Below are 57,671 nucleotides of genomic sequence, written 5' to 3' on the forward strand. Positions count from 1 at the left end.
GACTGGAACTACGGCGACTACGCCGGCATGGGAGCGGCGATCCTGGCGGACGCCGGCGTCCGCGACGACCCGCTGTTCGGCGGCATCGCCTGGCACGGCTACGCCGGCGACCCGGCGGTGGGCAGCCAGGTGCACGACCGGTACCCGAACGTCCGGCAGTTCAGCACCGAGCACTCCGGCGGCACCTGGATCGCCGACCAGCACAGCGAGGACCTGGCCGACATCGTCGGCTACGCCCGCAACTGGAGCAGCAGCCTGGTCAAGTGGAGCCTGGCCCTCAACCAGGACATGGGCCCGCACAACGGCGGCTGCGGCACCTGCACCGGACTCGTCACCGTGCAGGAGGGCGGTCCCCGAGCGGGTCAGGTGGACTACACCATCGAGTACTACACCACCGGGCACCTCACCAAGTTCGTCCGGCCGGGCGCCTACCGCATCGCCTCCACCGCAGGCGCCACGGTGCCCAACGTCGCCTGGCGCAACCCGGACGGCTCCAAGGCCCTGATCGCCCACAACGGCGGCACGTCCGCCCGTTCGGTCCGCGTCGACTGGGGCGGCCAGTCCGTCGCCTACACCCTGCCCGCCCGCACCACCGCCACCTTCACGTGGTCCGGCACGCCGTCGGGCAACCCGGGCGGGACCACCGGCAGCCTCTCCGGGCTCGCGGGCAAGTGCCTGGACGTGGCGGGCGCGGGCACGGCCGACGGCACCGCCGTGCAGCTCCACACCTGCAACGGGACGGCGGCCCAGCGCTGGACCGTGGGCTCCGACGGCAGCGTACGGGCCCTCGGCAAGTGCCTGGACGTCTCCGGGGCCTCGACCGCCGACGGCGCGCGCGTGCAGCTCTACACGTGCAACGGCAGTTCGGCGCAGCGGTGGTCCTACGACCCCGCCACCCACGACGTGGTCAACACCGGCGCGGACAAGTGCCTCGACGTCACCGGCAACAACTCCGCGGACGGCACCCCCGCCCAGATCTGGACCTGCACCGGCGGCGCCAACCAGAAGTGGACGCTCACCGCCTGACGACCCCGCGGGCGGGCCCCCTTGGGGCCCGCCCGCATGAGGAAGACGGAGAAGACCACTCCGGCGACGGCGAAGAACGAGGCGAAAAACATCCGGTCGTCTCGGGCGATTCCGACGGCCGGATGTGGTCGTTTCCGGCGATCGGCGTGTACGGGTCATGCCGATTATGTGTCGGAAGCGTGGCCGGAAAACAGTTTCGTCGAGCGGGCGGAATTGATTCCGGGAATACCGGACCGGGGCGGCGCTCTTTTCTCCTGTGACGGCTCGGCGATACCGGGCGGCGGCTGAGGCGGTGCCGGTGAAGCGCGCCGCATCGGTGTGTGACCTGGCCTCCGCTTCCGGCGATCGTCCGGATCGCGCGTGCGAGGGGGCGGTGTGGTTGCACGCGCGGGACGCGAGATGAATCACAGCGTGACGTGCCGAAAGATTTTGTGGGCAGGCTTAAGTTCCTGCATACGCGGCATTTACATGCAGTGTGCAACTAGGCATGTACGGCCGGTAAGCGCGAGCGTCGGCCTATGGTCGATTTCTGGCCTGCCGCCGGCGCCGTCGAGCAGACCTGTCCCTGCCCCCGACGAAAGTAGGCGAGCGAAGTCTTGGCGACAGTCACAGTCGGTTCTTCCTCAGTGATCCACCGGACCGCCCCGAAGAAGACCACCGTCACCGACCCCGCACTCGTGAAGCGCGCCGTGAAGGCCGCCGCGCTGGGCAACGCGATGGAATGGTTCGACTTCGGCGTCTACAGCTACATCGCGGTCACCCTGGGCAAGGTCTTCTTCCCGTCCGGCAACCCGACGGCCCAGCTGCTCTCCACGTTCGGCGCCTTCGCCGCCGCCTTCCTGGTCCGCCCGCTCGGCGGCATGGTCTTCGGACCGCTCGGCGACCGCGTCGGCCGCCAGAAGGTCCTGGCCCTCACCATGATCATGATGGCCGCGGGCACCTTCGCCATCGGCCTCATCCCGTCATACGCCTCGATCGGCGTCGGCGCGCCGCTGCTCCTGCTGGCCGCCCGCCTGGTGCAGGGCTTCTCCACCGGCGGCGAGTACGCGGGCGCCTCCACCTTCATCGCCGAGTACGCGCCCGACAAGCGGCGCGGCTTCCTCGGCAGCTGGCTCGAGTTCGGCACGCTCGCCGGATACATCGGCGGCGCGGGCCTGGTCACGCTGATGACCGCCCTGCTGTCCACCGAGGACCTGCTGAGCTGGGGCTGGCGAATCCCGTTCCTGATCGCGGGCCCGATGGGCATCGTCGGCCTCTACCTGCGGATGCGCCTCGAGGAGACCCCCGCGTTCGCGGCCGAGGTCGAGAAGGCCGAGGCCGGCCGCCGGAAGGTGCCGCTGCGCCGGATGATCACGGGCCAGTGGCGGGCGCTGCTGCTCTGCGTCGGCCTGGTGCTGGTCTTCAACGTCACCGACTACATGCTGCTGTCGTACATGCCGAGCTACCTGACCAGTGAGCTCAAGTACGACGAGACGCACGGCCTGCTGGTCGTCCTCGGCGTGATGGCCCTGATGATGGTCGTCCAGCCCTTCGCGGGCGCCCTGACCGACCGCGTGGGCCGCCGGCCGGTGATCGCCGCGGGGTGTGCGGGCTTCCTGCTGCTGTCCGTCCCCGCCCTGCTGCTCATCCGCCAGGGCAGCCTGCTCGCGGTCGCGCTCGGCATGGGCGCCCTGGGCCTGCTGCTGGTCTGCTTCACGGCCGCGATGCCGGCCGCGTTGCCGGCGCTGTTCCCCACGAACGTCCGCTACGGCTCGCTGTCGATCGGCTTCAACGTCTCCGTGTCGATCTTCGGCGGCACCACCCCGCTGGTGGTGACGGCCCTGATCGGGGCGACCGGGAACATGATGATGCCCGCGTACTACATGATGGCCGCCGCCGTGGTCGGCGGTGTGGCGGTGTGGTTCATGGCGGAGTCGGCGGGGCGCCCGCTGCCCGGCTCCGCGCCCTCGGTGGAGGGCTGAGGACGGCCCGGGGCCGGTCGGCCGCGGCCGACCGGCCCCGGACGACCGGGCCGCGGGGCGCGCCCCGCGGCCCTCAGGCGGTCCGCCGCTCGCGGCCCCAGGCCGCCAGCGGCCGGAGCGCCTCGTTGAGGCGCGTGCCGTCCTCGGTCAGCGAGTACTCGACACGGGGCGGCACCTCGTCGTGGGAGACACGGTGCACGACACCGTCCGCCTCCATCTCCCGCAGGTGGGAGGCCAGCACCTTCTCGGAGATCCCCGGGAGCAGCCGGCGCAGCTCGCCGAAACGGCGGCAGGGGTGTTCGTGCAGTGCCCAGAGGATCAGCACCTTCCACTTGCCGCCGATCACCTCCATCGCGGTGTCGATCCCGCAGACGTGTCCCCCCGACGCGCCCGGCCGGTTCAGCGTCGTCATGACCCCCACCCTTCTGACGTGCTCGCTCACCCGAGGGTAACCACCCACTCCGAAGTGCGTACTTGATCACCTCCGGGCCCGCGACCAGCCTGATCGACATGACACACGACACTGTGGAGAAGACCCCCCTCACCCTGCTGGGCCTCGGAGCGATGGGCACCGCGCTGGCCCGTGCCTGGCTCGCCGCGGGGCACCCGCTCACCGTCTGGAACCGCACCCCGGCCCGCGCCGCGGCGCTCGCCGCCGAAGGGGCGAGGGTCGCGGACAGCGCCGCCGAGGCGGTCGCGGCGAACACCCTGGTCGTCGTCTGCCTGGTGGACGACGCCTCGGTCGACGAGGCGCTGGCCGGCGCCGACCTGGCAGGCCGGGACCTGGTCAACCTCACCACCGGCACCCCCGCCCAGGCCCGCGCCCGCGCCGACCGGACCCGCGAGCGCGGCGCCCGCCACCTGGACGGCGGCATCATGGCCGTCCCCCCGATGATCGGCCTGCCGGAAGCCGGCGGCTACGTCTTCCACAGCGGCTCACGGGACCTGTTCGAGCGGCACCGGGAGACCCTCGGCGTCCCGGCCGGCACCATCTACGTCGGCGAGGACCCGGGCTTCGCGTCCCTCTACGACGTGGCCCTGCTCAGCGCCATGTACGGCATGTTCGCCGGGGTCGCGCACGCCTTCGCCCTGATCCGCAAGGAGGACATCGATCCCGCGGCGCTCGCCCCGCTGCTCGCCGACTGGCTCATCGCGATGGCCCCGTCGGTCCACCGGACCGCCGACCACCTGCGGAGCGGCGACTACACCGAGGGCGTCGTGTCCCGTCTCGCCATGCAGGTGGCCGGTACGCCGACCTTCCTGAGCACCGCCGAGCAGCAAGGCGTCAGCCCCGAGCTGCTCAGCCCCTACTTCGCGCTGATGCGCCGCCGCCTGGCCGAGGGCGGGGGCGACGAGGACCTGACCGGGGTGATCGATCTGCTGGTGCGCTGACCGGCCGCCCGCCGCGGCGTTCCCCGCGGACCCGACCGGCAGGGCCTGACCCGGCCGCCGAGCCGGCCGGGATCCGCTCGGCGGCCCTCCGGGCGGCCCTCGGCCCGGCGCCGGGCCGAGGGCGGCGGCCCCGCCCACCCGTCGTGCCCGAGGTCAGGGCCGTGCGGGGGAGGCGGGCGCTGTCTGAGAGGCTGGTGGGCATGGACATCCGACGCAGGAACAACATCACCGTCACCGGTAAACCGCAGGGACCGCCGGTGGTGCTGGCCCACGGGTTCGGCTGCGACCAGAACATGTGGCGGCTGACGGTGCCCGCCCTGGCCGACGACCACCGGGTGGTGCTGTTCGACTACGTCGGCTCGGGCCGCTCCGACCTGTCCGCGTTCACGGAGGACCGTTACGCCTCCCTCGAGGGGTACGCCCGGGACGCGGTCGAGGTCTGTGAAGCGCTCGACCTGCGCGACGCGGTGTTCGTGGGGCACTCGGTCAGCGCGATGACCGGGGTGCTGGCCGCCGTCATGGCCCCGGAGCGCATCGGGGCGCTGGTGATGGTCGCCCCGTCCCCCCGGTACATCGACTGCGACGGTTACCGGGGCGGGTTCAGCGCCGAGGACATCGACGAGCTCCTGGTGTCGCTGGAGTCCAACTACCTGGGGTGGTCGGCGGCGATGGCACCGGTGATCATGGGGAATCCGGAGCGGCCGGAACTCGGTGAGGAACTGACGAACAGCTTCTGCGCCACCGACCCGGACATGGCGCGCGTCTTCGCCCGGACCACGTTCCTGTCGGATTCGAGGGACGACCTGAAGACCGTGCGGGTGCCGACGCTGGTGCTGGAGTGCACCCAGGACGTCATCGCCCCCCGCGAGGTCGGAGCCTTCGTCCACCGGGCGATTCCCGGCTCGACGCTGGTCACTCTCGACGCGACCGGGCACTGCCCGCACCTGTCCGCGCCGCAGGCCACCAACGAGGCGATCACCACGTTCCTGGCAGGCCTGCGGTGATGTGCCGGACCGGGCAGGACCCCGAACCCCGCGGCACGGGCCACGAGGACGCCTCGGCCGCGGCGTTCGCGGCGCTGCTGGAGGACAGCGCCGAGGACCTGTACGAGAGCGCGCCGTGCGGGTACCTGTCCACGCTGATGGACGGCACCATCGCCAAGATCAACGCCACGCTGCTGAACTGGCTCGGCCTGGAACGCGAGGCGGTGGTGGGCCGGATGCGGTTCACCGACCTCCTGACCGTGGGCGGCAAGCTGTACCACGAGACGCACTTCGCGCCGCTGCTGCGGATGCAGGGCGAGATCGGCGGCATCGCCCTGGAGATCAAACAGGCCGACGGCGCCCGGATGCCGGTGCTGGTCTCCTCGGCGGTCAAACACGGCGACACCGGCGAGCCGCTGCTGATCCGCACCACCGTCTTCGACGCCCGGGACCGCCGCGCCTACGAAGAGGAACTCCTGCGCGCCCGGCAGGCGGCCGAGGCGGCCCGCGAACAGGCGGAGGCCGACCGCGCCCGGCTGCAGAGCGCCCTCGCCGTGCTCCAGCAGTCGCTGCTGCCCGACTCCCTGCCGCAGGTGCCCGGGGTGGAGGCGGCCGCCCACTACCGCACCGCCTCTCCCGACCAGCTGGGCGGCGACTTCTACGACCTCTTCCCCATCGACGGCAAACGCTTCGCCTTCTTCCTCGGCGACGTGTGCGGCAAGGGTCCCGAGGCCGCCGCGGTCACCTCGCTGACCCGCTACACCCTGCGCGCGGCCGCCCTGCACGACCCCGACCCCGTCTCCGCCCTGTCCACCCTCAACCAGGTGCTCCACGCGCGGTACACCGGCAAGGACCCCCGCTACTGCACCGCCATATTCGGCGTCGTCGAACCCGACCCCGTCACCGGGCACGCCGCCGTCCGGCTCGCCTCGGGCGGCCACCCCCCGGCCCTCGTCCTGCGCGCCGACGGCACGGCCGACTACCTGCCCACCCCCGGCGGTCTCCTCGTCGGCGTCCTGCCGTCCGCGCCCTTCACCACCGCCACCACCGCACTCCGCCCCGGCGACACCCTCCTGCTCTACACCGACGGCCTCACCGAAGCCCGTACCGGTGAGGACCGCACCGCCCTGTACGGCGACGAGGCCCTGCGCGCCTTCGCCGTCGGCCACGCCGGCCGGCCGGCGCACGCCGTCGTCCAGGCCCTGGCCGGCCTGCTGGACGACTTCGCCGACGGCCTCGACGACGACACGGCCCTGCTCGCCCTCGGCGTCCCCGCCCACGACCCCCGGACGAAGAACCCCGCATGAGCCCGCTGAAGATCACCACCCGAGACGCCGCGACCGGCCCCGTCCTGCAGGTCGTCGGCGATCTCGACTACACCCACGCCTCCGAACTGAGAGACCTCCTCCCCGCACTCGCCCTCCAGCCGGGCCAGCGCCTCGTCCTGGACCTGGCCGGCATGGCTTTCTGCGACTCCAGCGGCCTCACCGCCCTGATCGCCGCACGCAACCACGCCGAGGCCGCGCGGGCCGACATCGCGCTCGCCGCCGTTCCCGCCCCCACCCTGCGCGTCCTGCGCATCGTCGGCCTCGACCAGGTCTTCCCCCTGCACCCCGACAGCGAGGCCGCCACCCGGCCCTGACCGCCGGTGCCCCTGACCGCCGACCGCGCCCCTGGACGGCTCTCGCCACGACGGCCGGGTGCGCCGCGGCCCAGGAGGGGGACGCCGTCCCGGTCCGGGCCCCGGCGTCCGGGGAGCCGGCCCCGGCGCCCGGGCCCAGGCCGCAGGTGCCCGACGCCGATACGCCGTCCCGTCCGGTCGTGCGCACCGTCGTCCGGCCGTCCGTGCTCGTGCGGTAGGCGATGCAGATCAACTGGCGCAGCCCGACGGGCGCCGGGCCAGCGGCGCCCCGAACGGCGTCGAGCGCGGCGCGGCCGGGGCGCCGGTCGCGCTCACAGGAAGCGCCGGATCGGCGTGACGGCGGCTTCCTTGGCGCGCTGGAGCACGGCGCGCCGCTTCCACCGGGCGAGGTCGATGTCGACGCTGCGTTCCAGGTCCGCTTCGTAGTCGCGGTCGAGCACGGCGGTGAACGCCTCGTCCAGCACGGCGAGCATGACCTCCTCGTCGTGGTCCATGGACCGGCGGTTGAAGTTGGTGGATCCGATGAGGGCGGCGACCGAGTCCACCGTGATGATCTTGGCGTGCATCATCGTCGGCTGGTACTGCCGGATGCGCACCCCCGCCTCCAGCAGGCGTGTGTAGTGGTGCTGACCGGCGAGCTGGCAGGCGCGCTGGTCGGTGTGGGGGCCGGGCAGCAGGATCTCCACGCGCACCCCGCGGCGGGCGGTGCGGCACAGCAGGTCGACGAAGTAGGCGTCCGGGGCGAAGTAGGCGGTGGCCAGGCGGAAGCGTTCCTCGGCGGAGGTGAGCATGACGCGGATGAGGGTCTGCATGTCCTGCCAGCCGATGCTGGCGGAGCCGCGCACCACCTGGACCACCGACGATCCGGGCTGGCGGTGCTCGGCGAAGCGGTCGCGCTCGTCGAAGAGCTCGTCGTGGCACTCGGCCCAGTTCTGCGCGAACGCGGCGGCGATCCCGTCCACGGCCGGGCCGCGCACCTGGACGTGGGTGTCGCGCCACTCGTCGGCGTTGCGGGCGTCGCCGCACCATTCCTCCGCGATGCCGACGCCGCCGGTGAACGCGGTGTGCTCGTCGACGACGAGGGCCTTGCGGTGGCAGCGGTGGTTCTGCTTGAACGGCGACAGCCAGACGGGCTTGCGGAACCAGGCCACCTGCACACCGGCCTCGTCCATGAGGGCGAGCAGGTCCCGTTCGATCTGCTTGGCGCCGAAACCGTCGAGCAGCAGCCGTACCCGCACCCCCGCGCGGGCGCGTTCGGCGAGGGCGGCGGCGAAGTCGCGGGCGATCTGACCGCGCCAGTAGACGAACGTCATCATGTCGATCGTGTGCCGCGCCGAGCGGATCGCGCGCAGCATCGCGGGGAAGATCTCGTCGCCGTTGCGCAGGGGCACCAGCTCGTTGCCTTCGGTGGCCGCCACGCCGATGAGCCGCTCGAGACGGCGGCGCAGGCGCTGCTTGCGGCTCTCCGCGTCAGATTCGCTGCCACGAGCAGTGGCGGTCGGTATGCCGTCGAGGATCACGCCGAGTCTCCCGTAGGGCCAAGAGGACGGATGGTTGCGGGCCGGCCGGTGAGCCCGAGGAAGCGGATGCCCGGCAGCGGCCGGCTCATTCCCGCGCTCCCGGCGGCCCAGCGGGCACGGCGACGCCCGGTGCCGGAGGAACGGCACCGGGCGTGCGCGGTGGACCGGTGAGGCGGTGGGCTCCCGCTCGCGGGAGCCCACCGGGGGGCGCTCAGCGGACGGCGCGCCGTCCCGCCGCCCCGTTCGGGGTGCCGGTGATCGTGAACTGCGAGCCCGGCTCGATCAGCACGTCTCCCTGGGCCGATCCGGTGATCGTCACGTCGGTCAGGGTGGCGCTGCCGCGGGCGCCGCTCATCGCGAGGATGCCGGAGCCGTTGACGGACCGGTCGATGCGCACGTTCGTGATCTTCACTCCCGGCATCGCGCCGCCCCCCGTCTTGAACTGGATGCCGTCGTACGTCGAGTCGTGGATCTCGGTGTCCCGGATCGTGACGCCCGGGATGTCCTGGCCCTGTGCGAACAGGGTGATCGCGCCGAACTCCTGGGCCTCGCCCCAGAACGCGCCGCCCGTGCGGTACAGGGCGTTGCCCGCGATCAGGGTCTGGCCGGTGAAGGGCAGCGGGTCGTGGTCCGTGGCCAGCATGATGCCCGGGTAGTTCATGGTGTCGGAGACGACGTTGTTCTCGACGGTGTTGCCGTGACCGCCGTACACCGCGATGCCGTTGGCCCGCCACGGCAGCTGGACCGTGTTGTTGCGGAAGTGGTTGTCGTGGCCGACGTCCACCGAGGTGTCCTTGACGTACTTGCTGGCCCACACCGCGAGCGCGTCGTCGCCGGTGTTGCGGAAGGACGAGTTGTGGACGGTGGAGTTGCGGGTGCCGTTGGCGAAGTTGATGCCGTCGGCGTACGTGTTGCGGATGCGCACGCCGGAGAACTCCAGGCCGTCGCCGGGGCCCCACAGTTCGGGGATGTTGGCGTAGTCGCGGCCCGCCCAGACACCGACGTTGGCGTGCTCGATCCACACGTTGGTGATCTTCGTGCCCTTGCCGAAGCGGCCGTTGAGGCCGACGCCGCCCTCGGCGTTGCCGTCGCCGCCCCGGATGGTGCCCGAGCCGAAGATCGCGATGTCGGAGATCTGGGTGTGGGAGTCGATGTCGAAGCCGAAGTTGCCCTCGTGCGGGTGGTTGATGCCGCCCGCCTGGTGCGGCGGGGTCAGCGTGTACAGCTGGGAGTGCCACATGCCCGCGCCGCGGATCGTGACGTCCCGGATGCCCACCTGGTTGTACTGGCCCCGGTTCAGCGGGTCGTCGGTGAGGATCTTCTGCTCCTGGCGCCACTGCCCGGCCGGGATCCACACGCAGGAGATCTGGCCGTTCTGGTCGGCGGTGACCGCCCGCTGCAGGGCGTCGGTGTCGTCGAGCCCGTCGTTGGGGACGGCGCCGTACTCGGTGATCGAGGTGCAGCCGGCCGGCTTCGAGGCGGGCGGTGCGACCTGCTCCAGGTCGATCAGGTCGATGATCTGGAACGCGGCCGAGTCGCCGGCGTCGCGCTGGAGGCGGAACACGGTGCCCGCCGGGTAGCTCCGGGAGAGCAGCGCGTGGGACTCGTCGAACAGGCGCCGCGCGTCACCGCCGGGCCGGTTGGTCAGCCCCTCGGGGTCGTCGGTGCTGCCGTACAGCCAGCTGTGCTTGGACGACAGGGTCAGCTTCTGCACGAAGGCGCCGTCGACGTACAGGCTGATCGTGGCGTCCGCGCCGCCGCCGGAGGAGGAGTCAGGGACCGAGTTGCGGACGACGACGGAGTTGGCCGCGCCGGTGGAGGTGAACTCCACGTACTGGCCGGTGGAGGTGAGCCGGACCGACCTGCGGCCGGAGGACTCGGTGGCGAAGTCGGTGTGCCCGAAGGTCCGCTTGGCGTCGGCGGTGAGCAGGGTGCCGGTGTACCGGCCGTCCTCCGCCTCGTACTCCGTGTACGGCACGGCGGCGCCGCGTCCCACCACCAGGGACTCGGCCAGCACGTTGTTGTTCTCGTCGGTCTCGGTGACGACTCCGGTGGCGTCGGCGGTCGCGGTGAGGGTCACCCCGCCCGCGGTCGCCGTCCAGGTCCCGCCGATCGCCACGTTCACCGTCGCGTCGGGCGCCACCTGGCCGGTGGCGCCGTCGAGCGTCGTCGAGCCGGCCTGGAGGCGGGTCACGGAGCCGGCCGGGGCCGCACCGGTGCCCCGGTTGTGCACCGCGACGGTGAACGAGACGCTCTGGCCGACGGCCGGGTCGGCCGGGCTGGCGGTGATCGACCGGACCTCCAGGTCCGGGCCGGGCGCTCGGGTGACGACCAGTCTGTTTGTTGCCGTGCGGCTGTTGTTGCTGTCGTCCAGCTCCGGGACGGTGTTCCGGGCGTCGACGACCGCCGAGACGCCGTAACTGCCCGCGGCGCGCGTGCCGGTGGTGACGTCCACGGTCGTGGAGGCGCCGGGCTCCAGCGCCGGCACGGACGCGCTGCCCGCGACCGTGCCCTCGACGCTGACGTCCACGGTGGTGGCGGCGGAGCGCGCGGTGCCGGCGTTGCGGACGGTGGCCTTGACGGTGACCGGATCCTTCTCGGTGGGCGCGGCGGGCGTCCAGTCCAGGGTGGTGACCGTCAGGTCCGGGGCGGGCGCGGCGGTGCCGACCACCTGGAACTCGGCGACCTGGCCGCCGGGCGCACCGGAGTTGGCGGTGAAGTGCAGGCGTACGTCGGACCAGCGGCCGCTGACCGGGACGGTCACCGTGTTGCCGCTCGCCGGACTGAAGGAGTACGCCTTCGCGTCGGCCAGCGAGGTGAAACCGCTCGCGGACCGCGGGCGGCCGAGGACCTGGAAGGTCTGGGTGCGCGCCGCCCACACGGGGTCGGGGTTGAGCTTGACCACCACGCCGGTCACGTCCGCGTCCGCGCCCAGCCTGACGGTGAGGTCCGACGGATGGCCGGCCGCCTCCCAGTAGGTGGAGGTGGAGTCGTCGGTGGCGTTCGCGGCCACGTAGGTCTGCACGGAGGAGGTCGCCTCCACCGGTTTGTCGCGGGCCAGGTTGGTGCCGGCCGGCGGCGGGTCGCCCGGGTCGGTGCCGTCGTCGTCGCCGTACACCTCCACCTCGGAGAGCTGGGCGGCGTTCCAGCCGGTGTTGCCGGAGATGTCGACGCGGACGTACCGCGCGTCCGCGGGGGAGGCGAGGGCGACGGAGACCGCGTTGGCCCGGGCCGGGTCGAACACCCGGACCGCCGAGGCCGCGAGGGTGCTGAAGCGGGAGCCGTCGGTGCTGCCCTGCAGCGACAGGGTCTCGTTGCGGCCGCCCCACCCGGTGGGGAGCTTGAGCACCACCCGGTCCACCTCGCGGGCCGCGCCGAGGTCGACCTGCGCCCACTGCGGGAAGGACCCGGCGGGACCCTCCCAGTAGGAGGCCTGGACGCCGTCGGTGAGATGGCGCGCGGGGTACTCGGCGTGCGCGCCGCCCGCCGTGGCGGGACGGCCGAGGGCCAGGTTGACGTCGGCGGCGGCCACGTGCGCGGGGGAGGCCGCCTGGGCGGGGGAGGCGGCGGCCAGCGGCAGCAGGCCGGTCGACAGGAGTCCGGCGACGACCGCGCCGGTCACGGGCCGGCGGCCCGGTGGTCTCCATCTCATGGGGTCCTCTGTTCGGTCGGTGAACGTGGGGGAGGGCACGGCGGACCGGCCCCGGAGGCGGGGGAGGGGAGCGGGCCGGGCCCCGTGGAGGGCGGACCCGGGATGAGGCGGCAACGGCCGTGCACGCAAATTGAGTCGTACAGTCGATTCTTTGCGGAAAGTACGCCCACAGGTTTCTAGCGTGTCTCCGCTTTGTCAACGGCCCTCGCAGCACCGGCAGTTGGGGCCGCAAGCCGCTTGCGTCGCTTGCGGATCCGTTTGCGTCATCCTGAAAGCCCGCGCGAAAGCCGCTGGCCCCGGCCTTTCGCAGGTCGTAGCGGCCTTCGGGGGCGGAAGACCACTCGTGCCGGGATGGTGGACGAACCCCTACCGGTCTGCAACTCTCTGATCGCTCAACGCAAAAGACAGTGCCACGTCCCGCACATCGAGATGTGTCCAGGGAGCACCCCCGTTGAGCCACCCACCAACCGCGTCCCTCCGCGCCACGGCGGACGGGACGAGATCGGGGAGACATGAGACCGCAACGCCGGGGATGGCGGGCGCTGGCCGCCGTCCTCACGACCAGCCTGCTGACGCTGGGCGGACCGTCACTCGTCGCCGCCTCGGCGGCCGGCGGCCCCAACCTCGCCGCCGGGCGGGCCGCCACGGCCGGCAGCTCGCACGCCGAGTACGCCGCCCGCAACATCACCGACGGCGACCAGGGCTCCTACTGGCAGAGCGCGGGCAGCGACCTGCCCCAGTGGGTCCAGGCCGACCTCGGCTCCTCCGCCCGCGTCGACGAGGTCGTCCTCAAGCTGCCCGCCTCCTGGGAGGGCCGCAGCCAGACCCTGTCCGTCCAGGGCAGCGCCGACGGCACCGGCTTCACCACCCTGAAGGCATCCGCCGCCTACACCTTCAGCCCCGCCTCGGCCAACACCGTCACGGTGTCCTTCCCGGCCGGGCAGGCCCGCTACGTCCGCGTCCAGATCACCGCCAACACCGGTTGGCAGGCCGCCCAGCTCGCGGAACTGGAGGTCCACGCGGCCGGCGAGTCCTCCACCGACCTCGCCCGCGGCCGCGCCCTCACCGCGAGCAGCCACACCGAGTCGTACGTGCCGGCCAACGCCGTCGACGGCAACAAGGCCAGCTACTGGGAGAGCCGCAACAACGACCTCCCGCAGTGGATACGGGCCGACCTCGGCTCCTCCCTCGGCGTCAACCGGGTCGTGCTGAGCCTGCCCGACGGCTGGGGAGCCCGCACCCAGACCCTGAAGATCCAGGGCAGCGCCGACGGCAGCGACTTCACCGACCTGACGGCCTCACGGGCGTACCAGTTCGCCCCGGCCGACGGCAACACGGTGACGATCGCCTTCGACACCGCCACCACCCGCTACGTCCGGGTCCTGGTCACCGCCAACACCGGGCGGCCCGCGGCCCAGTTGTCCGCGCTGGAGGTCTACGGGCCGGCCACCGGCGACACCCGGGCGCCCACGGCCCCCGTGAACCTGGCGTTCACCGAGCCGTCCACCGGGCAGATCCGGCTGACCTGGAGCGCCTCCACCGACGACACCGCCGTCACCGGGTACGACGTCTACGCGAACAACGAGCTGCTGACCTCGGTCGCCGGCGACGTGACGACGTACACCGACACCCGGCCCGCGAGCGCCACGGTCTCCTACTTCGTGCGCGCCAAGGACGCCGCCGGCAACGTCTCCGGGGACAGCAACACCGTCACCCGTCGGGGCGGGACCGGCGACACCCAGGCACCCACGCCTCCCGCGAACCTGGCGTTCACCGAGCCGTCCGCCGGGCAGATCCGCCTCACCTGGAGCGCCTCCACCGACGACACCGGCGTCACCGGCTACGAGGTGTACCGGGACAACACCCTGCTGACCACGGTCGCGGGCAACGTGACCACCTGCACCGACGACCGCCCGGCCACCGTGACCGTGTCCTACTTCGTGCGGGCGAAGGACGCCGCCGGCAACGTCTCCGGCGACAGCAACACCGTGACCCGCACGGGCACTTCGGGCCCCGGCTCCAACCTGGCGGTCGGCAGGCCGATCACGGCCTCCTCGACCGTGCACACCTTCGTGGCCGAGAACGCCAACGACAACTCCACCAGCACCTACTGGGAGGGCTCCGGCCACCCCGCCACCCTCACCGTGAAGCTCGGCGCCGACGCCGACGTCACCGGTGTGGTGATCAAGCTCAACCCCGACCCGGTCTGGGCGGCCCGCACCCAGACCGTCCAGGTCCTCGGACGTGAGCAGTCCGCGAGCGGCCTCACCTCGCTGGTCGCCGCGAAGGAGTACGCCTTCAGCCCGTCGAGCGGCAACTCCGTCACCGTCCCGGTCACCGCGCGGGTCGCCGACGTCCAGCTCCGCTTCACCGCCAACTCCGGTGCCCCCGCAGGGCAGGTCGCCGAGTTCCAGGTGATCGGCACCGCCGCGCCCAACCCCGATCTGGAGGTCACCTCGCTGACCGCCTCGCCGGCCTCGCCCGTCGAGTCGGACGCCATCACCCTGTCCGCGACCGTCCGCAACAGCGGCGAGAGCGCCGCGCCCGCCAGCAGCCTCGCGCTGCGGCTGAACGGCACCAAGGTCGCCACCGCCGCCGTGGGCGCCCTGGCCGCCGGGGCGCAGACCACCGTCAGCGCCTCGATCGGCGCCCGTGACGCCGGGACCTACCAGCTCGGCGCCGTCGCCGACGACGGCGACGCGGTCGTCGAACAGAACGAGACCAACAACGCCTACACCGCGCCCACCGCGCTCACCGTCCGCCCGGTCAGCAGCTCCGACCTGGTCCCGGTGGTCACCGCCGCCCCCTCAGGACCGGCCGCGGGCGACACCGTCACCTTCCGGGTCGCCGTACGCAACCAGGGCACGACCGCCTCGGCGGGCGGCGGCCACGCCCTCACCGTGACCCTGCTCGACTCCCGCGGTTCCGCCGTGCGCACCCTGACGGGCTCCCACGACGGGACGATCGCCGCCGGCGCCACCACCGCGCCGGTCTCCGTCGGCACCTGGACCGCCGCCGACGGCACCTACACCGTCCGTGCGACGGTCGCGGCCGACGGCAACGAACTCCCCGTGAAGCGGGAGAACAACACCGTCGACCAGTCCCTGTTCGTCGGGCGCGGCGCCCACATGCCGTACGACATGTACGAGGCGGAGGACGGCGCCACGGGCGGCGGCGCCACCACCGTCGGCCCCAACCGCACCGTCGGCGACCTCGCGGGCGAGGCGTCCGGCCGCAGGGCCGTCACCCTCGACAGCACCGGCGAGTACGTCGAGTTCACCACGCGCGCGGCCACCAACACCCTGGTGACCCGCTTCTCCATCCCGGACGCCGCGGGCGGCGGCGGCATCGACGCCACCCTGAACCTCTACGTCGACGGCACCTTCCGCAAGGCGCTGCCGCTCACCTCGCGGTACGCCTGGCTGTACGGCGCCGAGGCCTCGCCCGGCAACGCGCCGTCCGCGGGCGCCCCGCGCCACATCTACGACGAGGCGCACCTGATGCTGGACGAGACCGTCCCGGCCGGTGCGAGGATCAGGCTCCAGAAGGACGCCGCCAACACCTCCCGCTACGCGATCGACTTCGTCAGCCTGGAGCAGGTCGCGCCGATCGCCGACCCCGATCCGGCGTCGTACGCCGTCCCGGCCGGCTTCACCCACCAGGACGTGCAGAACGCCCTCGACCGGGTGCGGATGGACACCACCGGCAAGCTCACCGGCGTCTACCTGCCGCCCGGCGACTACCAGACGTCCGCCAAGTTCCAGGTGTACGGCAAGGCCGTGCAGGTCGTCGGCGCCGGGCCCTGGTACACCCGGTTCCACGCCCCGGCGGGGCAGGAGAACACCGACGTCGGCTTCCGGGCCGAGGCGAGCGCCAAGGGCTCCGCGTTCCGCGGCTTCGCCTACTTCGGCAACTACACCTCGCGCATCGACGGACCGGGCAAGGTGTTCGACTTCGCCGGCGTCTCGGACATCGTCATCGACAACACCTGGACCGAGCACATGGTCTGCCTGTACTGGGGCGCCGACACCGACCGGATGACCATCAGCAACTCCCGCATCCGCGACACGTTCGCCGACGGGGTCAACATGACCAACGGGTCGACCGACAACCACGTCGTCAACAACGAGACGCGCTCCTCCGGCGACGACAGCTTCGCGCTGTTCTCGGCGATCGACGCGGGCGGCGCCGACATGAAGGACAACCTCTACGAGAACCTGACCTCGCTGCTGACCTGGCGGGCCGCCGGCGTCGCCGTCTACGGCGGCTACGACAACACCTTCCGCAACATCCACATCGCCGACACCCTCGTCTACTCCGGCATCACCATCAGCTCACTGGACTTCGGCTACCCGATGAACGGCTTCGGCCCCGGTCCGACGACGGTGGAGAACGTCTCCGTGGTCCGTTCCGGCGGGCACTTCTGGGGCGCCCAGACCTTCCCCGGGATCTGGCTGTTCTCCGCGTCCGAGGTGTTCCGGGGCATCCGGATCGACGACGTCGACATCGTGGACCCGACCTACTCCGGGATCATGTTCCAGACGCAGTACGTCGGCGGGCAGCCGGTGAACCCGATCGAGGACACCGTCCTCACCGACGTCTCCGTCACCGGCGCCCGCCGGAGCGGCGACGCCTACGACGCCAAGTCCGGCTTCGGGCTGTGGGCCAACGAACTGCCCGAGCCCGGCCAGGGCCCGGCGGTCGGCGAGGTCACCTTCAACGGGCTGCGCCTCGACGGCAACGCCGTGGACGTCCGGAACACCACCTCCACCTTCAAGATCAACATCGACCCGTGACCATCCGCCCGCAAGACGTCAGCAGATCCTGACGGAAAGGGAACATCGAGACCGAGGCTGGCGCAAGCCGTTTGCATGGGCTTGCGCTAGCCTTGCGTCCATGACGCGACGACTTGCTCAGGTTGCCAAGAAGGTGGGAGTCAGCGAGGCCACGGTCAGCCGGGTGCTCAACGGCAAGCCGGGGGTCTCGGAGGCCACCCGCCAGTCCGTGCTGACGGCGCTGGACGTGCTCGGCTACGAACGCCCCACCCAGCTGCGCGGCGAACGCGCGCGCCTGGTCGGACTCGTCCTGCCCGAGCTGCAGAACCCGATCTTCCCGCTGCTCGCCGAGGTCATCGGCGCCGCACTGGCCCAGCAGGGGCTCACCCCCGTGCTGTGCACCCAGACCAAGGGCGGCGTCTCCGAGGCGGACTACGTCGACCTGCTCCTCCAGCAGCAGGTCTCCGGAGTGGTGTTCGCCGGCGGCCTGTTCGCGCAGGCCGACGCCCCGCACGACCACTACCGGCAGCTCGCGGAACGCCGTATCCCGGTGGTCCTGATCAACGCCCCCATAGAGGAGCTGGACTTCCCCTGCGTCTCCTGCGACGACGCCGTCGCGGTGGAGCAGGCCTGGCGCCACCTGTCCCTGCTGGGCCACGAGCGCATCGGCCTGGTCCTCGGGCCCGGCGACCACGTGCCGTCCCGGCGCAAGCTGGCCGCCGCCCGCGCCGCCGCCGAGGCGGCCGGCGCGCCGCTGACCGACGACCGGGTGGAGCGCACGATGTTCTCCCTGGAAGGCGGCCAGGCGGCGGCCACGCGCCTGCTGGACCGCGGAATCACCGGCATCGTCTGCGCCAGCGACCCGCTCGCCCTCGGGGCCATCAGGGCCGCCCGGCGGCGCGGGCTCGCGGTGCCCGAGCGGGTGTCCGTCGTCGGGTTCGACGACTCCGCCTTCATGAACTGCACCGAGCCCCCGCTGACCACCGTGCGCCAGCCCATCGAGGCCATGGGCCGGGCCGCCGTCGACCTGCTGTGCGCCCAGATCCAGGGCGCCGAAGTCCCCCACGGCGAGCTGCTGTTCGAGCCCGAACTGGTCGTCCGCGGCTCGACCGCCCAGGCGCCGCGCGCCTGACTCCGCCCTCGTGCGCCGTACTCGTCGCACCCGCCCGTCGCGTCCACCGGCCGGCCCGCGCACCTCCGCGGGCCGGCCGCGTCATATCGGGGTCCCGGCGGGCAACGTGCCGTGTCCGACGCCGACTTGCGGAAAGAGGGCGGCCGGAGGTCGCGTCATGTGCGTTGCTCTGTCAATCAATTACGAAATCAGCGCGAGATATTGCGGAGCATTGTGGGGGGTGGTTGAGTGTGCGACGCGCCCCACCTCGCACCGGTGAGGGGCGCCTCCCACGTTCATGCCCAAAGGGGACCACTCATGAGAAGAGCTCGGCTCCGCCGCACCCGCCGCGTCGGCGCGGTCACCCTCGTCTCCGCGCTCACGCTGACGGCGCTCGCCGCCTGCGGCACGAGCAGCAGCGACGACGGCGACAACGGCAGCGGGAACGGGGCGAATTCCGACCCCGCCGCGCCGCTGGACCCCAAGACCAAGGTGACCATCACCATCGACTGCATGCCGCCGGCGGCCAAGAAGGCCGAGCTCAAGGAGTGGAACGAGGACGTCGAGGAGTTCAACAGGACGTACCCCCACGTCACCGTCCAGGGCCGCTCCACCCCGGGCCAGTGCCTGGAGCCGCCGCGCTTCACCGCGATGCTCAAGGCCAAGTCCCAGCCCGACGTGTTCTACACCTACTTCACCGACCTCGAGCAGGTCCTCGACAACGACGGCGCCCAGGACATCACCGCCTACGTCAACGACAGGACCGTGCCGCTGCTGAAGGACATCGACCCCGACGTCCTCGGCTCGCTCAAGAAGGACGGCAAGCTCTACGGCCTGCCCACCAGCAACTACCGCATGGGCCTGCTCATCAACCGCAAGCTCTTCGAGAAGGCCGGCCTCGACCCCGACGCCCCGCCCGCCACCTGGGACGAGGTCCGCGCGGCCGCCAAGAGGATCGCCGGACTCGGCGGCGGCGTCGCAGGCTTCGGCGAGTACAGCGCCGCCAACACGGGCGGCTGGCACTTCACCGCGCAGATGTACAGCCTCGGCGGCGACGTGGTCGACGCCTCCGGCAAGAAGGCCGCGTTCAACGACGCGATCGGCAAGCAGGTCGCCCGGAACCTCCACGCGATGCGCTGGGAGGACGACTCCATGGGCAAGACCCAGCTGCTGAAGTGGGGCGACCTCCAGAAGCAGATCGCCACCGACAAGCTCGGCATGTTCCTCGCCGCGCCCGACGACATCGCGTACATGGTCCAGCAACTCGGCGCCAAGTACGAGAACTTCGGCATGGGCCCGATCCCGGGCGGCAGGAACACCCTCGCCGGCGGCAACAACTACATGGTCAAGAAGGGGATCTCCTCCGACAAGATCAAGGCCGCGATCGCCTGGCTCAACTTCAAGAACCTCAGCGTCGGCAAGGGCCAGTTCGACTGGGAACGCACCAAGGCCGACGGCCTGCCGGTCGGAGTGCCGCAGCCGAACTTCTGGCGGAACGACAGCAAGGCCGAGGACGACGCCGCCCGCACGCGGTACGCCACCATGCCGGTGCGGAACTTCAAGGCGTTCATGGACAACCCGGTCCAGGGCAAGGCCGAACCCCCGAAGGCCCAGGAGATCTACAAGGTCCTGGACAACGTGATGTCCGGCATCCTCACCAACGAGGGCGCCGACATCGACAAGCTCCTGTCGACGGCGGAGACCCAGGTCAACCAGGTCCTCGCCCACCAGTGACCCCCGCCGGGCCGGGCGCTCTCCCACCGTCCGGCCCGCGGTCGCGCCCACGGCCCCGCCCGCCACCCGGGGCCCGGCGCCCGTCCGTCCCGTCACGCGAACGGACCCTCCCGCCCGGCGACACCGCAGCACGACCGAGGAGCACACCCATGTCGGCCCCCACCCTCGCACAGGACCCGGCGGCCGGGGAACGCCGTCCCCGCCGGCCGCACACCGGCACCGTCCCGTCCCCGGCAGGGGGCCTCGGCAGGGCCCTGCGCCGCAACGTCACCGCCCACGGCTTCCTCATCGGCGCGGTGCTCTGCTTCGCCTTCTTCTCCTGGTACCCGATCGTCCGCGAGTTCCTGCTCGCCTTCCAGAAGACCGAGGACGGCCGGGTCAGCTGGGTCGGCTGGGACAACTTCGTCACCGTCTGGAACGACCCCGCCTTCGGCCAGGCCTGGCGCAACACCCTCTGGTTCACGGTCCTCGCGCTCGTCCTCGGCTTCGCCGTCCCCTTCGTCACCGCGCTCGTCGTCAACGAGTTCCGCCACGGCCAGGGCTACCTGAGGCTGCTGGTCTACCTGCCCGTCATGCTGCCGCCCACCGCGTCCGTACTGCTCTTCAAGTACCTGTACGACCCCGGGTACGGCATGTTCAACGAGGTGCTGGGCGTGTTCGGCATCCCCGCCCAGCAGTGGCTGCAGGACCCCGACACCGCGATGCTCTCCGTCGTCGTCGCCTCCACCTGGATGAACATGGGCGGCGCCACCCTCATCTACCTGGCCGCCCTCCAGGGCGTCCCGGGCGAACTCTACGAGGCCGCCGAACTCGACGGGGCCGGCCTGCTGCGCAAGGTGTGGCACGTGACCGTTCCGCAGACCCGGTTCGTCCTCGCGCTGATGCTGCTCATGCAGATCATCGCCACCATGCAGGTCTTCATCGAGCCCTTCCTGCTGACCGGCGGCGCCGGACCCGAGGGGTCCACCACGACCGTCGTCTACCTGATCTACCAGTACGCCTTCAACTTCAACGACTACGGCGCCGCGGCCGCGCTCGGCCTGGTCCTGCTCGTACTGCTGGCCGGCTTCTCGGCCGTGTACACCAGGCTCAACCGCGCCACGGAAGAGTAGGACCCGGGGGAGACACGGACATGTCCACACGCACGCTCATCTCGCCGGCCCGCCTCGCCCGTCCCCGCGGCAAGGCCGTGTACTGGCTGTGCTTCGCGCTCGTCGTCGTCCTGTTCACGCTGGCCTTCCTCGGCCCGCTGTACTGGATGGTGTCCGGCGGCCTCAAGACCACCCAGGAAGCCGTCCAGACCCCGCCGACCTGGGTGCCCGGCTCCGTCCACCCCGGGAACTACCGGCGCGCCTGGGAGGTGATGGACCTCGCCGGGCTCCTCGGGAACACCCTCTACTACGCGTTCGGCGCGCTCGCCTTCCAGCTCGTGCTGGACGTCGCCGCCGCCTACTCCCTGTCCAAGCTGCGGCCCGTCCTCGGCAGGGCCGTCCTCGGGATGATGCTCGTCACCCTGATGATCCCGGCCACCGTCCTCGTCGTGCCGCAGTACCTCACGGTGCTGGACGTGCCGATCGTCGAGCGCAACCTGCTCAACTCGCCCTGGGCGATCTGGCTCCCCTCGGTCACCAACGCCTTCAACATCTTCCTGCTGAAGCGGTTCTTCGACTCCATCCCCAAGGAACTCCTCGACGCGGCCTCCATGGACGGCGCGGGCCCCCTGCGCGTCCTGTGGTCCGTGGTCCTGCCGATCTCCCGGCCCGTCCTCGGCGTGGTGTCGATCTTCGCGGTCGTCGGCGTCTGGAAGGACTTCCTCTGGCCGATGCTGGTCCTGCCCGACCCCACCGGCCAGACCCTCGCGGTCGGCATCTACTCCCTCGCCACCAGCGTGCCCGAGAACGTCCTCATCGCCGCCCTCACCATCGCCTCCCTGCCGACCCTGCTGCTGTTCCTGGTCTTCCAGCGCAACATCATGAGCGGACTGACCGCGGGCGGCCTCAAGGGCTGAACCCCGCCCGCCCCTCCCGGCACCGGCCTTCCCCCGCGCCCGCCGCCGTGAGCGGACCGCCCGCCGGTACCCCTTCCGATCCTCCGCCGCCGCCCCGTCCTCGACGCCCCGCTGTCCGGGGCGGCGGCGGAGAACCACCCCTGCCCCGAAAGGACCGTCACGTGGCAGCCCCGCACCCCGACAAGACCCCCGCCCCCTCGGACGACTGGTGGCGTGGCGCTGCCATCTACCAGATCTACCCCCGCAGTTTCGCCGACGGCGACGGCGACGGCACCGGGGACCTGGCGGGCGTACGGGCGAGACTGCCCTACCTCGCCGAACTCGGCGTCGACGCCATCTGGTTCACCCCCTGGTACCTCTCCCCGCTCGCCGACGGCGGCTACGACGTCGCCGACTACCGCACCGTCGACCCCGCCTTCGGCACCCTCCAGGAGGCCGAGGAACTGATCACCGAGGCCCGCGCCCTCGGCATCCGCACCCTCGTGGACATCGTCCCCAACCACGTCTCCGACCAGCACCCCTGGTTCCGGGCCGCGCTCGCCGCCGGCCCCGGCAGTCCCGAACGCAAGCTGTTCCACTTCCGCCCCGGACGCGGCGAGCACGGCGAACTGCCGCCCAACGACTGGCCGTCGCAGTTCTCCGGCCGGACGTGGACCCGCGTCGAGGACGGCGAGTGGTACCTGCACCTCTTCACCCCCCAGCAGCCCGACCTCAACTGGGCCCACCCGGCCGTCCGCGAGGAACACGAGGAGGTCCTGCGGTTCTGGTTCGCGCGGGGCGTGGCCGGGGTGCGCATCGACTCGGCGGCCCTGCCCGCCAAGGACCCCGACCTCCCGGACTTCGTCGAGGGCCGCGACCCCCACCCGTACATCGACCGCGACGAACTGCACGAGATCTACCGTTCCTGGCGGCGCGTCGCCGACGCCTACGGCGCGATCTTCGTCGGCGAGGTCTGGCTGCCGGACGCCGAGCGCTTCGCCCGCTACCTGCGCCCCGACGAACTCCACACCGCCTTCAACTTCACCTTCCTCGCCTGCCCCTGGGACGCCGGCCGGCTGCGCGCCGCCATCGACGGCACCCTCGCCGAGCACGCCCCGGTCGGCGCGCCGGCCACCTGGGTGCTGTGCAACCACGACGTGACCCGCACGGTCACCCGCTACGGCCGTGAGGACACCGCCTTCGACTTCGCCGCCAAGGAGTTCGGCACCCCGACGGACCTGACGCTCGGCACCCGCCGGGCCCGCGCCGCCGCCCTCCTGACCCTCGCCCTGCCCGGCTCCGTCTACCTCTACCAGGGCGAGGAACTCGGCCTGCCCGAGGCCGACGTCCCGCTCGAGCGCATCCAGGACCCGATGCACTTCCGCTCCGGCGGCACCGACCCCGGCCGCGACGGCTGCCGCGTCCCGCTGCCCTGGACCGCCGACGCTCCCTACGCCGGGTTCGGCTCGCGCACCGAACCCTGGCTGCCGCAGCCCGCCGGCTGGTCCGCGTACGCGGCCGACCTCCAGGCCGCCGACCCCGGCTCGATGCTGGTCCTCTACCGCACCGCACTGCGCCTGCGCCGCACCGAAGCGGCCCTCGGCGACGGGCCCCTGGAGTGGCTGCCCGCCCCGGCCGGAGTCCTCGCCTTCCGCCGGACGCCCGGCCTGGTCTGCGTGGTCAACCTGGCCGCCGCCCCGGCCGGCCTGCCGGAGCACGATCACGTCCTCCTCGCCAGCGGCCCGCTGGACGCCGACGGCAGACTGCCCGCCGACACGGCGGTCTGGCTGCGCGCGTGAGCGCCCCGCACCCGCCCCTCACTCCCGGGCCGCCGAACTGTGCTAAGGTTCAGGCGTTGCAGTTGTGGTACCCATGAACCTATGTGCGCCTGACGGGAATGTTCATCCATCAGGCGCATTATTTGTTTTCCGGCATCTCCGGATGGGGCCTCTGCCTACAGAAGGAGAAAGTCATGGCACAGGGCACCGTGAAGTGGTTCAACTCTGAAAAGGGTTTCGGCTTCATCCAGCAGGACGGCGGCGGCCCCGACGTCTTCGCCCACTACTCGAACATCGCGACCCAGGGCTTCCGTGAGCTGCAGGAGGGCCAGCGGGTCTCCTTCGACGTCACGCAGGGCCAGAAGGGTCCGCAGGCGGAGAACATCGTCCCCGCCTGATCGCGGACACGTGTCCGCTCACCGGGGTCCGCACCGTCGTGGTGCGGACCCCGGTTTGTGCTGTATCCAGGAAGGCAGATCACCGCATGTCCCGTAGGCCCCAGAAGTCGAACCGGCGCGCCTCGTCCCCTCCTCCGTCCGCGCCGTCGCCGCGGGAATTCCGGTTGCCGGAAAGCACGACACCCGCGCTTCCCGCCGTCGAGGACTTCGCCGGCCTGGACATGCCCGCGGGGCTGCTGAAGACCCTCGTCGCGCAGGGCGTGACCACCCCCTTCCCCATCCAGGCCGCCACCCTGCCCAACTCGCTGGCCGGCCGTGACCTGCTGGGGCGAGGACGCACCGGCTCCGGCAAGACCCTCGCGTTCGGGCTGGCGCTCCTGGCCCGCACGACCGGACTGCGCGCGGAGCCCAGGGCGCCCCTCGCCCTGGTGCTCGTGCCCACCCGGGAACTCGCCCAGCAGGTGGCGGACGCACTGACCCCCTACGCGACCGCGGTGAACCTCCGGCTGGCCACCGTGGTCGGCGGACTGTCCATCACCAAGCAGGCCGCGACGCTCCGGCGGGGCGCGGAGGTCCTCGTGGCGACTCCCGGCAGGCTCAACGACCTCGTGGAACGCGGGGACTGCGTGCTCGACGACGTCCGCATCACGGTGCTGGACGAAGCCGACCAGATGACCGACATGGGCTTCCTGCCGCAGATCACCAAGGTGATCCAGCGAGTGCGGCCCGACGGACAGCGCATGCTCTTCTCGGCCACCCTGGACCGCAACATCGACCGCCTGGTGCAGCGGTTCCTGACCGACCCCGTGGTGCACTCCGTGGACCCGTCCGCGGGAGCGGTGACCACCATGGAGCACCATGTGCTCCACGTCCTGGACGAGACCGACAAGAAGGCCGTCACCACGCGCATCGCGGCCCGTGACGGCCGGGTCATCCTCTTCCTCGACACCAAGAGGTCCGCCGACCGGCTCGCCAAGCGGCTGCTCGCCGTAGGCGTCCGCGCGGCGGCCCTGCACGGGGGCCGCTCCCAGCCGCAGCGCAACCGCACCTTGGAGCAGTTCAAGAACGGCCAGGTCACCGCCCTGGTGGCGACGAACGTCGCGGCCCGGGGCATCCACATCGACGACCTCGACCTCGTCGTGAACGTCGATCCCCCCACGGACCACAAGGACTACCTCCACCGGGGCGGCCGCACGGCCCGCGCCGGCGGTTCCGGCAGCGTGGTCACGCTGGTCCTGCCCGACCAGAAGCGGGACGTCACCCGGCTCATGTCGGACGCGGGCATCCGCCCCCGGACGGCCCGCGTCACGTCGAGCGACGCGGAGCTGGCCACCATCACCGGCGCCCGCGAGCCTTCCGGTGTGGCCGTCACCATCGAGGTCCCCCAGCCGGCGACACCGGCGCAGTCCCGCCCGGACGGCAAGACGGGCGCCAAGCCCGGCAGGCGATCCGGCCGCCGACGCCGGAACGGCGGCGAGGCCGACGCGGCGACGGGCACCACTCCCGGCACGGGCGGCCGCGGCGCCGACCGGCGGACCGCCGCCGGGACGGCGGCGTCCGGTGGCGGCTCGGCGGGCCGCGGGCGCGGTTCTGCCCGCCGGGCGGGATCCGGCGGGGCCGCGGGCGGTGCCGCCGGCGCGGGCGGCCGCGGCTCCGACCGCCAGTCCGCGGCCGGTGCGGCGACCGGCGCAGCCTCCGGCAAGACGGTCCGCGGATCCGGCCGCCGGCCGACGGGATCGACGACCGGCGGAGCCACGGGCGGCCCTGCCGGGACCGGCGGCCGAGGCTCCGACCGCCGGGGCGGCCGCCGCACCTCCGCCTCCTAGCCGGCACCGGGCACGGAGGGCCGGACGGCGGCGGTCCGGCCGGTGCCGTCGCGGCCCGCGGACGCCCCTACGGCATCCGCCCGATCACGTGGAGGAGGCGAGCTGTTCGCGCACCCATGCGGGATCAGGGTTGACGTGCGGCTGCCCCGCCACGAGGACGGTCGGCACGGTCTCGTCGCCGTCGTTGGCCGCTCTCGCCGCGGCCGCTCCGGCCGGGTCCCGCCAGATGTCCACCCAGTACATCCGGCGGGCGCTGCGGCCCAGCCGGACGCGCAGTCGCAGGCAGTACGGGCAGCCCGGCCGCCACAGGACGATCGGCCGGCCGTCGAGCGCGCTGCGACGCCGTGCCTCCGTCAGCCCGATCGACCTCGGGAAGACCAGAGGCGAGTTCAGGCCCGCGAGCAGCAGGAACACCAGCAGGAGTGCCGCGGCTGCGCCGGGGCTCCCTTCGAGGAACCGCTCAGCCGCGACGGCTGAGCCGCAGAGCACGAACAGTGTCGACAGCATCCAGGCGCGCATCATGACGCCGCAGACTACCGATCGGCCGACACGCTCGCCGCGGCCGGCCGGCTCCACCCGCGCACGCGTCGGCCGCGGGAGGGGCCTCCGCCCGGCCACGCGCCCCGACGACGGACGCACGGCCACGGCGAAGGCCGTGCGGGCGGCGCGCGTCCGCGGCCCCGGCGGTCCGACGGTGCGGCCGGCGCCCGCCGGGCGAGGACGGCGGCACGGCAGGGGCGACGATGGCATGCTGGCGTCGTGCACACGCCAGCTCCGGTCACCCCCGACGCCCCCGGCGCCATAGCCTTCCCGCTCCTCACGCAGCAGTGGCTCGACCTGTGCTTCGTCCACTGGTCCGTCGCACCGGAGACGGTGGCGGGGCTGCTGCCGCGGGGGACCGTTCCCGACACGCACGACGGGGTGACCTACGTCGGACTCGTCGCCTTCCGGATGCACCGGGTCGGCTGGTTCCGGCTGCCCGGGGTGCCGTACCTCGGGTCGTTCCCGGAGACCAACGTCCGCCTGTACTCGGTCGACGGACACGGACGGCGAGGGGTCGTCTTCCGGTCGATGGACGCGGCACGGCTGATCCCGGTCGCGATGGGGCGGGCCGGCTTCCGGCTGCCGTACCTGTGGTCCCGGATGAGCGTGCGCACGTCCGGCGGCACCGTCACCTACACCGGTTCCCGCCGCTGGCCCGGCCCGCGAGGCGCGTACAGCCGTCTCACGGTGCGCCCCGGCGAGCGCATCGCGGAGCCGACCGAGCTGGAGCACTTCCTCACCGCGCGCTGGGGGATGCACAACGCCTTCCTCGGCGGGGCCGCCTACCTCCCCAACCACCATCCGCGCTGGCCCCTGCACCGCGCCGAGCTGGTCGAGTGCGAGGAGAACCTGATCGCCGCGGCCGGGCTCCCCGCGCCGCGCGAGCAGCCGGTCAGCGTCCTGTACTCCCCGGGCGTACCGGTGAGCCTGGGCCGCCCGTCCCGTCCGGCGGGCATCCCCACCCCCTGAAGCCCTCGTCCACGCCGATCGACTCCGATGCCGGGAAGCGGGAACGAGGGCGGAGGGGCGCGCATAGGCTGTGAGCGCGCGGTCGACGGGGGCGCGCCGGGCCTGCGCCCGAGGGCTTGCACGAACGGAGCGTTCCGCTGTGCCGCATGCTCACGAGGAAGACGTCCTGGCCCGGATCGCCAAGGGACTCGTCTACACCGAGTCGGAGGCGGCCTTCCAGGCCCCTCGGCGCCGCACCGAGCAGATCTTCGAGTACAACCACACACCGCCCGGCGAGACGGAGAAGCGTCGCTCGCTGCTCGTCGCGATCTTCGGCTCGGTCGGTGAACGCACGGTGCTGCTGCCGCCGTTCCACGCCGGGTTCGGCAGCAACGTCCACATCGGGGACGACTTCTTCGGGAACGTGAACCTCACGTTCGTCGACGACGTGGACATCCGCATAGGCGACGGTGTCATGATCGCTCCGAGCGTGACACTGACCACGACGGGACACCCGGTGCATCCCTCGCGGCGCGCCGACTTCGGGCGGTTCTCGGAACCGATCGTGATCGAGGACAAGGTGTGGATCGGCAGCAACGCAGTGGTCCTGCCCGGCGTCCGTATCGGATACGGATCGGTCATCGGCGCCGGCAGCGTCGTCAGCCGCAGCATTCCTCCGATGACCGTCGCGTTCGGAACGCCGTGCCGGGTGGTCCGGTCCATCACGGACGAGGACCTCGCCACACGCACCGCCGGGGAGTAGCGCCTCGGCCGGACGGCGTTGCCCGGACGCGGTGAGGTCCGGCGGCTGCGCCGCAGCCGTCACCGCCTCGTGGCCCGACCGCCGGTGGGGACGTCCAGCCGGTCGGCCAGGGTGGTGAGGGCGGTTCCCAGCGGCAGGGCGACACGGGTGAGGGCGTGCCGGTCGCCCCTGGTCGGGTCCCGGTTGATGATCAGCACCGGCTTTCCGGCCTCGGCCGCCTGACGGACGAACCGGAGCCCGGACATCACCGTCAGCGAGGAGCCCAGGACCAGCAGCGAGGTCGCCTCACGGACCAGCCGGCGGCAGTGTTCGACCCGCTCCGGTGGGACGGCCTCGCCGAAGAAGACGACGTCCGGTTTGAGGACGCCGCCGCAGACGGTGCAGGGCAGTACGCGGAAGTCGCCGACCTGTTCGTCGGTGAGGTCGGCGTCACCGTCCGGGTTGATCCCGGCGGCCACCGGCTCGAAGCCCGCGTTGGCCTCCTCCAGCCGCAGGGCGAGCTCCCGGCGCGGGCTGAAGGCGCCGCAGGAGAGGCAGACGACCCGGTCCAGGCTTCCGTGGAGTTCCACGACGTCCTCGCTGCCGGCGGCCTGGTGCAGACCGTCGACGTTCTGGGTGATCACACCCGAGAGCAGGCCGTGCCGTCCGAACGCGGCCACGGCCCGGTGACCGGCGTTGGGGCGGGCCCGGCCGAAGGTGCGCCAGCCGAGGTGGCTGCGCGCCCAGTAGCGCCGCCGGGCCCGGGCGTCGGCGGTGAAGTCCTGGTAGGTCATCGGGGTGTGCCGGCTCAGGCTCCCGCCCTCGCCCCGGTAGTCGGGGATGCCCGACTCCGTGGAGATGCCCGCCCCGCTGAGCACCAGTACGCCGCCGGTGCCCAGCGCGGCGGCCACCGGCTCGAGGTCCGTGGTGCCCGGCGGCACGTCCCCGGTGGGGACCCAGTCGAGGGTGGGGCGCATGCGCATGCCGCCAGGGTACGGAACCCGACGAGCGGGGCGCGTGCCGGCCGTGACCGCGGACCGCGGACCGCGGGGTCTCCGGGAGGGCGACGCGGATCGCACGGGTCCCGCGGAAGACCGACGGCCCGTGGACCGGGGCCTCGCCGGCCGAGGTCCGGCCCGTGGACCGGGGTCCCGCCGACCACGGCCCGGCCCGCACTCGGGACGGCCCGCCGGGGACGTGCCCGGGCAGGGCCCGGGGCGGCGGGTCACGCCGGAGGGCGACCGCGGGGGCGTGCCCGCGTGGGCGCCGGCGGGCGTGGCCGGTGCAGCCGCCGACGGCGGCGCGGGGCCGCACCCGGCGGCGGCCTCCCGGGAACGGCCGCTCCGTACAACCAGCCGGGCGCCCGGAGGGTCAAAGCCTCCGAGACGGCGACGGGACTCCTCGTCCACCAGGGGGCTGACATGACCACTCGCAGGATCAGACACACCTCGCTCACCATCGGGACCGCCGTGGCGCTGGCGGTCGGCGGCCTCGGCCTCCTGCCGGCGCCCGCGTCCGCCTCGCCGGGCGCGCCGCGAGCGGCGGACGACGAGATCGTGTTCCCGCTCGGCACCAGGGGCGACCTCAGCGCCACCATCGAGACGCTCGCGCTGGGCGGCGGGAAGCTCAGCGTGCTGGGGACGGCCGACCCCGAGCCGAAGCGCGGGCTGTGGGAGTTCGACCTCCCGGCCGTCGGCACCCCGCAGCCGGGGCCCCGGCAGCTCGCGGCCTCCCAGGTCTGGACGGACTACCCGTGCGAGGGCGTCGACCCCGCGGAGTACACGTGCAGCGGGTTCTTCTCCCGGCTGTGGGCGCTCGGCGACGGCCGGGTCGCCTTCATGACGCCGTTCGGCAGCCAGGAGGCCCTCGGCGGCGGTGCGCCGAAGGCCGAGCTCGGACTCGGCCCGTTCTCCTGGGAGTCCCCGGACCGTGTCGTGGCGGCCGGAGGTTCGTACGTCGCGATCGACGACGGGGGCGTGCAGCGCGTCGGCTCCTTCGACCCGGGCGTGCCCTACCCGGGACAGGTCCACACCCGGGCCGTCACCGCGGTGTCCCTGTGGGGCACGAAGCTCTGGAAACCGGGCAGCACCGCCGGCACGGTCAACTCCTACGACCTGGTCACCAAGGCGAGCTCCGCGAACGTGACGCTCGGCTCCGGCTGCGTCCCCGACGACCTGCAGGCGGTCGGGAGGTGGCTGTACTGGCGCTGCTCCGCGTCGGACAAGGCCGGGGTGTGGGACCACGGCACCGGCAGGAACATCCCCGTCCCCGGCGCGCTGCCGGCCGAGGCGGGCGACGGCTACCTGATCCAGCAGTCCGAGGACGGGCGGACGGTGACGCTCACCGACTTCCACCTCGGCGGAGGCCACCCGGCCGCCACCACCCCCTTCTTCACGGTCCCCGAGGGCACGTGGATCGACATGCTGACCGTCGACCGGTACGGCGGCCACGTGGCCTACGCCGACGGCGAGCGGATGATCCACATCCGGCCGGTGACGGTGCCCCGGTCGCGCATCAGTCTCTTCGACTGGCGCGCGGACTCCGCCGTGGACCTGCGCACGACGGCCGACCCCCGGTGGGAGGGCACCTGGCGGTTCACCCGCCCGCCCGCCTCCTGGAAGCTCACCGTCAAGGACGCCTACGGCGCCACCGTCCGCACCCTCACCGGCGGCTCCCACGAGGGCGCCGCCGTCCGCGTCGCCTGGGACGGCAAGGACGACGCGGGCGAGAAGGCGGTGAGCGGCCGCTACCACTGGACCATGACCGTGGACCCAGGCGACGGCGGAGCCGTCCGCACCCTCCCGGCCGGGAGCTTCTGGCTCTCCGGCGGCCGGTCCGCCGTCCGCGACGCCGACACCGACGGCTACGGCGAGCTGTACACGATGACCGGCGGCGGCCTGCTCGAGGTCCACCGGTTCTCCGGCGGCAGGCTGACCACCTCCCGCGGCTGGTCGGGCTGGAACCCGGGCACCCGCTTCGTCCCCGTCGGCGACATGACCGGCGACGGCTGCTCCGACCTGCTCAGCAAGACCACCGACGGCAAGCTGTACCGGCACTCCGGCGGTTGCGCCGGCGTCTACCTGCCCGACGCCGGGCGCACCCTGGTCGGCTCCGGCTGGAGCGGTTTCGACACCGTCGTCGCCGCCGACGACTTCACCGGTGACCACCGCCCCGACCTGCTGGCCCGCCAGGCCTCGACCGGTTACCTCTACCTGTACAGGTCCAACGTCCACGGCCTGCTGGACCCGGGCGTGCGCGTCGGCACCGGATGGAAGGGCTACACCGTCGTCGGCGCCGCCGACGTGACCGGCGACGGCATCGGCGACCTCGTCGCACGCGACGCCGGCGGCGAGCTGTGGCGTTACGACGGCAACGGCACGGGCGGCTTCAAGCCGCGGACGCTGGTGTTCCGGGACTGGGGCGCCGGCCGCGACACGATCACCACGGTCGGCGACGTGACCGGCGACGGCTTCCCCGACCTGGTCTCCCGCACCACCGACGGCAGGCTGCTGCGCAACAAGGGCTGGGGCGACGGCACGTTCAGCGCCACCTACGTCCTGGCCTCCGGCTGGCAGACGTACCGCGCGCTGTTCTGAGCGGGCACCGGTCCGGCGCGCGCGGCCCGCCTGCCGGATCCAGCCGGGGCACGGCCCGCGCCCGGGCGGTGCGCGCGCGGGCCGTGCCGTACGGTCTCCCGGCGTCCGGGCCGTGGGGGAGGAGGGGCGGTGTCGGCCGGAGCCCTTGACAAGTGAATTGGTCTGGACCAAGTTGGGCTGGCTCCACGCCCCGAACACCCCCTCACCCGGAGGCACTTGTGGACCGCACCAGACCCGTCCTGGCCCTCCTCACGGCCGCGGCCCTGGCCGTGCCCGCCCTCACCGCGCTCTCGTCGCCCGCCCGCGCGGCCGACGCCGACCTCGCCCGCAACGGCGGCTTCGAGGCAGGCCTCGACGGCTGGACCTGCACGGCCGCCAGGACGGTCACCAGCCCCGTGCGCACCGGCGGCTCGGCGCTCCAGGCGACCCCGGCCGGCAGCGACCACGCTCAGTGCTCGCAGACCGTCACCGTGCAGCCCGACTCCCCGTACACGCTGTCCGGTTACGTCCGCGGCTCCTACGTCTACCTCGGCGCGAGCGGCACCGGCACCACCGACGTCTCCACCTGGACCCAGTCCGCCCCCGACTGGCAGCGGCTCACGACCACCTTCCGCACCGGCGCGTCCACCACCCGCGTGACGATCTACACGCACGGCTGGTACGGCACCGGCGCGTACCACGCCGACGACGTCACCCTCATCGGCCCCGGTGCCCCGGCCGGTCAGCCGCCCGCCGCGCCGGCCGGTCTGCGGACCACCGCCGTCACCTCCTCCGGCGTCGCCCTGTCCTGGTCGGCGGTGAGCGGCGCGACGGGCTACGCGGTCTACCGCGACGGAGTCAAGGTGCAGACGGTGGGCGGGACTTCGGCCACCGTCACCGGTCTGTCGGCGTCGACGGCGTACAGCTTCCAGGTGACCGCCGTGAACGACGCCGGCGAGTCCGCGAAGTCGGCCGCGGTGACGGCGACGACGACCGCCGGACCGGGCGGCGGCTCCGGCGGCCTGCCGGCCCACGCCCTGATCGGCTACCTCCACGCGAGCTTCGCCAACGGCTCCGGCTACACCCGGCTGGCCGACGTCCCCGACAGCTGGGACGTCATCGACCTGGCCTTCGGCGAGCCCACGTCCATCACCTCGGGCGACATCCGCTTCACCCGCTGCCCCGTCACCGAATGCCCCAACGTCGAGAGCGACGCCGACTTCAAGGCCGCCATCAAGGCCAAGCAGGCGGCCGGCAAGAAGGTGCTCATCTCGATCGGCGGCCAGAACGGCCAGGTCCAGCTCACCACGACGGCGGCCCGCGACACCTTCGTCTCCTCCGTCTCGAAGATCATCGACCAGTACGGCCTCGACGGACTGGACATCGACTTCGAGGGCCACTCGCTGTCGCTGAACGCCGACGACACCGACTTCAAGAACCCCAGGACACCGGTGATCGTCAACCTGATCTCGGCGCTGAAGACCCTGAAGGCGAAGTACGGCTCCGCGTTCGTCCTCAGCATGGCCCCCGAGACGTTCTTCGTGCAGATGGGCCACCAGTACTACGGCACCGGCCAGTGGGGCGGCCAGGACCCCCGATGCGGGGCGTACCTGCCGGTGATCCACGCGCTTCGCGACGACCTGACCCTGCTGCACGTCCAGGACTACAACTCCGGTCCGATCATGGGCCTCGACCACCAGTACCACTCCATGGGCGGCGCGGACTTCCACATCGCCATGACCGACATGCTCCTCACCGGCTTCCCGGTGGCCGGCAACGCCGCCGACGTCTTCCCGCCGCTGCGCCCGGACCAGGTCGCGATCGGCATGCCCGCGTCGGTCAACGCGGGCAACGGCCACGTCGCTCCGGCGGAGGTCACCAAGACCCTCGACTGCCTGACGAAGAAGACGAACTGCGGCTCCTACGCCACCCACGGCACCTGGCCCGCCCTGCGCGGCCTGATGACGTGGTCGGTCAACTGGGACCGGTTCGCGGGCTGGGAGTTCCAGCGGACCTTCGACGGCTACTTCGGCTGACGACCGGACCCCCGGTGCGGGTTCTCGCAGCTCGTGGCACGGGCCGCACTCGCTGGCCGGGGGCTCCGCCGCTGTCTCACGTCGATGCGCCGGCTGCGCCGAAACCGAAGGGGGCGGCGATCGACGGGATGCCGGGACGGCAGGCGGACGGCGTGCTCCGTCGACGAGTCGAGGGGACCGCTGAACGGATTCCGGTTGCCTGCCGGCGGTGGTGGTGGATGCAATGTCCGGCATGGTCACCCAGGTGCGCCCGCCACGGCGAGATGCGACGAACGCGCATCGCCGGGCCCTGCCGCTCCGCGATCCGGGTGAGCCCCCACCGAGACGCCCCACGGGAAGAGGCCAGGAATGAAGACGCCGGCATCGCCGTCCGGAACGGTACGGACCGATGGATCAGCTGTTCGGATCGGCGCTCTCGTGCCGCTGACCCGGCCCGGCTGGGTCGAGGCGGGCCGACACCTGCTCGCCGGACTCGAGCTGGCCGTCCGTGACGTCAACGACGCCGGCGGGATCGCCGGACGACCACTCGAACTGGTGGTGCGGGACACCGCGGCCGATCCGCTGAGGGCCGCGGCGGCCGTGGACGAACTGGCCCGCCTGGGCGTCGCCGCCCTCGCGGGGGAGTACCACAGCGTCGTCGCCCGCGCCGCCGCCGCCCGGGCCGACGCCCTCGGTCTGCCGTTCCTCTGCTCGTCGGCGGTCCTCGACGCGCTGACCGACCGGCCGACGGACCGGGTCGCGCGCCTCGCCCCGGCGCAGTCCCACGGCTGGCGGACCTACGCGGACTTCCTCCTCGGCGCGGGCCACGGCCGCATCGCCGTGGCGACCGAGCCGAGCGTCTACTGGGCGTCCGGCGTCCGCATCCTGCGGGAGCACCTCGCTCCGCGCGGCGGCACCGTCGTCGAACTCGACCTGCGCGCGCTCACCCCCGCGGCGGTGTGCGGCGAACTCCTCGACAAGGGTGCGACGGCCCTTCTGCTCCTCGTCGGCCACCCGGAGCCGGCGGTGTCGACCGTCAAGTCCGTCCGCCGCGACCCACGCCTCGCCGGGGTCATGATCGGTGCTCCGGCCGGGCAGCCGGAGTTCGCCGAATGGGCGACGCTGCTCGGCGCCGACGGCGCCGCGATTCCCTTCCTGCGCTACCTGCCCGAGCGCCTCGGCCCCCTCGGCGCACGAGTCGAGCAGTGCCTCCGCGAGCGACTGGCCGCAGCGCCCTCCTTCGTCGCCTTCGAGGGCTACGACACGGTCGCCGTCCTCGCCGAGGTGCTGCGCTCCCACGGCGCGGACCGGGCCCGCACGGCCGAACCCTGGCCGCGCGTCCGGGTCGAAGGCACCCGGGGCCTGATCCGGTTCTCCCGAACGCCGGGCATCAGCGTCTGGCACTGGACCCGGACGCCCGTCCAGGTCGTCGATCGAGACCCGGCACGACCCGACCGCTTCCGGGTCCTGCACACCGGCTGAGCCGCTCGTCGAGGTGCGGTGCTCCACCGGTCGGGTCGCCGCGGCGTCGGGCCGGGGACGCCGTCGGCCGTGCCACGGCGACGGGGGCCGACCGACGGGGCCGTCAGTCCCATGAGTTGAAGAGCACCCCGCCCAAGGTGGTGATGCCGTACGAGCGCACCTCGCGCCATTCGCCCCGGGTCAGGACCGACGTGTCGACGTCCGAGAGGGGCAGGGTGAGCTGCGCGCGATCGAGCACGGCGAACCCGTGGTCGGTGAAGGCGTGGGCCCACGGCGGAGGGGCGAGGAACTCCTCGGTGTACCACTCCCGGCGTTCCCGGGCGAAGGCCGTCCAGGGGTGGTGGGCGTGGCACAGGACGGTCCACTCGCCGGCGCCGTCGACGACCGTCGCGGTGTGGAACGTACGAGGGTAGGCCTGTTCCTCCAGGTCGCCCACCCGGCCGCCGGCTGCCCGGGCGGCCGCGTACAGGGCGGCGCGGAACGTCCGCAGGTCGGTCTCCGGCAGCGGCCCGTCCTTCGGACGGAAGAAGCCGGTGGCGCCCCGTGGCAGGGTGAACGCTGCGTCCTCGTCTGCGGCCATGGGGCTCATTCTGCCGGGGGAGGACCCGCCGGCGCCTCCTTCGCTCCGTCCCCGTGGACGCGGTCAGGCCCGGACGCCGTCCGGCCGGGGCGCCGCGGGCTCCAGACGGACCACGATCGCCTTGTACGCCGGCTGGTTGCTTCCCTCGGCCACGCTGTCCAGGGGCACCAGCACGTTGGTCTCGGGGTAGTACGCGGCGGCGCAGCCCCGTGCCGTCGGGTACGGGACCACGCTGAAGTCCTCGGCGCGGCGTTCGACGTCGTCGGCCCAGACGCTGACCAGGTCGACGTTCTGCCCGGTGACCAGGCCGAGTCCGGCCACGTCGTCGGGGTTGACGAGCACCACTCGGCGACTTCCGTGGATGCCCCGGTAACGGTCGTCGGAGGTGTAGGGCACGGTGTTCCACTGGTCGTGGGAGCGCAGGGACTGCAGCAGCAGGTGCCCTTCGGGTGCCCGCAGCACCTCGCAGGTGTTGCGGGTGAACAGGGCCCTGCCGGCGCCGTTGGGGTACACGCCCTCGTTGACCGGGTTCGTCAGCGGGATCCCACCGGGGCGGATCACGCGCCGGTTGTAGTCGTGCAGTCCCGGGACGACGCGGGAGATGCAGTCGCGGATCGTGCCGTAGTCGGCCTCGAACCGCTCCCAGGGGATGTCGGGCGTCCGGCCGAGGGTGCGGCGGGCGAGCCGGGTCAGGATGGCGACCTCGCTGAGCAGCAGCGAGGAGGCCGGCCGCAGCCGCCCGCGGGAGGTGTGCACCTCGCTCATCGAGTTCTCCACGGTCACGAACTGCTCCCCGCCCGCCTGCACGTCCCGCTCCGTGCGGCCCAGGGTGGGCAGGATGAGCGCGGTCTCGCCGCACACGGTGTGGGACCGGTTGAGCTTGGTGGAGATGTGGGCGGTCAGCCGGCAGGTGCGCATCGCCTCCTCGGTGACCGCGCTGTCGGGTGCGGCCCGGACGAAGTTGCCGGCCAGGGCGAGGAAGAACCTGATGCGGCCCTCGCGCATCGCCTTGATGGCGTTCACGGAGTCCACTCCGTGAGCGCGCGGCGGGTCGAAGCCGAACTCCTGTCGCAGGGCGTCGAGGAAGGAGTCCGGCATCCGCTCCCAGATGCCCATCGTGCGGTCGCCCTGCACGTTGCTGTGCCCGCGCACCGGGCAGGCGCCGGTGCCGGCCCTGCCGACGTTGCCGCGCAGCAGCAGGAAGTTGACGATCTCCCGGATGGTCGGGACGGCGTGCTGGTGCTGGGTGATCCCCATGGCCCAGCAGACGATGACGCGTTCGCTGCGCAGCACCTCGTCGCGGACCTGCTCGATCTCCTCGCGGGTCAGGCCGGTCGCGGCGAGGACGTCGCTCCAGTCGACGCCGCGGACGTGCTCGGCGAACTCCTCGAAGCCGGAGGTGTCGCCGCGGATGAAGTCGTGGTCCAGCACCTCGCCCGGCCGGGCGTCCTCGGCCTCCAGCAGCAGCCGGTTGACCGCCTGGAACAGGGCCAGGTCGCCACCGGCGCGGATGTGCAGGAAGCGGTCGGCGATCTGGACACCCCGCCCGATCACCCCGCGCGGCCTTTGCGGGTTCTTGAACCGGCGCAGCCCGGTCTCCGGCAGTGGGTTGACCGCGATGATGCGGGCGCCGTTGCGCTTGGCCTCCTCCAGCGCGGACAGCTGTCGCGGGTGGTTGGACCCGGGGTTCTGCCCCACCAGGAAGATCAGGTCGGTGTGGTGCAGGTCGTGGAGGCTGACCGTCCCCTTGCCGGTGCCCAGCGTCTCGTGCAGGGCGTAGCCGCTGGACTCGTGGCACATGTTGCTGCAGTCGGGCAGGTTGTTGGTGCCCAGCGCCCGGGCGAACAGCTGCAGCACGAACGCGGCCTCGTTGCCGGCCCTGCCCGAGGTGTAGAAGACGGCCTCGTCGGGGGAGGCGAGCGAGGTCAGTTCTCCGGCCATGAGCCCGAAGGCGTCGTTCCAGCTGATCGGCTCGTAGTGGTCCGAGCCCGGCCGCTTCACCATCGGCTCGGTCAGCCGGCCCTGCTGGTTCAGCCACGTGTCGGAGCGTCCGGCGAGTTCGGAGACCGGGTGTTCGCGGAAGAAGGCGGCGGTGACGCGCCGCGTCGTCGCCTCGTCGTTGATGTGCTTGGCGCCGTTCTCGCAGTACTCGTTGCGGTGCCGGTGGCCCGGGGCGGGATCCGCCCACGCGCAGCCGGGGCAGTCGATGCCGTCCACCTGGTTCATGGTCAGCAGCGTCTCTCCCGCGCGCCGGGCGGACGTCTCCTCCAGGGAGTACTCCAGCGCGTGCACCACCGCGGGCACGCCCGCGGCCCAGTCCTTGGGCGGGGTCACGGTCAGGGCCTCGTTCGGCTCCTCGCCGGGCGCCTTCTTCATCGGATCGCCTCTCGCTCCACGTTGCTCCCGGGGGATCAGCCGACGGGCCAGCAGGGCACTCCGCTCTCCTGCCGTTCCGGTTCCGTACGGCGCGGGCGGCCGTTGCGGACGGTGCCCCTCCAGGCCCCGCTCTCCGCCCCCAGCCCCTCGATGTACCGCTTGAAGTGCCGCAGCTCTCCGCGCACGACACGACCGGCGAGCGTCGGGACGCAGGTGAGCAGGCCGGCGGCGCCGCGCGGTGCGATCTCCATCCGCACGGTGACCGCGGTGCCGCCGTTCGCCGTGGGCGCGAACGACACCTCGCCCCGGTGGGCGGGACGCCTGTCGAGACTGCGCCAGACCAGGTGGGAGTCGGGTTCCTGTTCCACGATCTCGGCCCTGAACTCGCCGCGCAGCGGCCCGACGGCGATCGTCCACGAGGTGAGGGCCGGTGTGATCTGGTCGACCCGCTTCACCGTGGTCATGAACCGGGGGAAGCCCTTGAACTGCGTCCACTGGTTGTACGCGGTGCGCACCGGGACCGCGATCTCGATCGTCTCGTCAACGCTGTGCATGGCCCACCCATCATCGGTGCCCCTGGCCCCAGTCTCGCCGCACGTCCGGCGACCCGCCACACGGAACGTGCCGCGCACCCCCGTCCTCGGTGGGGCAGCCACCCCTGTCGGGCGAGCCCTGACCAGGGAGGGCGGTGGGGAGGCCGCGGGGTCGAGACCACCGGTGATCGGCCGTCGGCGTGCCGACCGCGCCCGCCGCCTACGGCCCGCCGTGGAAGAAGCCGGACCTCAGGTCACCGATGACGGCGTCGAGGGGATGCCCGCTGACGACGAACGGCCCGTTCCAGGACGCGCTGAGCGCGAAGAGCAGGGCCAGGCTCAGCCCCACCACGCTCGCGACCCCCACGATGAGCAGTGACGTGCGCAGGCTGCTGCGGAAGACCAGTGCGCCGGAGTTCGCGATCAACGCCAGTCCGCTGACCGCGAGTGTGACGACGTAGAGCGTGGGGACGTCGCGTGAGGCGGCCGCGACACGGGCGCGGCGGCTGCTGGTGACGGCGTCCAGGGAGGCCACCAGTTCCGTGCCGGTAGGGGTCGCCACCTGGGGCCGGGCCGCCTCGGTGCGCACGGCGCGCTCCAGCCGTGCGATCGCGTGGGCGGTGGCCGGGTCGCCGGCGGACGCCGCCGCCGCGCCTTTCCATTCCTTGGCCCGCGTGTTCCGCAGGTAGTCCAGCAGCGCCGCGTGGATCGGCTCCGACCGGACCTGCGGACTCGTCGCCGCCCACGCCAGGCGGGAGGTCGCGGCCGCCTCCTCGCTCACCAGCGCCTCCGCCGCGCGCAGGTAGCCGGCCTCGCTGGCCAGTGACAGCGCGGCGAAGATCGCGAAGGCGGCGCCGAGCGTCGGCATCAGGGGCGTGGCGATCTGCGGCACCCGGTCGTGTTCCGCGACCGGTACGAGGGCCCGGACGCCGACCCGGGCCACGGCCGCGACCAGCAGGGCGAGCACGAGCCCGCCCACGACCAGCACCACCGCCGGCAGCGAGGTCAACCAGTTCACCACATCACCTCCGGCGCGTTTCCCACGAGAGCCGTACGGCGGCGGTGCATGGTTCCCCGCGACCTGGAGCGCCTCGTCGATCACTTCCCGTGAGCGCCCATGATCACAGGCCGAGGAGCCGGGACACCGGCGACGCCCGGTACGGCGTCCCGTTCCGTAGGCCGAACAGCCCAGTACGGCCGTGGTTCCCGGCTGTCGGCGCACCGGGCGGGCCGGTACGCCGTGGGGCGGATGTCCCGTGCCGTGCACCCGCGCCCACCCGGTTCACACCGACGCGGTCCGCGACGCGGTCGTCCACGCGAAGCCGTCCGGGTCGGTGAAGGGCCCGGCGTCGCCGCCGATCACGAGCCGGTGCGACCCGGTGCCGTCGGGGGAGACGCCGGCGACCTTGGCCAGGGCACGGCGCTTGTACAGCGCCAGTTTGACCGAACCGGTCCCGGTGGCGAACTCGACGTACTTGCTGCCGAAGCTCTTCGCCACGGCGAGGCCGCGGTCGGCGTAGAACCGCTTGCTGGCCTTCACCTCCTCGACGCCGAGCAGGAGCACGATCTCGTCGAACCGGCCGGTGGCCGGGGCGGTGTCCTTCTTCGACGACGACGCGACCTGCCAGATCGTCCCGTCCGGGGCCTGCAGGACGCCTCCGTAACCCCACAGGGACCTGGTGGCGGGCTTCAGCGTCGTCGCGCCGGCGCCCACGGCCGCGTCGACGAGGGCGTCGACGTCGGCCGGCCGGGACGTCACGAGCGACAGCGTGAACCCGCGGAAGCCGGTCGTCGGCGCCTGCGAGGCCTGCAGGCGGATCCGGTCGTCCAGGCCGAAGGCGGTGGTGTAGAAGCGGTGGGCGGCGGCGGGGTCGGCCACCTCGAGGGTGACGGATGCGAGGGAGGTCATGACGACGACGTTAGGCGCGGCTCCGCGACCCGTGCTTCTCGATTCCTGACCGGAACACCCGGCACGGATTTCTCCGGGGCGACCGCCGGCGCGCCGGCGGCCGGTCGCGGCGGGGGCGTCCGGTGCGACGTGCGGCTAGGGCAGGGCCAGTTCGGCCCAGATGGTCTTCCCGGACGAGGTGTAGCGCGTGCCCCAGCGCTGGGACACCTGGGCGACGAGGAACAGACCGCGGCCTCCCTCGTCGTCACGGCGCGCCCGCCGCAGGTGGGGTGCGGTGTGCGCCGTGTCGGAGACCTCGCACAGCAGGAAGCGGTCCCTGATCAGCCTCAGCTTGACGGGCCCGGTGGCATACCGCATGCCGTTGGTGACCAGCTCGCTCACCACGAGTGCGGCGGTGAACGACAGGTCGGACAGGCCCCAGGCCGCCAGCTGCCGCTCGGTGTGGGTGCGGGCGTGAGCCACCATGGCCGCGTCGGACGGCAGCTCCAGGTCCGCCACGTGATCGGCGTCGAGACGCCGGGTGCGCACCAGCAGCAGCGTGGCGTCGTCCGCCTGCGGTCCGGGCGGCAACGTCGACAGGGCCCGGTCGCACAGCTCCTCCACCGGGCACCGCTGCCAGGTGAGCACGTGGGCCAGGCGGTCGATCCCGCTGTCGATGTCGGTGCGCCGGTCCTCGACGACGCCGTCGGTGAAGAACGCCACCACGCTGCCGCTGGACAGGCTCAGCTCGACGTTCTCGTAGGGCAGGCCGCACAGCCCGAGCGGCGGTCCCGGGGCCAGCGCGGACCAGGCCACCGAGCCGCTCGCGTCGGCCACGATGGGCGGGGGATGACCCGCGCTCGCCCAGACGCACCGGCCGCCGACCGGGTCGTAGATCGCGTAGAGACACGTCACCCCGAGCGCCTCGTCGCCCGGCCCGTCCTCCTCGGAGGACTCCGCGTCCTGCGCGACCAGGTCGTCGAGCCGGGTGAGCAGCTCGGCCGGATCCAGGTCCAGCAGGGCCAGGGTCCGTACGGTGGCGCGCAACCGGCCCATGGTCGCGGCCGCGTGGACGCCGTGCCCCACCACGTCGCCCACGGTCAGGCCCACTCTGGCGCCGGACAGCGGGATCACGTCGAACCAGTCGCCGCCCACGCCCACGCGGCTGTCGGCGGGCAGGTAGCGGTACGCGATGTCGACCGCGTTCTGCTCGGGCAGGTGCTGGGGCAGCAGGCTTCGCTGCAGCACCAGGGCCGCCTCGTGCTGGCTGGTGTAACGGCGGGCGTTGTCGATGCCGACGGCGGCTCGCTCGGCGAGTTCCACGGCGAGCGTCTGCTCCTCGGCCCCGAAGGGGTCGGGATTGCTGCTGCGCCGGAAGGTGGCGAGCCCCAGGACCGCGTCGCGGGTGAGCAGCGGGACGAAGAGGCAGGAGTGCGAGGCGGCCGGTCCCCGCCCGTCCGGCGCCCCGGGCGAGGAGGCCTCGACGACGGGGCGGCTGGTGGCCAGGCTCAGGGCCTGCGGTGACGACGGCGGGTAGGAGACGGGAGTGGTCCGGAACTCGTCCTGGGTCCGGCCGTGCATCCGCAGCAGACCGTGCCCCGGCGCCGAGCCCGTCGGCGGCTGCCGTCCCTCGACGACCGCCGGCGGCAGATCCACCAGCACCTCGTCGGCCAGCTGCGGTACGGCCACGTCGGCGAGCTCCGCGGCCGTGCGCCGCACGTCCAGCGAGGCGCCGATCCGCTTTCCCGCCCGCACCAGCAGCGACAGGCGTTCCTGGGCGCGGTAGCGGTCGGTGATGTCCAGGGACTCCTCGAACGACCCCAGCAGTTCGCCCCGGGCGTCCTGCAGCCGGTGGTAGGAGCAGGACCAGACGTGCTCGCGCACCGGGTCGACGGGGGCACGCCCGCGGTAGTGCATGCCGATGATCGGTTCCCCGGTCGTCAGGACGTGCTCCAGCACCTGCTCCTCGTCCGGGGGATGGTGGCGGGAGATGAACTCCCCTTCGGGGAAGAGATCCGTGGCCGGCCGGCCCACGTAGTCCGCGATCCCCGCGAGCTCCAGATCGGTCGAGACGTTCCCCCAGACCACACGCATGTCGGTGTCGAAGATCGTCAGGCCCACGGGAGACTCGGTCGCCAGTCCCTGCAGCATGGCCAACTGCGCCTCCCAGCCGCGCAGTTCCTCCAGGTCGGCCGCGACGACGACGGTCGCGGCGGGGCCGCGGTGCGCGAGCGGGGCGAACGTGACGGCCGCGCGCACGGTGCGTCCGTCGTGACAGCACAGGTCCAGGACGGTGCTGCGGGGCCCGTGCGCCCTGCAGAGGCCGGACAGCCGCTGCCCCGGGGTCGCCGCGAGCAGCCGGGCGGCCGGCCGGCCCAGCATGTCCTCGGGCGAGTGTCCGAGGAGGCGCTGCGCGGAGGATCCCCATCCGGAGATGCGGCCTTCGTCGTCCAGCACCGCGGTGGCGGCCTTGGAGAGGTCCAAGGGACTGTGGAAGTCGACGTCGGCCGCCTTCGGAAAACGATCCATGACCACCGCTTCCCTTCGTGCTCCCTCAGCATCCCGTGCCGCACGCCCGACGACAACCGCACGCCTGACCGCCCCCTGCCGCACCCCGGGCGAGCGCCGGACGCCCGCCGGACACGACGGCGCCTCACGGGGCCCGGCTCCGCGCGGGCGGGCGGCGCCCCGGTCCCCATGGCGGACTCGGCCCGTGATCGTCGAACGCGCGTACGCACATGCGGACGGCCTCGACGACCGGGAGCGGCCGTGATCGGTGCCGTGTGTGCGCGATCTCGTCGCGGGCGGGCTGCGCTTCGGCGTGCCGGTGACGTTCCTCGTCGGTGAGAACGGCTCGGGCAGGTCGACCCCGGTCGAGGCCCTGGCGGAGGGCCTCGGCCTGGATCCCTGGGGCGGCTCGCACGACTGGCGCCATGCCCGTCGTCGTGCCAAGTCGGTGCTGGGCGAGAGGATCCGCTTCGACACCGCGTCGCTCGGGCGCCGCATGCCGGGCGGCCGGGCCGCCCGCAAGGGCTTCTCCCCGCGCGCCGAGACCGCTCTGGACGCGCTGGACCGCGAGGGGTTCGCACGGGACTCGGTCAGCCACGGAGGAGGGCTTCCTCGCCGCCTTCCGCGGCAGGTCCCACCAGGCCGGTCCGTACGTGCTGGACGAGCCCGGGGCGGCCCTGTCCTTCACGTCCCGCCTGGAACCGCTCGGACACATCGACCGGTTGGTGAGGAACGGCGGCCAGGTCGTCCGCGCCACCCGTTCACCGCCGCTGACCGCGCCGCCCGGTGCGGACACCATCGAGGTCGGCGAGCACGGACTGCGCCGGACGGCCTGGGACCGGCTGACGCTGGTCGACCACGGGCGCCGCTGCCTCGCCGATCCGCACGGCTACCTGCGCCGCGTGCTCGACCGAGCCCGGGGCGGACCGCATCCTCAGGGCTCTTCCGGCCCAGGGCCGTCGACGAGGGCGGGGTCGACCACGCCGGGGCGTTCCGACCAGAACGCGGGAGCCGTCAGCCGCCGCACGACCATGAGGACCACACCCGTCAGCGCGATGCCGAGGCCGATGACGAGCGGGGGGCCGAGCCCGAGCCACGAGTCGCCGCTGTAGGAGTTCGCGGGGTCGGACATGTCGATGACCGATTCCACCAGCAGCCAGGTCAGCAGCCCGGCGCCGACGAGCGGGCCGAGGCCGATCAGGAGGAAGTGGTGGACGCTCCTGGTCAGGTGGCGACGGTGGTAGACGGCGCAGGCGACGCCGGTGAGCGCGTAGTAGAACGCGATCAGCAGCGACAGCGCGGTGAGCGAGTCGAACAGCGCGTTGGAGCTGATCTCGCTGACGACGAGGTACCAGGCGATCGCGATGGCGGCGACCCACCACGTGCTCACGTCGGGGGTGCGGAACCGCGGACTGATCCGTGCGAAGCGCGCGGGCAGGGCGTGACGCCGGGCCATGGACAGCGCCGTGCGCGACGCCGGGATGATCGTGGTCTGGGTCGACGCCAGCGCGGACGTCGAGACCGCGAGCAGGACGACCCAGTGCCAGCCGCCCATGGCCTCGCGGGCGAGCAGGGCGAAGACGAACTCCTCCTCCGCCGCGTTCCCGGCCAGGTAGGCCGTTCCGGCGTAGGCGACCACCGCGAAACCGACCGCCACGTAGGTCACCAGCAGGATGACCGTCGACCACACGGCGGCCCTGCCGGGAGCGGTGGCGGAGTCCTCGACCTCCTCGGTGAGGTTGACCGCCGACTCCCAGCCCCAGTAGAGGAACACACCCAGCAGCAGGGCCCCGGTCAGGGACGACCCTCCGGCTCCGAAGGGGTTGAGCCAGCCGACCGACGGTTCGAGGGAGTCGAGCGTGCCGGTGCCGGCGTAGACGCGGTACAGCGCCACCACGGCGAAGGCGAGCAGGCAGACGACCTGAGCGAGGATCAGGACGTTCTGCACCTCGGCCGACAGTTCGGTGCCGATCACGCAGACGGCCGTCATCACCACGATGAGCAGTACCGTGAGCAGCCGCCGGACGACGACGTCGTCGGCCCAGCCGTCGAGGCCGAAGGCGAGCAGGCCGAAGGTGACGGCGACGTCCGCCAGCGACCCGACGACCAGCACGCCGGTCATCGCGATGGCCCAGCCGCCGAGCCATCCGGCCCACGGCCCCATGGCCCGGGTGACCCAGGAGAAGGTGGTGCCGCAGTCCTGGTCGACCTTGTTGAGGTAGAAGAACGCCGACGCGATCAGCAGCATGGGCACGAACGACGCGAGCATCACGCCGGGTGCGTAGATCCCCACCAGCGCCACGAGGGGGCCGATGGCCGCCGCCACCGAGTACGCCGGGGAGGTGGCGTTGAGCCCGATGACGAGCGCGTCGAGGAACCCGATCGCATCGGGCTTCAGCCCGACGGCCGGGGGCGGGTCCGCGTCCGCGCTGTCGTTGGCCATGTTCCCTCGCTCCCGTCGCACGTGCATCCATACAACAGGGGGCCGCGGAACATTCGGGCCATTGAGGTCCGTGGTGCGGCTGAGCGGGTGTCCGGGCCGGCGGGAGCGGGAAGCGGACGCGCGGCGGGCCGGGGCGCTCCGGTCGGCACGGGGTCCACCGGCCGGTCGGCGGGGACGTTCCGGCCTCCTGGCGGATGGCCGCGGCGGGAGCGTGCGCGGACCCTGAGAAGCGTGACGTGCCATGTGCCGACCGTTCGTGCCGTGGCGTGGGTCCGGTGGCCGTGAGAGGCCGGCGGGAGCCACGGCAGGAGGTCCCCGGGCACCGGGCCGGTGAGGAGGCATTTCGTATGACGATCCGCCTGACGCTCGTGTGTGTGCGCTCGACAAGCGCCGTTTTCGGCCGTACCCCGCTCAGCGAGCGGGAACTCTGTGGTGCGGGCACCGCCCTGGCATCGCTTCCCCCGTACTCGACGGCCGTCAGATCCCCTTCGGCGGAATCGGCGCTGATCGCCGCGGTCCTCGGACTGCGGGCGGCGGTGGAACCCGCGCTGCGCGACATCGACCACGGCGCCTGGCACGGCCGGACGGTGGCCGACGTCGTCGCCGCCGACCCGTACGGGTACAGCGCGTGGCTGACGGACCCGGACGCCGTGCCGCACGGCGGTGAATCCGTACGCCGGCTCTGCGACCGGGTCGCGCACTGGCTCGGCGGCCTGCCGGCGGACCCCGGCGGCACCCTGGCCATCGTCGAACCCGCCGTCGCGCAGGCGGTGCTCGTCCATGCCCTGTCCGCTCCGGTCCGGGCGTTCCGGAACCTCCCGGTACAGCCCCGGCACACCGTGCACCTCACCTGCTGTGACGGCGTCTGGAGCGTCCAGCCGGCTGACGTCTCTCCCGCCCGGAACCACCACCGGCCGCTGTCGGTGCCCGTCACCCTGCTGACCGCGCCCTGGCGCCCGGCCGACGATCACGGAATATACGTCTGAGCAGGCGGGCGGCTCGCCGGGCCCGTGACCCGGAGGTCACGGGCGCGAGGGCCGCCCCGGTCAGGCCACGGGGCCCGCCGCGGTCCGCGGCGGGCCCCGTCTCCTGCCCTTCGGGGGCGTGGTCAGAGCTGGCCGGAGGCCGCGATCGTGATCTTCGCCGAGGTCGCGCCGCTGCGGGAGCCGAGCGACTCGATCTTCTTCACGACGGCCATGCTCTCCTCGTCGGCGACCTCGCCGAACACCACGTGCTTGCCGTCCAGCCAGTCGGTCACGATCGTGGTGATGAAGAACTGCGAGCCGTTGCTGTTGGGGCCCGCGTTGGCCATGGACAGCAGGCCGGGCCGGTCGTGCTTGAGGGAGAAGTTCTCGTCGGCGAACTTCTCCCCGTAGATGCTCTTGCCTCCGGTGCCGTTGCCGCGGGTGAAGTCGCCGCCCTGGAGCATGAAGGCGGGAATGACCCGGTGGAAGGAGGAGCCGGCGTAGCCGAAGCCCTTCTCGCCGGTGGCCAGGGCACGGAAGTTCTCCGCCGTCTTGGGCACGACGTCGTCGAACAGATTGAAGTTGATGCGCCCGGCGGGCTCGTCGTTGATGGTGATGTCGAAGTAAACCTTGGTCGTCATGCCCCTATCCTGCACGCAGGCCGGAACGCGCCGCACCGCGGGTCGGCGTCAGGCAGGTGTTCGATTCGACGCGGGGCCCGCCCGCCCCGCCGGGAACCGGGTTCGCGGGGAGCGGCGAGGCCGGGTCGTGCGCGGCCCGGTCAGGTTCCGGGAGACGGATCGGGGGTCGTGGGGTCCTGCACGGGCGCGCGGTCCTGCGCCGAGCCGGGGGCGGCGCGGTTCGGGGCGGCGGGGCTGTGGGGCGCCTGCGGGGGCGGCGGCGGGCGGTGGTCGCCGGCGGCGCCCGCGCCGGCCGCCGGCAGGCGCAGGGCGAGCAGGGCCGTGTCGTCTCCGCTGGGCGCCAGCCGTTGCAGCAGGTGGTCGCAGAAGTCGTCCACGCTCCGTCCGTGACGCCGGGCGAGGACGGAGGCGTGGTGGCGGAGCCTGCCCATGCCGACGTCGATGGGACGGTCCCTGCTTTCGACGAGGCCGTCGGTGTACAGGAGCAGGGTGGCTTCCGGGGGAAGCTCCTCACGGGTGTCCGGCCAGGTCAGCCCGAGGTGGAGGGTGGCACTCATCCCGATGAGCGGTCCGTGCCCGCCGGTCAGGAAGCGTGTGTCCCCCTCCCCGCTGACGAGCAGCGGGGGAGGGTGACCGGCGTTGACCCAGTGCAGCCGCCACGGTCCGCCTTCGGGGCCCTCGACGCGAGCGAAGATCAACGTGGCCATCGGGGCGTCACTGGTGTGGGTCACCGCCTCGTCGAGCCGGCGCATGATCATGCTGGGCGGCTCCACGTGCGTCCAGGCCAGCGCGCGCAGCATGTTGCGGACCTCGGCCATGTGGGCGGCGGCCTTGAGATCGTGGCCCACCACGTCCCCGATGACCAGGGCCATGACGCCGTCGGCGAGGAGGAAGGCGTCGTACCAGTCGCCGCCGATCTCCATGGCGCTCTGGGCGGGCAGGTAGCGGGCGGCCATGCGCAGGTGGTCGATCTGCGGCAGGGGAGCCAGCAGCTGGCGCTGCATCGTCTCGGCGACGTCGCGCTGCTCGTCGTAGAGCTGGATGTTGTCCAGCACCAGGGCGAGGCGTCGGCCGACGTCCGCGAGCAGCCGCACCTCGGCTTCGGGGAGGGCGGGGGAGCGGACACCCTGCGCCACGGTCAGCGTTCCGTAGTGGTGCCGGCCGGAGTGGACGGGGATCACGGCGGCCGTCGCCCCGCCGAGGGCGTCGAACAGGGGCCGGTGGGTGGCGGCGAAGGGCCTTCCCGGATCCCGCAGATCCTCGGCCGCCACCAGGAGCGGCTCGGTGAAGGGGGCCCTCGCCCGATGCGGCGGGCCCGGCGGCAGCGGGCCCTCCAGCCCTCTGGCCCGGCGCCGGTGTCCGGGAACGCGGACCGCGACACGCTCCAGGGTTCCGGAGTGCGCGCCGACCAGGTCGACGACGGCCCAGTCCCCGAGTGCCGGAACCAGCAGGGGCAGCAGCCGGCGCGCCGCGGTGGTGGCGTCCATGCTGGACATGAGGACCGAGGACACGTCGGCCAGCAGGTTCAGCCGGTTGGTCAGCGCTTCCAGGGCGGCCATGTGGGCGGCCGCCCGCTCCTCGGCGTCGCGGTGCAGGCTGAAGTCGCTGAAGACGACGACCAGACCGCCTCCGTGTCCTCCCGGCGCCAGGGCGGTGGTCGACCAGATGATCGGCAGGGTGGTGCCGTCGCCCCGCAGGAGGTACTCCTCGCTGCCTTCCTGCGCGTCGCGGCTGCCCCGCAGCGGTGCCTGCATCAGGCACTGCTCCCGTGGGATCGGGCTGCCGTCGGGACGGCGGTGAAGGAGGGCGTGCGCGTCATGGCCCAGCATCCGTGCGGCGGGCCGGCCCAGCAGGCGCTCCGCCCAGGGATTGGCGTACGTGATGACCCCCGCCGCGTCGAGGGTGAAGACGCCGGCGCCCACGCTGTGCAGCACAGCCGTCGCGAATGCGGGGTCCACCGTGTCGTACGACCTGGTCACGGGCTACCACTCCTCGGCGGTGGGTGCGGCTGAGGCAGCGCCGTGGGGACCGAAGCGCGGCCGCGGCCGTCCCGTTTCCTCGCGTGCCCAGTGTCCACGCCCCCATGTCCCGAAACCCCGGGCCGCCCGCCGGGACCGTGGTCCGGGGGCGACCGCGGAGGGCGCCGCCGGCGAACGGCGAGCGCCTGGAAGCGCGTGGGTCAGACGTGTCCGAAGAACATGCTGCCCGGCGCGTCCGGGTCGTTCGAGAGGAAGTGCTCACGCACCGCGCGGATGAACTCGTGACGGGAGATCGCGCCGTCCCCGTCGGTGTCCAGCTTGGTGAACGAGTCCATCGCGTCCGGGGCGTCGCTCTTCCACACGTCCCTCAGGAAGCGGGCGAACTCGTCCTTGCTGATCTCGTTGTCCCCGTCGGTGTCGATGACGTCGAAGATCGCATGGCCGCCCCCCTCGGTCACGTTGAGCCGACTGGTGTCGATGACCGCGAGGCGGTTGGCCGTGACGAACTGGTCCTTCGTGAGCCGGCCCCCGTCCACGCCCGCGTGGCGCAGCAGCTCCAGCCAGTAGATCTGGCAGAAGGTGAGAAGCGCCCGGGCCCGGCGGTCGTCCCTGGGGATCCGGAAGGCCTCGATGTAGCGGTCGGCGAGCTTCTGGTAGTCCGTCCGGTCCAGGTAGCCGTCGTGGTCGGCGTCCATGCTGTCGAAGGTGCGCTCGAGCTTGACGGTGATGACGTCCTGCGCGGTCGTGGTCATGGGACGCGTCCTCTCCGTGATCTTGTGCAGCGGCTCTCCCAGCATGCGAGCAAAACGTCACGAGGGCATCCCGAGCAGGGCGAACGGGGCCCGGGTCCGGTGGACACGGCCGCGGCACGGTTCGCCTCGTCGGCGGACGCCCGCCGGCCGGGCCGGGCGCACCGGGGCTCAGACGACGGCGGGGCTTCGGCGTTCGACGAGCACCACGTCGCGCCAGACGCCGCGGTGGCGGCCGACGCGTTCGCGGGTGCCGATGACACGGAACCCGGCACGTGCGTGGAGGGCTAGGCTGGCGGTGTTCTCCGGGAAGATCCCGGACTGGACGGTCCAGATCCCGGCCGACTCGGTGGAGTCGATCAACGCCCTCAGCAGCGCCGCCGCGATCCCCCGCCCACGGGCGGCGGGGTGGACGTAGACGGAGTGCTCGACGACGCCCGCGTACGCGCACCGGTCGGAGACGCGGGTCACGGCCACCCAGCCCAGCACCGTGCCCTCGGCGTCGACGGCGGCGAAGCGGTGCCCGGGCAGCTTCGCCCCGTCGAACGCCTCCCACGACGGCGCGGCCGTCTCGAAGGTGGCGTCGCCCTCGTCGATGCCGGCCTGGTAGATCGCCAGCACCTGCTCGGCGTGCTCCGGCCCGAGCGGCACGATCACCGCGCCGGGCGCCCTGTCCTTCACGAGGCTCTCCCTCCGCCGCTGCCGCGTCAGGCCGTGGACGGCGCGGTCAGCAGCTTGCCCATGGCGGCCAGGACGGACGGCTCCACCCGGTAGTAGACCCAGGTGCCGCGCCGCTCCGAGCTGAGCAGACCGGCCTCCTTCAGCTTCTTCAGGTGGTGGGAGACGGTGGGCTGGGAGACGCCGACGTCGGAGATGTCGCACACGCACGCCTCGCCGCCCGCGTGGGAGGCGACGGCGGAGAACAACCGGAGCCGGACCGGGTCGCCGAGCGCCTTGAACATCCGTGCGGCGGTCCCCGCCTCCTCGGCGGTCATCGGGCGCTCGGTCAGCGGCGGGCAGCACGGCGCCCCGTCCTGGCCGTCGGGTTCCAGCAGCGGCAGCACCTTCGCGGTCGACATGCGCCTATGTTGACACACGTCGAAGCAAGGGTGGTGTTCCGGGCGCGGCCCGGGACGTGCGGCCGGGCCTGCCACCGGCCCGCGCGGCCTCGTCCCGTGCGGGCGGCCGTGCTCGGCGTGCTCCTCGGCCAGGGCGTCCGCCGCGGGGTCACTCAGGCGGGTCGACCCGTGTGCGGAGCTGCTGCCAGCAGCGGTGGACGTGCTGTTCGGCCTCTCGCACGGCCCAGGAGGCGGCGTCGGTCGAGGGGACGGCCTCGCCGGCGCGGGGTGCGGTGCGACCGCGGGCGACGCGGGTGACGCGTCCTGGGCCGCTGCGGCGGAGGAGGGCTGCCCGGGCGACCAGGATCGTGGCGACGACTGCTGCAGCGGTGATCGCGACAGCCGCGTGCTGATCGGACATGACGGTGAGGGTCCTTCGCGTGGGTGGGAGCGGACAAGAGGGGAGAGGGCCGGTGTCCTTGTCGTCCTGGCCCTCTCCCCTCTTCTTGTGCGCGTCAGCCGGGTCGGGCGCCGGCCGGGCGGCGGCCGGCGGCGGCGCCGCCGGCCGCCGTGACCCCGACGGAGACGGGGGAGGCCCCGCAGCCGTGCCGCTGACGGGACCGACCGGCTCGCAGGCGGTCTTCGACGCCGTCGCCGGCGCTCATCCCTTCCGGCGGCGGCAGGCCAGCCACACCACGACGGCCACGCCCGCCGCCAGCAGCAGATTGCGGTTGTCCCGTGCCAGCCGGGCCCCCTGGGCCGTCCTCTGCCGCACCGGTTCGGGCGCCTTCTCCTCCCACATCTGCCTGGCCTGTGCCGCGGTCGTACGGGCCTGCTCGGCGGCCTGGGCGGCTTTTTCCTTGACCGGGTCGGGCACCCTGTCCTGCGCCTGGTGCGCCAGGTCGGTGGCCTTCGCCTTCAGCTCACCGGCCTTGACCACGGCTTGTTCCTTCAACTCGCCGACGCTCGCGGCGGCCTGGTCCTTCACCTCGGCGGCCTTCTCCTGGGCGCGTGCCTTGACGTCGGTCTTCGCCGCGAGGGCCTCGACCGTCCGCCCGAGCTCGGTCCGGGTCTGCTCGACCTGCTCGCGCAGCTCGTCGGGGCTGGAGGCGGTGGGCTCGTCGTGGGGCGGCTGGGTCATCGGTGGGCACTCTCCTTGATCTCGGCCACGTCGGCCTTCACGTTCTCGATCGTCTGCTCGGGTACGGGCGGCGCGGCCTGGTCGACCTGCTTCTTCCCGCTCACGGCCAGCACCGCGGCGATCACACCGAGCACCGCCGTGACGATCAGCGCCGCGGCCCACACCGGCAGCGGCACCGCCAGCGCGGCGATCGCGGTGGCGACCAGCGCCTGCACCATGAGGAAACCGACGACTCCGGCGCCGCCGAACAGGCCACCGCCCTTGCCGTAGCGCTTTCCCTTCTCCTTCATCTCCGCCTGCGCCAGCCTCAGTTCACCGCGCACCAGCTCGGTCAGCTGCTGCGAGGCACGCTGCACCAGCTCGCTCACCGGCTCCTGGCCCAAGCGGTCCGTGCTGTGGCCGAAACCGGCCTGGTGCGGCTGCGTGCTCGACACCGCGGTCACCTCCCGTCCCTCCGCGTTCCTGCAAGCCGGGCCGCGTCCTGCGCCCGGCCGTCCGATGAACGCGCGGGTACCCGGAAAGGGCGAGTTCAGGGCAGGAAATCCGGCCCGATCGCAACGCCGGGCACGAGGCGGCGCCGCGGGGGCCGACCGCGGACGCGGGGATCGGCCGCAGGGTGCGGCCGGCCGGGTGCGGCACGGGTCCGGGCGGTTCGTTCTCGCCACGGCCGGCGACCGGGCCGCCGGGCGCACGGAGACGGCCCGCTCGGGCGAGTTCCCGAACGGGCCGGAGGGCGGATGACCGTGCCGGTCAGGTGAGGGCGGGTCAGCAGGCGTCGTACTTCCAGGCGCCGTCCTCCAGCGTCCAGGGCTGCTTGGTCCGGTCGAACTCGGGCAGCCCCTTCACCTTGTAGGTGGCGCGGCCGAGCTCGCCGGACACCTCGGCCGTCACGTCGGTCGCCGGGTGGTCCTCGCCGTAGTCGGCCTTGGCCTGCTGCACGACGCCGGCGTACGCGTCCGCGCTGATCTCGCCCCGGCAGCGCTCGGACAGCATGCCGTACGCGGTGTCGGCGTCGGCCGCGAAGTAGGAGGCGGTGTAGACCGCGACAGCGGCCTCGAGGTCGTCGCCCTCCTTGTCGGCCGGGACGCTGATGGTCGGCTCGGCCGCGGGCGTGCCCGAGTCGCCGGCGGGCTCGGCCTTGTCGTCGTCGCTGCCGGACGAGCAGGCGCCGAGCGCGACGAGGAGCGCGGCGGCCATGACGGTGGTGGCGCGGGTGCGCATGGTGTCCCCCCTGGACGGTGGTGCGGAAAAGGGCATGGTCCCACGGGGGTCGGACAGCGGGGCGACGGGCCTGCCCGGAGGGAGCGGCACAGCACGCGGCGCGAGCCACGTGTTCCGGGACGGCGCGCACCCCGACGAGGAGAACAATGACGGACGCAGCGATGAGTTCCGCCCGCACGGGGAGTCTCATCACCGTCGTCCGACACCTCTGGAGGAACACATGGCCCAGCTCTTGAGAGTGCAGAACTTCAACGTCTCGAGTGACGGGATCGGCGCCGGCGAGGACCAGAGTCTCGAGCGTCCGTTCGGTCACGTCGATCCGGGCAGGCTCTTCGCCTGGGCCGGTGCCACGGCCAGCTGGCCCATGCGGACCGATCCCGGGGGCAGCCGGGGCCTCGACGACCACTTCACGCGGGACTACGCCCGCAACATCGGCGCCGAGATCATGGGCCGCAACAAGTTCGGTCCTCAGCGCGGACCCTGGCACGACCACGAGTGGCGCGGCTGGTGGGGCGACGAGCCCCCGTTCCGCACGCCGGTGTTCGTCATGACGCACCATCAGCGTCCGTCGTTCACGCTCTCCGACACCACGTTCCACTTCGTCGCCGGAGACCCGGCCACGGTCCTGGAGCAGGCGAGGGAGGCGGCGCAGGGCAAGGACGTCAGGCTCGGCGGCGGCGTCACCACCATCCGTCAGTTCCTCGACGCCGACCTCGTCGACACCCTGCACGTCGCGGTCTCGCCCGTGAAGCTGGGGTCCGGACTGCGGCTCTGGGAGTCACCCGAGGAACTGCTCGACCGGTTCCACCTCGACGTCGTGCCCAGCCCCAGCGGCGTGACGCACCATCTGTTCTGGCGGAAGTGACCAGCCTCGGGCCGGGCGGTTCCGAGACGGCTCGGACCGTGCCCACCGCGGATCAGCCCACGGCGCCCCCACCCCGATGACCGGCCGGCCCCGGCGACACCGTCCGGGCGTCCCGGCGCCGGTCCCGGACGTCGGGGAGCGGCCGGAAGCCGGCTGCCCGGTAGGTGGCGACGGCGCCGGCGGTCCGCACCCGGTTTCCGGCCGGCCGGCGCGAGGTCTGCTGCACGGGGAGCGCCCCGTCAACACCGGGGCCGGCGAGGCGACTTCGGTCCCGACGCCCGGGTGAACGCGGAGGACGAGCGTGCCCGGGGCGACCGGCGTGGACCCGGCTGGCTTCCCCACCGGACGGTGAGCCCGCCCGGGCCGGCGCCACCGACCTGCGCTTCCGGCTCCGGGCCGCCGCTTGACCGCTCCTTCCGCGAGCGGGTGCGGGAACCGGATGCCGCGGAGCGCTACCCCTTGACCGGCTCCGTCTCCCGCGCCCTGTGGGGGGTGCGCGCGGCCGGCGTGGCGAAGGCCGCGGCCATGACCAGGACGAGGACCGGGATCATGGCGTGGCGCAGCCCGAAGTGCTCGCCGAGGTAGCCGAGGGAGGGCGGGCCCACGAGGAAGGCGATGTAGCCGACGGTGGCGGCGAGTGACACGCGGGCGGCGGTGTCGTCGCCCGAGTCGCCTGCCGCGGAGAGCGCGACGGGGAAACCGAGGGACGCCCCGAGCCCCCACAGGACGGCGGCGCAGGCCGCGACGGCCTGGTGGTCGACGAAGATCACCAGGGCGAGTCCGGCCGCTCCGACGATCGTGCTGCCGCACAGTGCCGCCGCCCGTCCGTAACGGTCGACGAACCTGCCGCCGACGAAGCGCCCGACCGTCATCGCGGCGGCGAACACGGCGTACACGGCGGATCCCAGGGCCGGGTCGAAGCCGTGGCCGTCCACCATGACCAGCGGAAGCCAGTCGTTCGCGGTTCCCTCGGCCATGCCGAGGGCCAGGATCACGCTGCCGATGAGCAGCAGTTTCGAGTCCTTCCACACCGCGCTGCGCGGCGAGCCCGGCTCCGGCGTCCCGGCCGGGAGCCTGCGGCCGACGCCGGACGGCAGGTACCGGACGGCCAGGGCGAGCGCGACCGCGTCGACACCCGCCACGACCACGAGGTGGACGAGGACGGGGAAGGCGGCGGCGGTGAGCGCCATGCCGGCGACGGCGCCGACGACGGTGCCCAGGCTGAAGAAGCCGTGGATGGCGGGCAGGGTGGAGCGGCCCAGCAGCCGTTCGACTTCGGCGCCCTCGACGTTGAGGCCCACCTCGCCGCCGCCCATGCCGAGGCCGAAGAGCGCGAGCCCGAGGGCCACTCCGAGGTCCGAGCCGGCGTGGGCCCCGATGCCGATGAGCGCGGCCGCGGCCGTGACCGCGATCGTTCCCGCCACGATGACCGGCCGTGCGCCCCAGCGGATCACGAGGGCGCCGGAGCACAGGATGCCGATCATCGAGCCGACGGAGAGCCCGAACAGGATGAGGCCCATGCGCGCCGTGGAGGCGTCGAGCATGTCCCGCACGTCGGGGGTGCGGGTCACCCACGACGCGATGGTCAGGCCGGGAACGAAGAACAGGACGAAGACGGCGGTACGCCTTCGGGCTGGGCTGAAGGGCATGGGAGGCGGGCTCCATCAGGGTTCAAGGACCGGGTCTGTACGACCGTACACACTCGCGTGTACACGTGTACATACGTGGGGGAGGGACGACTCGTGGCACATTGGGGGCGTGAGCGGCACGCGACGCGAGATCCCGAACGACCCCGGACGCAAGGAGCGCATTCTGGATGCCGCCCTCGACGTCATCGCGGAGAGCGGGGTGCACGGGACCACCCACCGCAAGATCGCGGCCCGGGCGCAGGTGCCCCTGGGTTCCCTGACGTACTACTTCGCCGGACTCGACGACCTGCTCGCGCAGGCGTTCGCGCGGCTGGCGGACACCATGTCCCGGTTGTACCGGCGGACCCTGGAGGCCGCCGGGTCCGTGACGGAGGCCGAGGAAGCCGTCGTCGAGCTGATCTGCGGCCCGGCGTACGCCACCGAACGCGACATGACGCTGATCTTCGAGATGTACGCCTACGCCAACCACAACGAAGCCGTGTCCGGCACCACGCGCACCTGGCTCGAACGCAGCCGGGAGAGCCTCACCCTGCACTTCACCCCGGGCGTGGCGCGCGCGCTCGACGCGCTGATCGAGGGCTGGCCGATGCACCGCGCCTTCGACGACGCCCCCTTGGACCGCCGCCTGGTCACCGCGACGGTCCACGCGGTCGTGGGCATCGAGCCGACCCGCCCCTGAGACAGACGGCCCTGCGAGACGCGGCGGGTGCATAGGATCGCGGGCATGGCACTGCGACCTGTTCACGTGAACGTGAAAGCTGTTGACGCCTCCGCGGTCGGCCGGTTCTGGGCGCAGGCGCTCGGCTGGAGCGCTTACAGCCCCGGCGTGACCACCTACGTCGGACCCGCCGGGGGCCTCGTGTGGCCGGACCCGGTCGCCGTCGGCATCGACGTCGTTCCCGTCCCGGACCCCAGGACGACGACGAAGAACCGCGTGCACCTCGATCTCGCCACCACCTCCGCGGCCCATCAGGCGGAGCTGGTCGCACGCCTCGAGGCTGCCGGTGCGACGCCCGCCGACGTGGGCCAGGGCGAGGTGCCGTGGACGGTCCTCGCCGACCCGGAGGGCAACGAGTTCTGCGTGCTGGAGCCTCGGGAGGTCTACCGGGACACCGGGCCGATCGCCGCGGTGGTGGTCGACTGCGCGGATCCGCGGGCCATGGCACGGTTCTGGGGCGAGGCGATCGACTGGACCCTGCACGAGGCGACCGACGACCATGCGGTGCTGCGCTCCGCCGAGGGCGTCGGCCCGTATCTCGAGTTCCTCCGTACGCCCGACGCGAAGACCGGGCCGGACCGCGTCCATCTCGATCTGCTGCCGTACCCGGGTGACGACCAGGCGGCGGAGACGGCCCGGCTGCGGGCCCTCGGCGCCACCGACCTCGACCTGGGCCAGGGGGACGTCCCGTGGACCTGCCTGGCCGACCCGGAGGGCCACGAGTTCTGCGTCCTCGCCCCGTCCTGACCCGGAGCCCCGACGACACCCCGGCCCCGGCGGTCAGGCGGTGGGGGCCGACAGGAGGCGGGCGAAGTGTGCGAGGGCGGCGAAGTCGTCGTCGTGCAGTCCGTACCGGGGATCGACGTGCCGCAGGAGCGCGGGGGCGCGGTGGTGCGAGGCGACGAAGACCCGGTCCGGTTCACCGAGGTCGTCGTCCACCCAGGCGAAGGGCCGGCCGCCGGCGTGCGCGAGGAGGGGACGCGTCTTCCAGGACGTGCCGTCCGGTCCCGCGGCCGGCGGCGAGGGCCACTTCACGACGGGGAGGTCGGGCAGGCCGAGGACGGGAGCGATGAACGTGTTCGCCTCCACCCCCCAGGTGGTGGCCCACACCAGGTCGTACCGTCCGGCCAGCTCCCGCAGTCTCCTGCCGTGGTCCGTGTTGAGCCACACCCGCAGCGGCTTCACGCGGGCCCGGGGGGTGCCGGGGTGCTGGGCGATCCATCCCTCGGGCTTCATCCGGTGGGTCGCGTAGCCCTCCGGCCGCCGT

46 protein-coding genes and 1 pseudogene (2 of these 47 running past the window's edge) are annotated in these 57,671 nt (G+C 72.8%); 24 read left to right on the forward strand and 23 right to left on the reverse strand.

The window, feature by feature from the left end:
- Positions 1–1,026: the 3' portion of a ricin-type beta-trefoil lectin domain protein gene (locus ACH4F6_RS14710; RefSeq protein WP_397960508.1), read on the forward strand. 900 nt of this gene lie to the left of the window's left edge; the window shows 1,026 of its 1,926 coding nt (coding positions 901–1,926); its start codon lies off the left edge, out of view; it ends in the stop codon at positions 1,024–1,026.
- 626 nt (positions 1,027–1,652) lie between these two features.
- A complete protein-coding gene (gene proP / locus ACH4F6_RS14715) occupies positions 1,653–2,987 on the forward strand; it encodes a glycine betaine/L-proline transporter ProP (RefSeq protein ID WP_397960509.1) in 1,335 nt (444 codons plus the stop codon).
- A 73-nt stretch (positions 2,988–3,060) separates the two neighbouring features.
- Here proP and ACH4F6_RS14720 read toward each other — a convergent pair whose 3' ends face one another.
- Entirely contained in the window at positions 3,061–3,399 is a 339-nt protein-coding gene (locus ACH4F6_RS14720) for a winged helix-turn-helix transcriptional regulator (protein ID WP_397960510.1), read from the reverse strand.
- Positions 3,400–3,497: 98 nt separating this feature from the next.
- Here ACH4F6_RS14720 and ACH4F6_RS14725 point away from each other — a divergent pair, with 98 nt between their 5' ends.
- The 4 genes from ACH4F6_RS14725 (at position 3,498) to ACH4F6_RS14740 (ending at position 7,004) form a co-directional block, all read left to right on the forward strand.
- Entirely contained in the window at positions 3,498–4,379 is an 882-nt protein-coding gene (locus tag ACH4F6_RS14725) for an NAD(P)-dependent oxidoreductase (protein WP_397960511.1), read from the forward strand.
- Positions 4,380–4,579: 200 nt separating this feature from the next.
- Positions 4,580–5,383, forward strand: a complete 804-nt coding sequence (locus tag ACH4F6_RS14730) for an alpha/beta fold hydrolase (RefSeq protein ID WP_397960512.1) — start codon at positions 4,580–4,582, stop codon at positions 5,381–5,383.
- Complete coding sequence (locus ACH4F6_RS14735; protein ID WP_397960513.1) at positions 5,383–6,669, forward strand: PP2C family protein-serine/threonine phosphatase; 1,287 nt, start codon at positions 5,383–5,385, stop codon at positions 6,667–6,669. Before ACH4F6_RS14730 ends, ACH4F6_RS14735 begins: the two co-directional genes overlap by 1 nt.
- On the forward strand, positions 6,666–7,004 hold the full coding sequence (locus ACH4F6_RS14740; RefSeq protein WP_397960514.1) for an STAS domain-containing protein: 339 nt from the start codon (positions 6,666–6,668) through the stop codon (positions 7,002–7,004). Before ACH4F6_RS14735 ends, ACH4F6_RS14740 begins: the two co-directional genes overlap by 4 nt.
- A gap of 311 nt (positions 7,005–7,315) precedes the next feature.
- On the opposite strand, the gene ACH4F6_RS14745 is transcribed toward ACH4F6_RS14740, so the two are convergent.
- Together ACH4F6_RS14745 and ACH4F6_RS14750 are read right to left on the reverse strand one after the other, a co-directional pair.
- The gene (locus ACH4F6_RS14745) at positions 7,316–8,524 is read right to left on the reverse strand and encodes a phosphatidylserine/phosphatidylglycerophosphate/cardiolipin synthase family protein (protein ID WP_397960515.1); all 1,209 of its coding nucleotides are present in this window, start codon (positions 8,522–8,524) and stop codon (positions 7,316–7,318) included.
- A gap of 211 nt (positions 8,525–8,735) precedes the next feature.
- Complete coding sequence (locus ACH4F6_RS14750; protein ID WP_397960516.1) at positions 8,736–12,176, reverse strand: CARDB domain-containing protein; 3,441 nt, start codon at positions 12,174–12,176, stop codon at positions 8,736–8,738.
- A 512-nt stretch (positions 12,177–12,688) separates the two neighbouring features.
- Here ACH4F6_RS14750 and ACH4F6_RS14755 point away from each other — a divergent pair.
- From ACH4F6_RS14755 to ACH4F6_RS14790, 8 genes are all read left to right on the forward strand, one after another.
- Complete coding sequence (locus tag ACH4F6_RS14755) at positions 12,689–16,972, forward strand: discoidin domain-containing protein (RefSeq protein WP_397960517.1); 4,284 nt, start codon at positions 12,689–12,691, stop codon at positions 16,970–16,972.
- A gap of 100 nt (positions 16,973–17,072) precedes the next feature.
- Positions 17,073–18,083, forward strand: a complete 1,011-nt coding sequence (locus ACH4F6_RS14760) for a LacI family DNA-binding transcriptional regulator (protein WP_397960518.1) — start codon at positions 17,073–17,075, stop codon at positions 18,081–18,083.
- A 297-nt stretch (positions 18,084–18,380) separates the two neighbouring features.
- Positions 18,381–19,796, forward strand: coding sequence for an ABC transporter substrate-binding protein (locus ACH4F6_RS14765; protein ID WP_397960519.1), 1,416 nt, complete (start codon positions 18,381–18,383; stop codon positions 19,794–19,796).
- Positions 19,797–19,945: 149 nt separating this feature from the next.
- The gene (locus ACH4F6_RS14770; RefSeq protein ID WP_397960520.1) at positions 19,946–20,908 is read left to right on the forward strand and encodes a carbohydrate ABC transporter permease; all 963 of its coding nucleotides are present in this window, start codon (positions 19,946–19,948) and stop codon (positions 20,906–20,908) included.
- 20 nt (positions 20,909–20,928) lie between these two features.
- Entirely contained in the window at positions 20,929–21,804 is an 876-nt protein-coding gene (locus ACH4F6_RS14775; RefSeq protein WP_397960521.1) for a carbohydrate ABC transporter permease, read from the forward strand.
- Positions 21,805–21,965: 161 nt separating this feature from the next.
- Positions 21,966–23,582: a glycoside hydrolase family 13 protein gene (locus tag ACH4F6_RS14780; RefSeq protein WP_397960522.1), complete on the forward strand. Its 1,617-nt coding sequence runs from the start codon at positions 21,966–21,968 to the stop codon at positions 23,580–23,582.
- A gap of 173 nt (positions 23,583–23,755) precedes the next feature.
- Positions 23,756–23,959, forward strand: coding sequence for a cold-shock protein (locus ACH4F6_RS14785; RefSeq protein WP_030575165.1), 204 nt, complete (start codon positions 23,756–23,758; stop codon positions 23,957–23,959).
- Between the two features lie 86 nt (positions 23,960–24,045).
- Positions 24,046–25,785 (forward strand): DEAD/DEAH box helicase, encoded by a 1,740-nt coding sequence (locus ACH4F6_RS14790; protein WP_397960523.1) that lies wholly within the window; start codon positions 24,046–24,048, stop codon positions 25,783–25,785.
- A gap of 84 nt (positions 25,786–25,869) precedes the next feature.
- On the opposite strand, the gene ACH4F6_RS14795 is transcribed toward ACH4F6_RS14790, so the two are convergent.
- Positions 25,870–26,307 carry a glutaredoxin domain-containing protein gene (locus tag ACH4F6_RS14795; RefSeq protein WP_397960524.1) on the reverse strand — a complete coding sequence of 146 codons (438 nt, stop codon included), beginning with the start codon at positions 26,305–26,307 and terminating at the stop codon, positions 25,870–25,872.
- 237 nt (positions 26,308–26,544) lie between these two features.
- Between ACH4F6_RS14795 and ACH4F6_RS14800 the strand changes: the two genes are divergently transcribed.
- Positions 26,545–27,297, forward strand: coding sequence for a YqjF family protein (locus tag ACH4F6_RS14800; protein WP_397960525.1), 753 nt, complete (start codon positions 26,545–26,547; stop codon positions 27,295–27,297).
- 139 nt (positions 27,298–27,436) lie between these two features.
- Entirely contained in the window at positions 27,437–28,039 is a 603-nt protein-coding gene (locus ACH4F6_RS14805; RefSeq protein ID WP_397960526.1) for a sugar O-acetyltransferase, read from the forward strand.
- Positions 28,040–28,098: 59 nt separating this feature from the next.
- Here the strand turns inward: ACH4F6_RS14805 and ACH4F6_RS14810 are convergent, their stop codons facing one another.
- On the reverse strand, positions 28,099–29,001 hold the full coding sequence (locus ACH4F6_RS14810; RefSeq protein WP_397960527.1) for an NAD-dependent protein deacetylase: 903 nt from the start codon (positions 28,999–29,001) through the stop codon (positions 28,099–28,101).
- A gap of 438 nt (positions 29,002–29,439) precedes the next feature.
- On the opposite strand from ACH4F6_RS14810, the gene ACH4F6_RS14815 reads away from it, so the two are divergent.
- The 3 genes from ACH4F6_RS14815 (at position 29,440) to ACH4F6_RS14825 (ending at position 35,090) form a co-directional block, all read left to right on the forward strand.
- On the forward strand, positions 29,440–31,614 hold the full coding sequence (locus ACH4F6_RS14815) for an FG-GAP-like repeat-containing protein (RefSeq protein WP_397960528.1): 2,175 nt from the start codon (positions 29,440–29,442) through the stop codon (positions 31,612–31,614).
- 218 nt (positions 31,615–31,832) lie between these two features.
- On the forward strand, positions 31,833–33,629 hold the full coding sequence (locus ACH4F6_RS14820; RefSeq protein WP_397960529.1) for a chitinase: 1,797 nt from the start codon (positions 31,833–31,835) through the stop codon (positions 33,627–33,629).
- 348 nt (positions 33,630–33,977) lie between these two features.
- Positions 33,978–35,090 (forward strand): ABC transporter substrate-binding protein, encoded by a 1,113-nt coding sequence (locus ACH4F6_RS14825; protein WP_397960530.1) that lies wholly within the window; start codon positions 33,978–33,980, stop codon positions 35,088–35,090.
- Positions 35,091–35,193: 103 nt separating this feature from the next.
- On the opposite strand, the gene ACH4F6_RS14830 is transcribed toward ACH4F6_RS14825, so the two are convergent.
- The 6 genes from ACH4F6_RS14830 to ACH4F6_RS14855 all read right to left on the reverse strand — a co-directional run bounded on the left by ACH4F6_RS14830 (position 35,194) and on the right by ACH4F6_RS14855 (position 42,996).
- Positions 35,194–35,670, reverse strand: a complete 477-nt coding sequence (locus ACH4F6_RS14830) for a hypothetical protein (RefSeq protein ID WP_397960531.1) — start codon at positions 35,668–35,670, stop codon at positions 35,194–35,196.
- Between the two features lie 63 nt (positions 35,671–35,733).
- Positions 35,734–38,046 (reverse strand): FdhF/YdeP family oxidoreductase, encoded by a 2,313-nt coding sequence (locus ACH4F6_RS14835; RefSeq protein WP_397960532.1) that lies wholly within the window; start codon positions 38,044–38,046, stop codon positions 35,734–35,736.
- Between the two features lie 35 nt (positions 38,047–38,081).
- Positions 38,082–38,600, reverse strand: coding sequence for an SRPBCC family protein (locus ACH4F6_RS14840; protein WP_397960534.1), 519 nt, complete (start codon positions 38,598–38,600; stop codon positions 38,082–38,084).
- Positions 38,601–38,799: 199 nt separating this feature from the next.
- On the reverse strand, positions 38,800–39,597 hold the full coding sequence (locus ACH4F6_RS14845) for a hypothetical protein (protein ID WP_397960535.1): 798 nt from the start codon (positions 39,595–39,597) through the stop codon (positions 38,800–38,802).
- 264 nt (positions 39,598–39,861) lie between these two features.
- The gene (locus ACH4F6_RS14850; RefSeq protein ID WP_397960536.1) at positions 39,862–40,488 is read right to left on the reverse strand and encodes a glyoxalase; all 627 of its coding nucleotides are present in this window, start codon (positions 40,486–40,488) and stop codon (positions 39,862–39,864) included.
- Between the two features lie 135 nt (positions 40,489–40,623).
- Positions 40,624–42,996: a SpoIIE family protein phosphatase gene (locus ACH4F6_RS14855; RefSeq protein WP_397960538.1), complete on the reverse strand. Its 2,373-nt coding sequence runs from the start codon at positions 42,994–42,996 to the stop codon at positions 40,624–40,626.
- A gap of 247 nt (positions 42,997–43,243) precedes the next feature.
- Here ACH4F6_RS14855 and ACH4F6_RS14860 point away from each other — a divergent pair.
- A pseudogene (locus tag ACH4F6_RS14860) lies at positions 43,244–43,886 on the forward strand (ABC transporter); the annotation flags it as partial.
- Positions 43,887–43,909: 23 nt separating this feature from the next.
- Here the strand turns inward: ACH4F6_RS14860 and ACH4F6_RS14865 are convergent.
- Positions 43,910–45,418 carry an APC family permease gene (locus tag ACH4F6_RS14865; protein WP_397960539.1) on the reverse strand — a complete coding sequence of 503 codons (1,509 nt, stop codon included), beginning with the start codon at positions 45,416–45,418 and terminating at the stop codon, positions 43,910–43,912.
- Between the two features lie 347 nt (positions 45,419–45,765).
- Here ACH4F6_RS14865 and ACH4F6_RS14870 point away from each other — a divergent pair, with 347 nt between their 5' ends.
- Complete coding sequence (locus tag ACH4F6_RS14870; protein WP_397960540.1) at positions 45,766–46,404, forward strand: histidine phosphatase family protein; 639 nt, start codon at positions 45,766–45,768, stop codon at positions 46,402–46,404.
- Between the two features lie 122 nt (positions 46,405–46,526).
- Here ACH4F6_RS14870 and ACH4F6_RS14875 read toward each other — a convergent pair whose 3' ends face one another.
- From ACH4F6_RS14875 to ACH4F6_RS14915, 9 genes are all read right to left on the reverse strand, one after another.
- Positions 46,527–47,024, reverse strand: coding sequence for a peptidylprolyl isomerase (locus ACH4F6_RS14875; protein WP_397960541.1), 498 nt, complete (start codon positions 47,022–47,024; stop codon positions 46,527–46,529).
- 140 nt (positions 47,025–47,164) lie between these two features.
- Positions 47,165–49,003 (reverse strand): SpoIIE family protein phosphatase, encoded by a 1,839-nt coding sequence (locus ACH4F6_RS14880; protein ID WP_397960542.1) that lies wholly within the window; start codon positions 49,001–49,003, stop codon positions 47,165–47,167.
- A 200-nt stretch (positions 49,004–49,203) separates the two neighbouring features.
- Positions 49,204–49,755, reverse strand: a complete 552-nt coding sequence (locus ACH4F6_RS14885) for an EF-hand domain-containing protein (protein WP_397960543.1) — start codon at positions 49,753–49,755, stop codon at positions 49,204–49,206.
- Positions 49,756–49,923: 168 nt separating this feature from the next.
- Positions 49,924–50,433 (reverse strand): GNAT family N-acetyltransferase, encoded by a 510-nt coding sequence (locus ACH4F6_RS14890; protein ID WP_397960544.1) that lies wholly within the window; start codon positions 50,431–50,433, stop codon positions 49,924–49,926.
- 26 nt (positions 50,434–50,459) lie between these two features.
- Complete coding sequence (locus ACH4F6_RS14895) at positions 50,460–50,831, reverse strand: ArsR/SmtB family transcription factor (protein WP_397960545.1); 372 nt, start codon at positions 50,829–50,831, stop codon at positions 50,460–50,462.
- Positions 50,832–50,979: 148 nt separating this feature from the next.
- Entirely contained in the window at positions 50,980–51,231 is a 252-nt protein-coding gene (locus ACH4F6_RS14900; RefSeq protein ID WP_397960546.1) for a hypothetical protein, read from the reverse strand.
- 240 nt (positions 51,232–51,471) lie between these two features.
- The gene (locus tag ACH4F6_RS14905; RefSeq protein WP_397960547.1) at positions 51,472–51,951 is read right to left on the reverse strand and encodes a DUF3618 domain-containing protein; all 480 of its coding nucleotides are present in this window, start codon (positions 51,949–51,951) and stop codon (positions 51,472–51,474) included.
- Positions 51,948–52,319, reverse strand: a complete 372-nt coding sequence (locus tag ACH4F6_RS14910; RefSeq protein ID WP_397960734.1) for a phage holin family protein — start codon at positions 52,317–52,319, stop codon at positions 51,948–51,950. Before ACH4F6_RS14910 ends, ACH4F6_RS14905 begins: the two co-directional genes overlap by 4 nt.
- Before the next feature lie 397 nt (positions 52,320–52,716).
- Positions 52,717–53,172: a hypothetical protein gene (locus ACH4F6_RS14915; RefSeq protein WP_397960548.1), complete on the reverse strand. Its 456-nt coding sequence runs from the start codon at positions 53,170–53,172 to the stop codon at positions 52,717–52,719.
- A 220-nt stretch (positions 53,173–53,392) separates the two neighbouring features.
- Between ACH4F6_RS14915 and ACH4F6_RS14920 the strand changes: the two genes are divergently transcribed.
- Complete coding sequence (locus ACH4F6_RS14920; protein ID WP_397960549.1) at positions 53,393–54,037, forward strand: dihydrofolate reductase family protein; 645 nt, start codon at positions 53,393–53,395, stop codon at positions 54,035–54,037.
- 452 nt (positions 54,038–54,489) lie between these two features.
- Here ACH4F6_RS14920 and ACH4F6_RS14925 read toward each other — a convergent pair whose 3' ends face one another.
- Entirely contained in the window at positions 54,490–55,686 is a 1,197-nt protein-coding gene (locus tag ACH4F6_RS14925) for an MFS transporter (protein ID WP_397960550.1), read from the reverse strand.
- A 109-nt stretch (positions 55,687–55,795) separates the two neighbouring features.
- Here ACH4F6_RS14925 and ACH4F6_RS14930 point away from each other — a divergent pair, with 109 nt between their 5' ends.
- Both ACH4F6_RS14930 and ACH4F6_RS14935 read left to right on the forward strand, forming a co-directional pair.
- The gene (locus tag ACH4F6_RS14930) at positions 55,796–56,365 is read left to right on the forward strand and encodes a TetR/AcrR family transcriptional regulator (RefSeq protein ID WP_397960551.1); all 570 of its coding nucleotides are present in this window, start codon (positions 55,796–55,798) and stop codon (positions 56,363–56,365) included.
- Positions 56,366–56,410: 45 nt separating this feature from the next.
- Complete coding sequence (locus ACH4F6_RS14935) at positions 56,411–57,151, forward strand: VOC family protein (RefSeq protein WP_397960552.1); 741 nt, start codon at positions 56,411–56,413, stop codon at positions 57,149–57,151.
- A gap of 33 nt (positions 57,152–57,184) precedes the next feature.
- On the opposite strand, the gene ACH4F6_RS14940 is transcribed toward ACH4F6_RS14935, so the two are convergent.
- Positions 57,185–57,671, reverse strand: partial view of a hypothetical protein gene (locus ACH4F6_RS14940; RefSeq protein ID WP_397960553.1) — the 3' portion only. It continues 65 nt past the right edge of the window; the window shows 487 of its 552 coding nt (coding positions 66–552); its start codon lies beyond the right edge, outside the window; the stop codon is at positions 57,185–57,187.

The organism is Streptomyces sp. NPDC017936, from assembly GCF_044328485.1.
Lineage (GTDB): Bacteria > Actinomycetota > Actinomycetes > Streptomycetales > Streptomycetaceae > Streptomyces.

What these genes read in the sequence shown, in the direction of transcription:
- ACH4F6_RS14870 (WP_397960540.1), top strand. Translation starts at nt 45,766, where the DNA reads ATGACGATCCGCCTGACGCTCGTGTGTGTGCGCTCGACAAGCGCCGTT.
- ACH4F6_RS14810 (WP_397960527.1), bottom strand. Translation starts at nt 29,001, where the DNA reads ATGCGCATGCGCCCCACCCTCGACTGGGTCCCCACCGGGGACGTGCCG.
- ACH4F6_RS14895 (WP_397960545.1), bottom strand. Translation starts at nt 50,831, where the DNA reads ATGTCGACCGCGAAGGTGCTGCCGCTGCTGGAACCCGACGGCCAGGAC.
- ACH4F6_RS14925 (WP_397960550.1), bottom strand. Translation starts at nt 55,686, where the DNA reads ATGCCCTTCAGCCCAGCCCGAAGGCGTACCGCCGTCTTCGTCCTGTTC.
- ACH4F6_RS14920 (WP_397960549.1), top strand. Translation starts at nt 53,393, where the DNA reads ATGGCCCAGCTCTTGAGAGTGCAGAACTTCAACGTCTCGAGTGACGGG.
- ACH4F6_RS14740 (WP_397960514.1), top strand. Translation starts at nt 6,666, where the DNA reads ATGAGCCCGCTGAAGATCACCACCCGAGACGCCGCGACCGGCCCCGTC.
- ACH4F6_RS14915 (WP_397960548.1), bottom strand. Translation starts at nt 53,172, where the DNA reads ATGCGCACCCGCGCCACCACCGTCATGGCCGCCGCGCTCCTCGTCGCG.
- ACH4F6_RS14815 (WP_397960528.1), top strand. Translation starts at nt 29,440, where the DNA reads ATGACCACTCGCAGGATCAGACACACCTCGCTCACCATCGGGACCGCC.
- ACH4F6_RS14760 (WP_397960518.1), top strand. Translation starts at nt 17,073, where the DNA reads ATGACGCGACGACTTGCTCAGGTTGCCAAGAAGGTGGGAGTCAGCGAG.
- ACH4F6_RS14735 (WP_397960513.1), top strand. Translation starts at nt 5,383, where the DNA reads ATGTGCCGGACCGGGCAGGACCCCGAACCCCGCGGCACGGGCCACGAG.
- ACH4F6_RS14755 (WP_397960517.1), top strand. Translation starts at nt 12,689, where the DNA reads ATGAGACCGCAACGCCGGGGATGGCGGGCGCTGGCCGCCGTCCTCACG.
- ACH4F6_RS14730 (WP_397960512.1), top strand. Translation starts at nt 4,580, where the DNA reads ATGGACATCCGACGCAGGAACAACATCACCGTCACCGGTAAACCGCAG.
- ACH4F6_RS14875 (WP_397960541.1), bottom strand. Translation starts at nt 47,024, where the DNA reads ATGACGACCAAGGTTTACTTCGACATCACCATCAACGACGAGCCCGCC.
- ACH4F6_RS14885 (WP_397960543.1), bottom strand. Translation starts at nt 49,755, where the DNA reads ATGACCACGACCGCGCAGGACGTCATCACCGTCAAGCTCGAGCGCACC.
- ACH4F6_RS14840 (WP_397960534.1), bottom strand. Translation starts at nt 38,600, where the DNA reads ATGCACAGCGTTGACGAGACGATCGAGATCGCGGTCCCGGTGCGCACC.
- ACH4F6_RS14770 (WP_397960520.1), top strand. Translation starts at nt 19,946, where the DNA reads ATGTCGGCCCCCACCCTCGCACAGGACCCGGCGGCCGGGGAACGCCGT.
- ACH4F6_RS14750 (WP_397960516.1), bottom strand. Translation starts at nt 12,176, where the DNA reads ATGAGATGGAGACCACCGGGCCGCCGGCCCGTGACCGGCGCGGTCGTC.
- ACH4F6_RS14765 (WP_397960519.1), top strand. Translation starts at nt 18,381, where the DNA reads ATGAGAAGAGCTCGGCTCCGCCGCACCCGCCGCGTCGGCGCGGTCACC.
- ACH4F6_RS14855 (WP_397960538.1), bottom strand. Translation starts at nt 42,996, where the DNA reads ATGGATCGTTTTCCGAAGGCGGCCGACGTCGACTTCCACAGTCCCTTG.
- ACH4F6_RS14725 (WP_397960511.1), top strand. Translation starts at nt 3,498, where the DNA reads ATGACACACGACACTGTGGAGAAGACCCCCCTCACCCTGCTGGGCCTC.
- ACH4F6_RS14720 (WP_397960510.1), bottom strand. Translation starts at nt 3,399, where the DNA reads ATGACGACGCTGAACCGGCCGGGCGCGTCGGGGGGACACGTCTGCGGG.
- ACH4F6_RS14865 (WP_397960539.1), bottom strand. Translation starts at nt 45,418, where the DNA reads ATGGCCAACGACAGCGCGGACGCGGACCCGCCCCCGGCCGTCGGGCTG.
- ACH4F6_RS14900 (WP_397960546.1), bottom strand. Translation starts at nt 51,231, where the DNA reads ATGTCCGATCAGCACGCGGCTGTCGCGATCACCGCTGCAGCAGTCGTC.
- ACH4F6_RS14905 (WP_397960547.1), bottom strand. Translation starts at nt 51,951, where the DNA reads ATGACCCAGCCGCCCCACGACGAGCCCACCGCCTCCAGCCCCGACGAG.
- ACH4F6_RS14850 (WP_397960536.1), bottom strand. Translation starts at nt 40,488, where the DNA reads ATGACCTCCCTCGCATCCGTCACCCTCGAGGTGGCCGACCCCGCCGCC.
- ACH4F6_RS14785 (WP_030575165.1), top strand. Translation starts at nt 23,756, where the DNA reads ATGGCACAGGGCACCGTGAAGTGGTTCAACTCTGAAAAGGGTTTCGGC.
- ACH4F6_RS14775 (WP_397960521.1), top strand. Translation starts at nt 20,929, where the DNA reads ATGTCCACACGCACGCTCATCTCGCCGGCCCGCCTCGCCCGTCCCCGC.
- ACH4F6_RS14795 (WP_397960524.1), bottom strand. Translation starts at nt 26,307, where the DNA reads ATGATGCGCGCCTGGATGCTGTCGACACTGTTCGTGCTCTGCGGCTCA.
- ACH4F6_RS14935 (WP_397960552.1), top strand. Translation starts at nt 56,411, where the DNA reads ATGGCACTGCGACCTGTTCACGTGAACGTGAAAGCTGTTGACGCCTCC.
- ACH4F6_RS14825 (WP_397960530.1), top strand. Translation starts at nt 33,978, where the DNA reads ATGAAGACGCCGGCATCGCCGTCCGGAACGGTACGGACCGATGGATCA.
- ACH4F6_RS14835 (WP_397960532.1), bottom strand. Translation starts at nt 38,046, where the DNA reads ATGAAGAAGGCGCCCGGCGAGGAGCCGAACGAGGCCCTGACCGTGACC.
- ACH4F6_RS14790 (WP_397960523.1), top strand. Translation starts at nt 24,046, where the DNA reads ATGTCCCGTAGGCCCCAGAAGTCGAACCGGCGCGCCTCGTCCCCTCCT.
- ACH4F6_RS14830 (WP_397960531.1), bottom strand. Translation starts at nt 35,670, where the DNA reads ATGGCCGCAGACGAGGACGCAGCGTTCACCCTGCCACGGGGCGCCACC.